Raw genomic sequence first — 57671 nt, 5'->3', positions numbered from 1 at the left:
TGCTGGCGCGCGACTTCGCGCCGGCGAAGGCCAAGGCGCAGGCGGTCGCCCCGCAGCGGCAGGCGCGGCACCTGGCGGCCTGACACCGGGACAGACCCGCGTTCCGCGGCGCGGGCCCTTGGCAAAGCGCGTGGCGCGTGGGGTCTGTCCCCTTGGACGCGCCAGGGGCGAGACGCAAGGTTAGCTATCGCACGCTACGGGCTTGCCTTAGTGGCGTCGCTGGAGAAAGTCACTTACACTTGAGCTTATGCCTACGAATCCAGCCCCCTCCCTCACCATCAGCCCCGGCGGCGAGTCGGGGTCGTCGGTCACGGCCGCTGGAACCTGGCAGGTGCACGCGCTGGCCCACAAGCGGACCATGAACTCCATCGGCGCGATGCTGAAACGCCTGAAGGGCAAGCAAATCCAGTGGGACTTGCGCGGCATCGACGCCCTGGACCACATCGGCGCGCAGCTGCTGTGGAACGCCTGGGACAAGGCCCGCCCACCGTCGCTGCAGCTGGCCCCCGAACACGAGGAATTCTTCAAGCGCCTGGAAACCACCGGCAAGCTGCAATTGGCGCGCCCGCGCCCGCACCGCTTCAAATCCGTGGTCGCGCTGGGCCAGGGCATCCTCGGCTTCTTCGAGCACCTGAGCGGCTTCGTGCGCCTGATCGGCCAGGTCACGCAGGACATGTGGCGCTTCGTCCGCAATCCCATCCGCGGCCCCTGGCGCGAAATCTCGGCCAACATCTATCACGCCGGCTTCGAGGCGCTGGGCATCACGGCGCTGGTGGGCTTCCTGATCGGCGTGGTGCTGTCCTTCCTCTCCGCGCAGCAGCTGCGCACCTTCGGCGGCGACATCTACCTCGTCAACCTGCTGGGCATGAGCGTGATCCGCGAGCTCGGCCCCCTGCTGGCGGCCATCCTGGTGGCCGGCCGCTCGGGTTCGGCCATCACGGCGCAGCTGGGCGTGATGCGGGTGACCGAGGAGCTGGACGCGATGCTGGTGATGGGCATCTCGCACGGCTTCCGCCTGATCCTGCCGAAGGTGATCGCGCTGGCCATCTCCATGCCGCTGCTGGTGATCTGGACCGACACCATGGCGCTGATCGGCGGCATGGTATCGGCCAAGGTGGAGCTGAACCTGTCGGCGCGCTACTTCATCCAGAAACTGCCGGACGCGGTGCCGCTGGCGAACTACATGATCGGCCTGGGCAAGGGTGTGGTGTTCGGCATGCTGATCGCGCTGGTGTCCTGCCACTTCGGCCTGCGCATCAAGCCGAACACGGAGAGTCTGGGCCACGGCACCACCACCTCGGTGGTGACGGCGATCACGGTGGTGATCCTGGCCGACGCGGTGTTCGCCATCGTCTTCAACGGGGTGGGCTACTGATGGACGAGACCACCAACACGAGCACCGGGGACGACGACTGCAACGCCTGCCCCGAGGGCGAGGGCAAGCTGACGCTGGACGGCAGCGTGCCGGTGGTGGAGATCACCAACCTGCAGACGCGCTTCGGCCGCACCGTGGTGCACCAGGACCTGAACCTGGCCATCGAACAGGGCGAGATCATGTCCATCGTGGGCGGCTCCGGCACCGGCAAGACCGTGCTGCTGCGCCAGATGCTGGGCCTGGAGCGCCCCAGCCGCGGCTGCGTGCGCATCTTCGGCGAGGATATCAGCGAGGCCAACGCGGAGCACCTGCAGCAGCTGCGCAACCACTGGGGCATGCTGTTCCAGCAGGGCGCGCTGTATTCGGCCCTGACGGTGTTCGAGAACATCGCCCAGCCCATGCGCGAGCTGCGCGCGCTGCCGAACGACCTGATACGCGACGCGGTGCTGCTGAAGATGAACATGGTGGGCCTGGGGCCGGAGCACGCCAACAAGATGCCGTCCGACCTTTCCGGCGGCATGATCAAGCGCGTGGCCCTGGCGCGCGCCCTGGCGCTGGAACCCAAGCTGCTGTTCCTGGACGAGCCCACGGCCGGCCTGGACCCGGACCTGTCCGAGAGCTTCGTGGCGCTGATCAAATCGCTGCACCGCGAGCTGGGACTGACCGTGGTGATGGTGACCCACGACCTGGACACGCTGTTCGCCCTCTCGACCCGTATCGCCGTGCTGGCGGAGAAGCACGTGATCGCCATCGGCCCCACGCGCGAGGTGATCCGCGTCGACCATCCCTTCATCAAGCAGTTCTTCCTCGGCGACCGCGGCTTGCGGGCGCTGGAAGCGCTTGATGAAAAAGCGGCAAGCAAAGCATAAGGAGCCCCCATGGAAAACAGATCGCACGCATTGATGACCGGTTTCTTCACCATCGCCCTGCTGGCGGCGGCCGTGCTGTTCGGCGTATGGTTCAACCGCGACCGCGTGGAACGGGACCCCTACCTGATCGCCACCACGCTGTCGATCCCGGGCTTGAATCCGCAGGCGGCGGTGCGCTACCGCGGCCTGGAGGTGGGCAAGGTGGACGCCATCGACTTCGATTCCAAGACGGCGGGCCAGATCCTGGTGCACCTGAGCGTGGCGCCGGACACGCCGGTGACCAAGACCACCTACGCCACCCTGGGCTACCAGGGCGTGACCGGCATCGCCTACATCCAGCTGGACGATGAATCGGTGGGTTCGCCGCTGCTGCAGACCAGCAAGGACAATCCCACCCGCATCCCCTTGCAACCCGGCCTGTTCGACCAGCTGGAGAAGCGCGGCAAGGCCATCCTGGAGCGCGCCGAGAAAGCGGCCGACAGCCTGAACGACCTGCTCAGCCCCGACAACCGCAAGACCATGCTGGCCGCCTTCTCCGACGTGAGCGAGACCGCGAGGGAATACCGCGAACTGCCGCAAAAACTCGGCCCCACCATCGACAAGCTGCCGGCGCTGATGGACCAGGCGCGCGGCAGCCTGGCCGCCGTGAACCGCCTGGCCGACGACGCCACCAAGCTGACCTCCAGCCTGCAGGGCCCGGACGGCGCCATCTCGCGCCTGAACGGCACGGTGGACCGGGTGGGCCTGTCGCTGGAGACGGTGGCCGGCGGCATCGAGCTGGAGACACTCCCCAACATCAACGCCCTCACCGACGAGACCCGCTCGTCGATGCGCGCCGTGCGCCGCACCATGAACACCTTGAACGACCGCCCGCAAAGCATCCTGTTCGGCGCCCCCGACGGCGCGCCGGGACCGGGCGAAGCCGGCTTCGCGCCGCCCGCCGGCGCCGGCAAATAACGCTGGCAAATAACACGCACCCAGCAGAACCATGACAAGGACCGCCACCATGACCTCCTTCCAACGCCTGTCCGCCCTGGCCCTGCTGCCGGCGGCGCTGCTGCTCGGCGGCTGCGCCACCAAGGCGCCCGTGTCCGCCACCTACGACTTCGGCCCGCTGCCCGCGCCGCAAGCCGCCGCAACGCCGGCGACACCGGCAACCCCGGCGGCCGCGCTGGCGGCCGCGCCCATCCCCGCGCTGGTGATCGCGGACGTGAACGGCCCCGCCTCGCTGGACAGCAACCGCATGTATTACCGCCTGCTGTACGCGGACGCGCAGCAGGCCCGCCCCTACGCCCACAACAGCTGGAGCGCGACGCCGCTGCAGCTGCTTAGCCAGCGCCTGCGCGCGCGCGTGGCGCAGGCCGGCGTGAAGGTGCTGGTCACCACCGACGCGGCGATCGGCATGCCGCTGCTGCGCCTGGAGGCGGACGACTTCTCGCAGAACTTCGACAGCCAGGCCAGCAGCAACGGCCAGGTGTCGCTGCGCGCCTCGCTGTTCCGCAACCACAAACTGGTGGACCAGCGCACCTTCACCCGCAGCACGCCGGCGCCCAGCGCGGACGCCGCCGGCGGCGCGCGCGCTCTGGCCGCGTCGTCCGACGCCATCGCCGCCGACATCCTGGCGTGGCTGGCGGCGCTGCCGCCGCAGCAGCAATCGGCTTCCCAGCAGTCCTTGCAGCCGTCCGCCACGCGCCCATAACGCATGCAGGCCACGGTCAACCCACGCACGCCATCGCCCGTCGCCCGCGCGACGCTGCTGGCCTACGTGCTGCTGATCGTCTACGCCAGCTGGTTCCCCTTCTCCGGCTGGCAGAACCAGGGCCTGTCGCCGCTGATCTTCCTGCAGCACACGGAGATGCCGCGCTACTGGACCAAGTTCGACGCCATCATCAACGTGGTGGGCTACGTCCCGCTGGGGATGCTGATCGTGTACGCGCTGTACCCGCGCCTGCGCGGCGTGTGGGCCTTCCTGGTGGCGGCCCTGTGCGGCGCCCTCATCTCCGGCGCGATGGAGGCGGTGCAAACCTACCTGCCCAGCCGCGTCTCGAACAACCTGGACTTCTACACCAACGCCGCCGGCGGCGCGCTGGGCGCGCTGTTCGGCGTGCTCAGCGCCGGCCGGCTGCTGGACGGCAGCCCCCTGTACCGCCTGCGCCAGCGCTGGTTCGCGCAGCACGCCAGCCAGGGCCTGGTGCTGATGGCGCTGTGGCCGTTGGCGCAGATCTATCCGCAGGGCTTCCTGTTCGGCCACGGCCAGCTGCTGCCCATCCTGTCGGACTGGCTGTCGGAACTGCTGGACGAGAGCGTGGACCTGGTGGAGCTGGTGCGTCCCGGCGTGGAGCTGACGGTGGAGCAGTACTGGCTGTCCGAGACCATCATCACCGCCTGCGGCATGGTGGGCGCGGGCCTGACCCTGCTGTGCATGACGCGCAAGCCCTCGCCCCGCGCCGGCCTGCTGATCGCGCTGGTGGGGGCGGCCGTCGTCATCAAGGCGCTGGCCACGGCGCTGCTGTTCTCGCCCGAGAACGCCTTCGTCTGGGTGACGCCGGGCGCCCAGGGCGGCTTCCTGATCGGCGCCATCATGCTGGCCGGGCTGGCGTTCGCGCCCCACATGGCGCAGCGGCGCCTGGCCGCCATCACCCTGCTTCTGAGCCTGCTTATCGTGAACAGCACGCCCGTCAATCCCTACTTCACGGCCACGCTGCAAGGCTGGGTGCAGGGCAAGTTCCTCAACTTCAATGGCGCCGCGCAATTCCTGGCGCTGCTCTGGCCGTTTTTCGCCCTGTGGTTCTTGCTGCTGCCCTCGCATAAGCTGAACCGGCCATAGGCGGGTATCATTACGCCTTGGACGAAGAATCGAGGCCCCTCATGAGCGACGACAACAAACCCTATTTCGAGCGTCACGTGTTCTTTTGCATGAACAAGCGTGACGACGGCCGCAACAGCTGCGGCGACCACGGCGCGGAAACCGCGCAAAAACACGCCAAAAAGCGCTGCAAGGAACTGGGCATCAATGGCCAGGGCAAGGTGCGCATCAACCAGGCCGGCTGCATGGACCGCTGCGAGGAGGGCCCCGTGATGGTGGTCTATCCCGAAGGCACCTGGTACACCTACGTGGACACCAGCGACATCGACGAAATCATCGACAGCCACCTGGTGGGCGGCAACGTGGTGGAGCGCCTGAAAATATGATGAACAAGAGCTCCGAGAAAATCACCCTGGCCGGCGCCGCCGGCCGGATGGAAGGCCTGATCGACATGCCGGCCAGCGCGCCGCGTGGCATCGCCCTGGTGGCCCACCCGCACCCGCTGTACGGCGGCACCATGGACAACAAGGTGGCCGTGACGCTGATGCGCACCTTCGTGGCCCTGGGCTACGTGGTGGCCCGCATCAACTTCCGCGGCGTGGGCGCGTCCGAGGGCGTGCACGACCACGGCCACGGCGAGACCGACGACATGGGCCTGCTGCACCAATACATGATTGAAAAGTTCCCCGGCCTGCCGGTGACGCTGTCCGGCTTCTCCTTCGGCACCTATGTGCAGTCGCAGCTGGGCCAGCGCCTGGCCGCCGCCGGCACCCCGGCCGAGCGCCTGGTGCTGGTGGGCGCGGCCGCCGGCAAGTGGCAGATGGCCGACATCCCGGCCGACACCATCCTGATCCACGGCGAAAACGACGACACCATCCCCCTGCAGGCGGTGCTGGACTGGCTGCGTCCGCAGGACGTGCCGGTGATCGTGATCCCCGGCGCCGACCACTTCTTCCACCGCAAGCTCGGCCACATCAAGAGCTGGGTGCAGGCGCTGTGGCGCAGCGGCCCGGCCGGCCAGGACGTCCAAAAGGACGCGTCCGCCGAGGATTGAAGCCCTATAATGTCCCGCATTCTCTTTATCACGAGCATCAAACACCCATGAAAAAATACCTAGCGGCACTCGCCACCAGCGTGCTGTTCCTGACCTCCGCCGTCGCCCAGACCATTCCCGCACCGACCATCGCCGCCAAGTCCTGGCTGCTGCTGGACATGACCAGCGGCCAGATCATCGCGTCGCAGGATCCGAACGCGCGCATCGAACCGGCCTCGCTGACCAAGATCATGACGGCCTACGTCACGTTCCAGGCCCTGCGCGACAAGAAGCTGGACATCAACCAGATGGTCAACGTCTCCGTGCGCGCTTGGAAGGTCGATTCCAGCAGCTCCAAGATGTTCATCGACCCGGCCGTTCCGGTTTCCATCAACGACCTGCTGCACGGCCTGATGGTGCAGTCCGGCAACGACGCCGCCGTGGCCCTGGCCGAGGCGGTGGCGGGCGACGAGGGCACCTTCGTCACGCTGATGAACCGCGAGGCCCAGCGCATGGGTCTGACCAACACCCGCTTCGCCAACCCGCACGGCCTGCCCAGCCCGGAGAACTTCTCCACCGCGCAGGACTTGTCGGTGCTGGCGAAGAACGTGATCAAGGACTTCCCGCAGTTCTACAAGATCGATTCGGTGAAGAGCTTCACCTACAACAAGATCACCCAGCCCAACCGCAACCGCCTGCTGTGGCTGGACCCGACCGTGGACGGCATGAAGACCGGCCACACCGAGGCCGCCGGCTACTGCATGATCGCCTCCGCGCGCCGCCCGAACGGCGCCAGCGGCGAGCGCCGCCTGATCTCGGTGGTGCTGGGCACCTCCTCCGACGGCGCGCGCACGGCCGAAAGCCAGAAGCTGCTGAACTGGGGCTTCCAGAACTTCGACACCGTGAAGCTGTACTCCAAGGGCCAGGCCATCGACACGCCGGAGATCTGGAAGGGCTCGTCCAACAAGGTGAAGATCGGCTTCGCGCAGGACGTGCTGGTGACGGTGCCCAAGGGCGTGGCCGGCAAGATGAAGCCGCTGCTGGAGCGCCGCGACCCGCTGGTGGCGCCGCTCGCCGAGAACACCCGCGTGGGCTCGCTGAAGATGATGGTGGACGGCAAACCGATGCTGGACCTGCCGGTGGTGGCGCTGGAGGGCGTGACGCAGGCGTCGATCTTCGGCCGCGCGTGGGACTCCGTGCGGCTCTGGCTGAAGTAAACCAACAGCGGAACCAGGGGACAGACCCACCGCGCCACAAGTCAACGCATAGGCACGCGTCCCAGGTCGCGGGTCTGTCCCCGGTTTAGGCCGCGGGCCTATTCGCTCAACGAGTGGTGCAGGGCCTCCTGCGCCCACTCGAAGGCGCTGTCCCGGGTGGCGCCCAGGGTATCGGGAGCTATGCCCATCTCCAGCGCCAGCTCGGCGGCGCGGCCCACCTGGCCGCGCTCCAGCAGCAGCGCCAGCATCAGATACGGTCCATACTCCCCGCCGCTGCGCAGCAGCACCTCCCTGATCTCCTCAGACAGATGCATCTTGTCCAGGATGGCCGCCATCGGCATGCCCAGCAGGATGTCGAACAGCGACAGCAGCCCCACCAGGAACAATTCGTCGCGCGCCGCCTGCGGGATGTCCTCCCCCGCGATCTCCAGGAAGCGCGCCCGCCCCAGCGCCACCTCCAGCAGCGCCTCGTCGCGCGCATGGGTGCTGCCCAGGCGGAACATCGACACCGTCAGCCAGCGGTACAGATTGCCGCGGCCCAGCACGATGATCGCCTCCTTCAGGCTGGTGATGACCGTGTGATGGCCCGTGCTGGGCGCGTTGGCCCACTTCAGCACATGGAAGGCCAGGCCGGGGTCCTGCTTGGCCACGTCGACCAGTTCGGCGACCTCGGCGTCGGTGCGCAGCAGGTTCAGCAGCTCGATCGAGGTCAGCCGGCCCTGGTCTATCTTGGCTTCCGCGTCCACCGCGTCGGTGGTGGAGAGGAAGTGGCCCAGGCAAAAGTCGCAGCCCCACGCCAGGCACATGCGCTGCTCATCCCAGCTGTTCACGCTCTCGACGGCGATTCCCAGCGCCGGCCAGGCCGCGCGCAACTGGCGCATGAAGGACTGGAACTGCGGCAGCGAGCAATCCGACAGGTCGAGGAAGGCGGCGTCGCAGGCGGCCAGCAGCGGCGCGTCCTCCGGCGCCAGGGTGGCGCCGCGCAGCGCGGTCTTGCAGCCGGCCGCGCGCAGCGCCAGCAGCCTGCCCGCCAGTTGCTCCGGCGGCAGCGCGGCCTGGCGGCGGTCGATCAGGAACATGCTGTTGGGGGTGGCCAGCGCCAGGTGGTGGCCGGCGTCGATGGCCTCGATGGAAACCGGGATCACGGCGATGCGGCGCTCGGCGAAGGCCGGCAGGTCGGCCGCCTTCAGCGCCTCGAAGAATTCCCATTCGGCCGGCGCGGCGCGCTGGCCGCTGCCCTTGAAGCTGAAACGGTAGCCGCACAGGCGGTGCTTCTTGTCGACGATTTCCTCCCGCCACAGCATGGCGTCCGCGTCGGCGAAGCTGAGCCGGTCCGCGCCGGGCGGCTCGGGCACGGGCGCGGCGGACGGCGCGGCGGTGGGCACCGGCGCGCGCGCCAGGGGGGCTGGAGCGGACGCTTCCTGGTCCGTCTTTCGCGACAAAAAAGATAGCAAGCCCACGACCAGGTCTCCTTGCGGCTGCACTTCCAAGTGGCAATTTTCTTACTCATCATACATTGAAAGACGGCAAAAAAAGCCCCGGGCTGCTGAAATTTTCAGCATTGTTGCGAAAGCGGACACATGCCGCATTTCCACTTTATAATCAGCGCTTTACCGGATTCAAACCGGTTCCACAAACCAGCCCGAGAGCCCCGTATGAGCACCGTCCACCGCACCGACCTGTCCTGCCCCACCGTGACCACCAACGCCGGCGGCCTGGGGCTTTCACGCATCGTAGCCGGCATGTGGCGCATGACGGAATGGGACATGGCGCCGGCGCAGCGCCTGGCCTTCATCGAGCAATGCCTGGAGATGGGGGTGAGCAGCTTCGACCATGCCGACATCTACGGCGGCTACGGCGTGGAGGCGTTGTTCGGCGAGGCGCTGGCGCTGAAGCCGTCGCTGCGCGGGCGCATGCAGATCGTCAGCAAGTGCGGCATCAAGCTGCTGTCCGGCAGCCGTCCGGAGCACACCATCCAGCATTACGACACCACGTCGGCGCACATCGCGGCGTCGGTGGAGAACTCGCTGCGCCAGCTGCGCACCGATCACCTGGACCTGCTGCTGATACACCGTCCCGACCCGCTGATGGATTTCGACGAGATCGCCGCCGCCTTCGAACGGCTGCGCGCGGAAGGCAAGGTGCGGCACTTCGGCGTGTCCAACTTCAGCCGCCACCAGTTCGAGGCGCTGAACCGCCGCATCGCGCTGGCCACCAACCAGGTGGAGTTCTCGCCGCTGCACGTGGCGCCGATGTTCGACGAGACCTTCGACGGCCTGCAGGACCTGGGCGTGGCGCCGATGATCTGGTCGCCGCTGGGCGGGGGAAGTTTGTTCAAGGGCGGCGACGCGGCGGGCGAGCGCGTGCGCGCGGTGACGCGGCGCATCGCCGACGAGCTGCAACGGCCGTTCGCCTCGGTGGTGTTCGCGTGGATCATGCAACTGCCCTGCCGTCCGGTGCCGCTGACGGGCAGCGGGCGCATCGCGGCCATCGCCGAGGCGGTGGAGGCCACCGAATTCACGCTCAGCCGGAGCCAGTGGTTCGAGATCCTGCGCGCCGCGCGCGGGCACGAGGTGGCCTGAAACCAGCGGCAAGGGCTGGGGTCGGACCCGGCGGGTCTGACCCCTGATTCCGCTGTTGGTTTAAAGGGTCTCGTCGCCGTACACCCGCGGCGGCGCGACGCCCTTCCAGCCATAGCGCCACGCCAGGTTGAGCGCCAGCGTCAACACCACATACACCACGAAGAACAGCGCGAAGAACGCCGTGGTGAGCCACACGAACAAGCCTATGCACAGCAGCAGCACGGCCAGCGCGCCCCAGCTCTTCTTCTGCTTGGAACTGGGGAAGCGGATGGTGGACACCATCAGGCTGCCCACCACCAGCAGCAACGCCACCACCAGGTAGCCGTGCAGCGTGTCCGTGGCCGGCCGCGGCCACGCCACCACCACCGACGCCACGCAGGCCGCGCCGGCGGTGATCGGCATGCCGACGAAATAGCGCGGGTCCGTGCGCCCCACGTTCACGTTGAAGCGCGCCAGGCGCAGCGCGCCGCAAGCGACGAACACGAAACTGGCGATGCCGCCCACCCGCAGCAGGGTGGCGTGCTCGTGCCCCAGCTGCACGAAGCCATAGCAATACAGCAGCACCGCCGGCGCGCAACCGAAATTCATCACGTCGGCGATCGAGTCGAGCTGCACGCCGAATTCCGAACTGGTGCCGGTGGCGCGCGCCACGAAGCCGTCCAGCGCGTCGAACACCCCGGCCAGCACCAGCAGCGCGGCGGCCATCTGGTAGTCGCGCGCGCTGCCGATGTAGGCGTTGTCCACCGAGATCACGATGCTGCCGAAGCCGCAGGCGATCGACAACAGGGTGACAAAGCTGGGCAAGGCGAACTTGGCGCGCTGCAGGCGCTTCTTCGGTGGGGTCATCGTTGTGGGTTAACAAGGTTGGCGAAAACGTATTCTACAGCGGCACCAGCCGGCCGCGCCGCGCTTCCTTGGCTTGCGTCATGTGTAACTTTTGTAAGCAGCGTCGCCCTCGCCAGAAACTGGCATAGAATCGAAACGGGAAACACGCCGCCGAAGGGACACATCATGAGCACCTTGAACGCACGCTGGAACGCGTCCGCCATCGCGCTGCTGGCCGCCCTGCTGACCGCTTGCGGCGGCGGCGAAAAAGACAGCGCCAGCAATTCCGCCGTCACGCCGGTCACGCCGGCCAGCCCGGCCACCACGACGCCGGAGCCGGGCGCGCCCACGCTGACGGGCAACACCGCGACGGACGGCGTCAACTGGTTCAACTACCGCCGCCAGCAGGCCGGCCTGACGGCCCTGGCGCGCAACAGCCTGATCGACACGGCGGCGCTGGGCCACTCGAGCTACATGCGCGCCAACAACGTCATCGCCCACGAGCAGACCGCCGGCAAGACCGGCTTCACCGGCGCAAACCTGCTGGCCCGCCTGACCGCCGCGCGCTACACGCTGACCGGCTCCTACGCCATCGGCGAGGTGATCTCGGCGGCCGGACAAACCTCCGGCTTCTACCACGCGGAGGAATTGATCGGCGCGATCTACCACCGCTTCGTCATCATGGAACCGGTGTTCCGCGAGATCGGCACCGGCGTGGCGACGGGCAGCACTTACACCTATTTCACGGCGGACTTCGCCACCAACAACGGCCGCGGCGCCGGCGTGGCGCGCGGCAGCGTGGCGACCTATCCGGCCACCGGCCAGACCCGGGTGCCGCTGAACTTCTTCAGCGACACCGAATCGCCCGATCCCGTGCCCAACCAGAACGAGGTCGGCTACCCGATCAGCGTGCACGCCAACCTCGGGCAAAACCTGCTCGTGAACAGCTTCACCGTGCGGCCGCGCGGCGGCGCGGACCTGGCGGTGCGCCCGCTGGCCCATGGCGGCGACAGCGAAACGCCGGAAAGCGCGGCCGCCATCATCCCGCTGACTGTGCTGAAAACCAACACCATCTACGACGTCAGCTTCGTCGGCACGGTGGACGGCGTGGCGGTCGCCCGCAACTGGTCCTTCACGACCAAATAATCGCCTGGGTCGCGCGCCCAAGCGGCCCAGCCTCTGCTATCTTGTTGTCTTGGACAGCTCTTCCACGAGACTGGCGATGACAGCACCCGCCGACCTTGGCGCCCCGGCGTCGCAACAGCACATCCTCGACACGGTGGAGGGCCTGGACCGCCTGATGGGCGACCACGCGCTGTACCGCCAACTGCTGCGCCGCTTCCGCAACGACCACCAGCATGCCATGGACGAGGTGCGCCAGTCGCTGGCGCGCGGCGACCGCGAGGCGGCGCTGTGCCGCCTGCATGGCTTGAAGGGCGCGGCCGCCATGGTGGGCGGACGGGAAGTGCGGGAGTTCGCGTCCGGCGCGGAGGCCTGCCTCGACGGGGACGCGCTGGCCCTGCTGGACGGCGCCATGGCCGCGCTGCTGGCGGCGGCGGACGCTTATTTGAGGGAAGTGGACGGCGCCGGAACGGCGGCCGCGCCGCCGCGGGCCGAGGAACCGGCGACGCGCGAACTGCTGGCGCGATTGGCGGAATTACTCGACGAGGGGGATGGCGAGGCGATCGATGTGCTGGAGCGGTCGGCCACCGCGCTGGCGGCCTGCCTGGGCGTCGACCGCTTCCAGGAAGTGGCGTCGGCGGCCCATCAGTATGACTTTGAATCGGCGCTGGCCGCGTTGCGGCCGGCGCTGGCGTAATCACTGGTTGGTCGGCGCGCGCGGCTCAGCGCGTGAACTCGTCTTCCTCGTCGAACGCGTCGTGGCATTCCTTGCCGCAGAAGCGGCGCACGTTGTCCACCGGCTTGTCGCAGTACCAGCAAAAGCCTTTTGGCTGCAGCGACTGGCGCGTATCCAGGCGCCGCATCGGCGGCGAGACGTTCGTTGCATCGTCGGGCGGATTGTTCTGTAGCGGCTCCACGATTTCCCCTTTCAGACAGCACATACGGCGTACAGCAAGGTTACGTCCGCAGGAATCACGCGGCATGAGCGGCATCAAATCCGGCGTTCCTGCAAGGCAAATTTCGGTATTGCCTGAACCCATGATAGCAGGATTGAAGCGGCGTGATTACGGGCTTTGTGTGTGTTCACGCACACAAAACCGCTATTTTTTCAGGTGCCCAGAGCGAAGAAAAATTTTTAAATGGAAAGGGCTGGAGCGATAGGAAGCGCCCCTATTTCGATACAGAAGCTTGTGACTCGCCATACCACCTTTAACAGCAGGATCTACGCAAAACTCGGCTGTTTTGTGTACTTACCTGTGTACTAAAAGATCAAACTGTCCAGGTTTTGCGCCCCCGTATACGTCGACGGCACAGCCGTTTCTGCGCAGCGACTATCAGACTAATCTGGTCAAAAATTTCCCGCAGCGCTCGTACCACGGCGCTCTATAGCTGCTGGACTCTCTCAATACAGTGATGAGGCGCTCCCCTAGAGTCTTACCGATATCCTCCTCTACCTCTGCAGCTTCATCTACGCGCTGCTCACGGGCCGGCAACGATGGCCTTGTGGCACTGTAAGCATCTGCAAGCTCGAAGCAGGCGTCGAAATATTTTTCAATGTCCTTCGCTATGGAATCCGGTAGATACACGCGTGCTATCCCTTTGAAGTAATAGAACTTTCTTACCTCCTCCATGGAGGCAGAACGTCCAACCATCACCATGTAATTGTGCAGGGCACAGAAACCATCATAAATTTCCTGCTGCTTCACAAGGACTGTGAGTCCGTTTGCTTTCCGATCTTCACGCCATGACCGACTTGAATAAAGGGCGGAGACTACAGATACCCCCAAGGCGCCCAGCGCTATCCAATCTGCGCGCTCTAACGCTCTCATCCAATCAACTACTTGTTCACCCATTCTTACCTCCCATATATGCGCGCAGCTTAACATCGCCTGGAGCAGAAAGAAGTTCCAAAATTCATGCGGTTACCGCTGACCAGCGCCAGCAGTCTCAAATGCCAGCCTCAGCAGCGATGTCCGACTTTCGGACTTGACCATGACGGCCGTGCCACCTGGCGCCGCAATGGAACAGGCGGGCGTCCTGGTCCTGGTGCATGGGCTGCGCCAAACTGACGGTCTGGACCTGCACGCGTGGCGGCGCGCTGGTGCTGGCGGACATGATGGTGTCGAGCGCATCGACGCCACCGGCGCCAGTTTGCGTATCGATGGCTGACGCCGGCGTGTGACAACGAATTTCGTCGGCACAGGCGCTGGCCTTCGTGCTGCCCTGGTCGGTGGCGGGCGGAGGAGTGTGCAGCGAACGTTGCACACCGGTGGCGGGTCTGCTCAATACGCAGACCCTTGGAACGAATCGCTGGCGCTGGCCAGCAGCGCGCCGCCATGCCGGGTTACCTTGACGGCCCGCCGCCGGTACCGCTTCGCTTCCCGAGTGAAAACGGCTTGCCGGTTAACGCTAATCCGTCTAGGTGCTGTCAAGGTAAATGCGGTGGCACCAGCGCAGATTGGTAAAGCTGGGTAAAGCAAATTCCGCGTGCTGGCCGGCATCACTCGGTCAAAGTGCAGTCAAAGTAAATGCCCGCACCACGCGTCAAAATCCACCTTGACGGCGCCAATCCGTAAAAGTCCTGTCAAAGTAAATTCGGCCTGCCACAGCGCCGGCGCAGAGTGACGCCCCACCTACCGGCGCCAGCAATTCACCTTTACGGCCAAGCCGGTGGCCAGGAGCAGTTCAGCCCCTCAATTTGAGGGAACACCGGCGCTCGTCAGGAGGGGGATTAAAAGTCCGGGGTTATCCCAATGATGGCCCGTGGGTATGCTCCTGGCACGTCGCCCTCAAACTTGAGGATGGGCTTTCTGGTCTGGGAATGCCGCGACGCAGTGACCATTTCCGCAGTAACTCCAACAATATCGAAAGGGCCAGGATTGCCGCCCTCAATGCTGACCGGTCCATCTTCGTAACAATAAACCTCAAGGTTTGGATCAAGTTTGTTGAGCTGCGCGATCAGTTCTTTGACTTTCAAGTTTCGTCTCCAGGTAGGTTATGCGAGTGCCAAGTTGTTGCCACGCAACATAGTAACATCCGGTTTAATTCCCCAAGCGGCGTCCAAAAACTGCGCGCTTATCTGCGCACCAAAAGTTTAGAAACGCGGCGGACCGCAGGCCCAGGAAGCCCGCCACATAAAGGTTTCTGGCATAGTCGGGCGTTTCGAAACTGCGCACCTATTTTGCGCGGTGCGGGCTTCGATCACCGCTCAGTCGGCCGCCGGCAACAAGGTCACGACGCCATCCAGTACCACATCGGCCTGATCGAACTGACCCCGCTGCCTAGCGCAAGCCTTGGCCAGCACGCGTAATGCGGCCAATTCGCGGCGCTTGAGTTCGGTCAACCGGAGCGCGGCAGTTCCCTGCTGCTCCCTGGCCGGCGAGAACAGCACGCCAAAGCCTTCGGCCTTGATCTCCTTGTCCAACCGGCGCTTTTCGGCCCCGGTGGCCATCCGACGGGTATGGGTGGCGTGCCATTGCAGCGCGGCGTGTATCAGTTCTCGGTCGTTGTTCATTTCGTATCCCGGTGAGCGGAAAATCCCATGCGTGTTGCCCGGTAATGCTGCAATTGCGGTCGAAAGGTAAATTCTAAGTATGTTGCCAAACGCCTTTAAAGTGCAGGGTGAGGCAGCACCCCGCAGCCCATAACCAACAAGGAAACCATGGACATTGCATTTATCTGGACCGAACGACCAACCGCTGATGAGGCCGCGACGCTCGAAAACAATATACGGACGGACGCTGATCGCTGTCCGTTCTTCCATCCCTGCCATGCAGGGACGGTCACTTATCACCTGGCATGTACCGGGGATTTGTGCTCCCAAATGGTAGGGAAAGTAACATGCTCGTGTGGTGCGAATATTGGTTCGCTGAGTGGCACTATCACCGGGTCACAAATGATGCGCTCTCATCCTGATGGCCATCAAGGTCGTGCCAGCGACTGACTGGCCCGGCCGTGTGAGTAATCGGATCAACCTGCACCACCACCGCGCGCAGCGTTCAGCACAGCAATAAGCCGCGCCTGGCGGGCCGCTTCACTTTCCACCGGTGGTGCTGGCTTGACCACCTTCGGCGGCTGGCGCTGGGCTGCTGCGGCCTCGCTGGCCAGGCGAGCGGCCTTGTCGTGCAGGTATTGGACCTGGTCAATGTCGCCCTGGCGCTTCGTTTCGGAACCAGCGCCGGCGCGGGCGATGGCCATACGTTCGATTGGAGTCATGGTGTTGCCTTTCGTCTTTGATGTTCCAGGTTCCGCCTGGTCGGGTGCGCGCTGGCGCTGATCCCCGCAAGGGTGGTGCCTCGGTCAATGCTCGCCCTGCCGGGCGGCCTTGAATTACGGGTGGCTTGTCACCCACTTGCGGTTGCTTGCAACAAATATGGCTATGCCAGCCGCGCACGCTCAAACACGGAGGTCAGGGCAGCGGCGCCAGCAGTATCACACGCCGCCTGCGCCATCTCCTGTACGCGCCGCGTGGGCTGGTTGCGTGCCAACAGCGTGCGCAGGATGTCGCCTTGGGTGTAGCCGCCGGCGCGCGCAGCGTCCAGGATGCCATCCATCAGGGTGCGGGCGTTCCGCATACCTTGCGGCGTTGTCTCGTGCGGCGGGCCATAGGCAGTGTCGGCGGCCAGCAGCAGGACGCCGGCGGGGGCGATGTCGTAGCCGTCGCCGTTCGGGGTGAACATGGGTTGCGTGGTCATGGTGATCTTTCGCCTTGGTCGGGCATGTGGGTTGTCGAAGCCGGCCCATGATCTGGCCGTGGCATGGGTGGCCGGGTTGTCAGGGCAGATCGTCATCGATGCCGGCGCCGTGTACCTGGTCGCCCGGCTTGCCCGCCCCTTGCATGGCCTTGCGCTTGCGGGTGACGTGGTAGGCGGTTTGCACTGTATGGGCAACCAGGTCCAGCGCTGGATGCGCGTTGCCCTGCTTGTCGGTCCAGACTTTCGGCGTCAGGGCGCCGGACATAGCCACGCTGTCGCCGTCGCCCAGCGCCAGCAGCGCGTGCCGCGCATCGTCGTTGAAGGCGATCACGTTGCAGAATATCGAATCGCCGTTGCCTGCGGCCGTGCGTACCTTGCAGGTAACGAAGGTGGAACCGCCTTGCCCGGTGCGTTCCTCTGCGTGGCCGTGAAGGCGGCCGGCTATCAGTGCATCAATCATGTGTCGTTCCCTTTCGTGTTGGTGCTGGCGCTGGTGAGCGCGCCGCACTTTGTTGTTCAATTAGCTTCAGTTCCACACGTTTTGCGGTGGGACAGGTGGGACGCGTGGGACAGTGAGTATCCATGCGGGTTTGCGGTGTCCCACCGCGTTTTTATCAGGTGGGACAGGTGGGACACTTTCACCTCGCGGGTGCGCTTTGCGTCGGTCTGTCCCACCGCGTCCCACCGTTTTTTGTCCGGTGGGACGGCTGAAACCCGCATGAATGCTGGCCGTCCCACATGTCCCACTTGTCCCACCTGTTTTTACATAGAGCTAGTTCAGTTCAGACGTCGCGCCGCACTATTCACCCTCCCACATGCGAGCCGTGAACACATAGCAGCGGGTTGGGCCGATGCCGGGGATACGTGGTTTCTGTGCGGTCTTGCCGTCATTGCCAGGTTGGAGCCAGCCAGCAGCCACCAGCGCCAGCACAGCGGCTCGGGTGTCGAAGCCAGCACATACGTCCCGCTTGAATGCCTCTGGCAGCACCAGGAACTCGCGCCCGCCATCGGCCCCCGTGCGGTAAAAGCCCGCCCGGTTGATGATGCGCTGATCGCTGGTGGCCGTCATATCTTCGAACCGGCTGGCCCCATGGGCCTCAAAGAACGCCCGCACCTGTGACAGCACATTGCGTTCCTCCCGGTTGCCAATGCCGCCAAAGGCGTCGAGCCAAGCGGCAAAGCACTTGCGCGCGGCGCCGATGGCTTCGCCCTTGCCCCAGCCGGTCAGGCCGTAGTGCGTTGCCAACTCGCCCGCCATCGCCACCAGGGCGAAGCGCCGTGCCACACGTAGCACCTGGCCGGCGGCATCCTTGGGCACTGCCTCCACGACAAAGCTCTTGATGCCGTCCGCCATGTCGTCGGCCAGCGTGGCGCGGTCGGCCACGATGCAGCGCAACCAGGCCACTCCCACCGCGCCATGACAGCGGATCGCGGCATCCTTGACGGCCAGGGCCAGCGCCGCCGGGCTGGGTTGGTCGTACAGCGTCTCGAAGGCCCCCATACCGGCGCCGGCGTCCGCGTCGATATCGGCCAGGCGGATTTCCTGCCCGGTGTTGGCTTTCTTGCCCACCCGCGCCATCAAGGCGGTCAACGACTCTTCGCCGGCCGACAGGAACAACAGGCGCCAGCGGCTCGCCTGGCGCGCGGTACCGGTGCGCGACGCCCGCGCCTTGCCCTGCCCGTTCGCCAGCAGATAGGCCGCTTCCCCTGCTTCCTTCGGGTCTACCTGGCTCAATTCATCCAGGATCAGCAAGCCATCATTGTGCAGCGCCGCCAGCCCTTCCAGGCCGTTGGCCGTCGCGCGCCACAGCCGGGGATAGGTGTTCGGATCGCCCCACACTGAGGCGGCCACCTTGAGCGCGGTTGTCTTGCCCGACGATGAACCGCCGCGCAGGTGGAAGCCGCCCGAATCTTCGCCCACCACATCGGCCAGGGTGCCCGCGAACGCCACCGACAGCGTGAATACCAGCCGCGAATTGCCAGCCGCCAGCGCCGCCACGGAAGCGCGCCACCCGTCCAGCGTGCCGGCCACGGAAAACGCCGGTTCGATGGCATGGGCGTTCTGGAACACCACGATTTCCGCGTCCTGCCCAATGGACTCCGCAGGGGTCACATACACCGCGCCATGCCAGCCCAGCCGCTCGACGCACCGGGCGCGGGATTTGACCGGCCACACTTGAACGAAGGCGGCCAGCAAGTCGCGCTGTGCCTTCACCGGGGATATGGTCAGGCCCATGCGCGCCAGCTCGCGGCGCATGTCGGTGCCGTCGCTTTGCAGCAGCTCCAGCGGCATAGCCCACTGGTGCCGCACCTTGTCATCGTCGCACCACTCCAGCAGGCGCCCCCATTCACCGCTTTTCGCATCCCGCGTCTTGGCGACGATACCCAGGCGGGAACATATCCAGCGCGGCGGCAACTCGTTGTTGTCCTTGTCGGTACCAATGAAGAACACGCCACGACCCGACACATCGAAGGTACCACCGGCATAGCTGCACGTCTCCGAATCAGGCTCCATGGGCTTGCCTTTTGCCTTCGCTGGCGCTGGGGTGTCCGCACTGGCGATATCGTCTTGTGGCGCTTCCTGCGCGTCCGGCGTGGCCGCATGGACGCTCAACGCGATTTCAATGTGCCCCCGCACCACATCCAGGCCGAACCGGGCCGCCATGTCGTTGATGTCGGTTTCGCCCTCGGCCCGCTGGTCGCCAAAGTCGGGAACGATCAGCAGCCCGTCCACCGCTTGCGCCGCCTTGGCTGCGTGGTGATCCGGTTCGCCGGTGGCTTTGACCAGATCGGCCACCAGCGCCAGCAGGGCGGCCGGATAGCGCTTGCGCATGGCCTTGGTGACGGCCAGCAGGTTGTTTGACGACAGGGCCGCTATGCACGGCTGGCAGGTGGCCATGTGCACCGTCAGCGTGGTGGCCACCCCTTCCGCGATGAACAGCACCAGCCCGGCACCGTCACCATCGGGCAGCGACTGCGCGGCCCAGTAGCCGCCAGCCTTGGCGCCACCGTAGAGCGCGCACTTGCGCCCGGTGCCGTCGATCAGTTCGCAGGTGGTCAGCATGTCACCGGCATGGACCGGCGCCACCAGCACGCGCCCGGCCAGCGGCTCGCCGCTCGACTTCGGCACATAGCCCAGGATGGCGGCCACTGCGTCGACGGCCAGCTCGCGCAGGGTATCGGTCGGCGCCACCTGTTTGCGCACCAGGTACGGATGGTCGGTCCCAGCCGGCATTGCCGCCGCCCATATGGCCGCCGCCTTTTCCATGGCCGCCGCGCGCTTCCTGGCTTCCTTGGCCTGGCGCGTCACTTCCGCCTTGGCGCGCTCGGCCTTGCGCTGCGCGAGTGCCGCCGGGCTGGGCACCGCCACCTCGCCCTGGTGCGTCCAGCCGTTCGCCATCGCTTCATGGAACACGCTGCCGATGCTGACGCCGCCGTGCGGGTCGATGCTGCGCCACACAGCCAGCGCATCGTTTTCCTTATAGCTGTCGTCCTGCTGGCTCCATTCGCTCCAGACGGCAAAGCCTTCATCGTCCGGCAACTCGGATTTGACTGCCATGCCCATTTTTAGCCACAGGTCGCGGTCATGCGCCGGGATGTGCGACAAGGCGGACGCGATCCGCCCGCGCTCGGTGTTTGAGTAGGCGTTCAATGGATAGCCTCCTTTCCTGCGTCATGTGCCGGTATGCGGACGATCACGGCGTTGAATGTTCCGCCGCGCTGGTCGGCAACGTCCTTCTTGGCGTCACGAATGAAGCGCTTGGCCTCGGAACGGGTGTTGAATGGAATCGTGGCGCCAGCAAAGGAGACGGCCCAGCTCCGCGATTCATCGCTAGATTTTCGCCCTCCAGTGAGGTCAAATTGATACTCCAGTTGCGCCAGGATGCGACTGCGGCCAGGTTCGGCAAACAGATCGATGTGGCGCAGCGCCAGCTCAAGCGGAATGTCGGCCCGGCCAGATGGCGTTTCCACCTGGATCACCACATTGTCGAAGCCAAGGCCCAGGTTGCCGCCTGCGTAGACCAGCACCGTTTCGGCTGGCTGGTTGGTGGTGATCATGCTGCACCTCGCATGACCATGTGCATGGTTTGCGTGTTGCGGCCCCAGGTGTAATTTCTGATGCGGTCCTGCTCGATGTCGAAGCCGGCCACCCGGGCTATGCCTCGGGCGAACATGGCGCCGTCAATGAAGTGGTCATGTACGCTGGCGGCGGCCTGGCGTTCGACGGCGCGGATACCGTCGCCGTGCGCCTGCCACCAGGAGCGCAGCCAAAGCATGTGCGAACACAGCGCCTCGACTTCTTCGCGCATGAGCTGCGCTTCGGTCAGGCGGTCTTGCTCAATGGGCGCGGCGGTGGCCAGCGCAGGAATGCCGTGCTGTACCTGATGCTGCGCGTAGGTGATTTGTTGGGTGTTCATGCTGCACCGCCGATCTTTGCAACGGCAGCGCGCCAGATAGCGTGGCCCTCAGCCAGGCCTCCATCGTATGCGTCATCTGCGGCGCTGGCTGGGGCGTATGGGCGGACAATGCGCTTGCCCTCGATGCGGAAGGCCAGGGCGGCGCGGGTGCCGTTCTTGTACTCAATGCTGCGCGGGTCGCGGTGCGGGTGGAACGCGGCGTCCATGAGCTGGTCGACGGACAGGGCTGGGGAAATTTGGGGTGTGGTGGTGCCAGGCATGATTGCCTCCTTGTGATTGATTTGAAAATCAACCATCCCGACGCCAATCGGGGTGGAAGACCGTGCAAGGTTGGCGTGCTGGCCACAAGTAACCAGTGGGCATTGCTGCCCCCTCACACGGCCCTCCATAGGAGAAAAGCCAATGCGTTGCGCGAAAAAAAAGCCGTCAATGATTGAAAGCTTCGCGCCTTGTAGTTGCAGGACGCCAATCCTGGCTCCCTCTTTTTCGGGAACAGGATCATTGTCCGGCCGGAGCGGGCGCACCGTCAAGCGCTTTGTGCCGCCGCAGGTTGCCTCATGTTGCCAAGTACCGTGTTGAGCAAGATCAAGCATCATCGCTTCCTTCCAGCAGATACACGCCGACACGGTGCAGCACACCGTTTTCCGTGGGTTCGTCGCGCATAACGGTCTTGATGCGTTTGCCGGCCTGGCGCAGCTCATGGATACGCGCCCTCGGGTCGTAACAGTCCAGGTGCCGCGATCCCTCGTAACTGGTGACGCTGCCCAAGCGCTCCATGGCCGCCTGCATCCGGTTGCGCTGGGCGGCGCAGTCGTTGCCCGGCATGGCGTGGAGGATCAGCGCCAGCGCTTCGGTGCGGGCCGTCATTGGGTGATCCTTCCGCGCTTGGCACCGATGGATGCCAGGAAGCCAGGCAGCATCGCTTTGCGCTCGTCGTAGCTGCGCCCCATGGCGATCAACACTGCGTTCCGGGCTTCGGCGCGCTCCATCAGCGCCAGGTCGGCTTGCTCCAGGTCGTCGCGCTCGACGGCTTCAAAGCGGCCGAACAGCACCCAGTTGATAAGCTTGGCCTCGGTGGCGTAGTGGTGCGCGCTGGTGACCTTGCCAGCTTGGGCGCGGACCTCGTGCAGCGCATCGCACATGTCCTGATAGCTGGTCGATACCTTCTTGCGTGAGCCGGACCAGTCACCCAGATGGCGCCCGGCCAGTTCGGCGCGCAGCGCCATGAAAGCATCGACAAGCCGTACTTGGCCAGCCCGTGAGTTTCGACCACCAATAAACGGCATTGCGACCAGCGCGCCGCGCTCGGTCAACTCGATCATGCGGCGGCGTTCGCCTTTTGCGTCGGTATATTCAACGGGCTTGAAATCAAGCCGGTTGATCGTGCCATCGGCAATCAAGTCATCCAGCGATTTCAGCACGTTTTTATGCTGGCGCTGAAACTCGGCAGCAACTACCAGCGAATCGGTTACGGGTTTTCCCTGGTGAATATGGACGAGCGCACCGGCCGCAGGCGCTGGCTTGCACTTACCGGGCCGTTTATTCATGCGAGAGGTTATCGTGGCCATTTTATTTGGCCTCGACGGAATAATTCACTGGATCAGCGAAGAAGCGATGCAATTCGCGGTTGGAATAACAGGTGCAGCGCTCGGACAAGCGCACCGCTGGCGGCGCCTTGCCGGCGTTCACAAGTTGGCGGAACTTCTCGCGGCTGAATGGGGAGAACTGTGCAATTTGGCTCCAGCGGCTCATGCCGTCGGCTGGGAGGGTTTTGCTGGTTGGTGCGGTGGATGCTGCTGTGTGCTGTGCCATGGTTGCCTACCTTTGCAAGTTGCCGCCGTGATTCAGCGGATTGGTGCAAAGGTTAGGCTCGACAGGAACCCTAAGGGCAACACCTTTTACCCTCAGGGTAATCCTTGTTTTTCACCCTAAGGGTAGCCGCAAACCCGCATGGATACTGGATTTTCACCCTGAGGGTAAAACTTTCTTTCGGTCGATTGGGCAGGCGACCCGTTCGACTGCTTGCGCCTCGGGCTTGGTCAATTTGTATTGCTCCATCAGTTCGGCGCACAGGATTTCTTGCTTCGGTGGCGTGTTCAAATCCTTCCAGTAGTCGCGCTGTACCTGGATGGCTATCTTCATCAGGTGGGTATTGTGGAGCGCGATGGCGTCCTTATCCCCGGCCGTCCGCCGCAAGTCGTCAATGGTGGCCTGCGCACTCCGCAGCTCCGCTTGCAATACTTCGATCTGCTTCCCAGCTTCGGCAAGAGCTATTTCCGCCTGCTGCCACTTTGCGAGCAATTCCGCATCAGTGGCCGGTGCGGTAGGTGCGCCATTTGATCTTTCAGGAATAGGCCATTCCACCCCAACGCTGTTGCACCACTGCCGCCAGATGGCTTGGCTAATTTTTTCGCTAGTATCAATTTCCGTTGGACTCCAACGTCTTCTGCCGTGGTCGCGGTTAAATTCAAAGTCCGGATCAAGCGCAAGGATTTCCTCAGCACAGGCATCAATCAGCTTTAATTTTCGTCCAGCTTCTGGATGCGGATCATCCCAGTAATTCCAATTACTGATTTCGTCAGGAATTATTCCGCTCATAATCAAAGCCGCATCGTGCTTCCCAAAGCTGGGAAACAGGCTGTATTCAGGTGGCCATTGGGGGGGCGCCAGTTCGACGGGGATTGCCTCAGCCGTAATTGTGAAGCCATTCTTTGCCAAATATTCTAAGATTTCATCGGTTTTAAAACCGTAGACGTGATAGTCAGAATGGGATGTCATCGCTATCCATCCATTGACCATTGATCGCTACATAATGCAAGGCCGCCATTCCCTTCGCGCTCGAGTCGATAGTGCACGGACCGGTTTCAAGGGAAGTCGCATACCATTGCGGTTGTTCATGCGCCTGGATCAGCAAGCGGTACAGCAGCGTTGCCGCATCTTGCAATGTATCCCCATGAACCGTTGTCATCTTTATCAACAGATCATGCAAACTAATAAAGCCCTCGTCCTGCTTCTGCAGGATGTCTCTGATAGCCATCACTTGCCCCTTTTACCCCTTTGAATCGAAAGCCATGCCAGCAGAGAAAAGGGGCAAACTCTGTTTTCCCGCCGTCGCGGTAGGCATGGCTAAACTGGTGAAGCTATTCGCTCTCCCATAGGCCACTGTGGCGTGCGCTCAAAAAGCGCGTCCCGTCCGGATCGTGTTTGATCGCCTGCAGCACCAGGGGATCATCAAATTCCCGCACGTCAGAATAGTCGCCGTCGTAGAACACGCGGTTTCGGAATCGGTGAGCCTCGGCGTGAGGCACCCAGGCGAGTACGTCACCGATGGCGCGCAAGTCGCAGGATTGATGCGCGGCCCGGCGGGCGGCGGCATCGTCCCATGGTGAAGTGCATTGCGGAAGCGGGAAATCGTCCAAGTCGAACCCCATGGCCTCGACACCGCGTAACGTGGGCATGGCGGGCAGCCCCGCCAGCTGCTGGCGCTGGTCGTGCGTCACGCCGCCACCTTGCCGAAGCGGCCGGCGATCACCCGGTTGCCTTCATTGATCTGAGCGTCCACGAACGAGGCCCACAGTTGTAGAATCTTGCGGCGCTCGTCCGCATACTCGGCCCGGTTGTACACGCCCTTGATGCCCTTGATCGAGTGCGCCAGCGCCTTTTCGATTGCGTCGGACGACATCCCCATTTCGTGCAGGTGCGTCGACGCGGTGCGGCGAAAGTCGTGGATAACGAAGTGCTGCACGTCCGCTTTCATCGCGCGCACAGCTTGGTTAAGGGTCGATTTGGCGATGGGCCGATCCTCATAGCCGCGACGCATCGGGAACAGGAACCGCTGGCTATGCGACAACGTTTGCAGCTCGCGGATTATGTCGACCGCCTGGGCCGACAGATACACCCAGTGCTCGACGTCCTTCTTCATGCGGCTGGCCGGGATGCGCCAGATACCGGCGTCCAGGTCGAATTCGGACCACTCGGCCTCGATCAGTTCCGACTTGCGCACCATCGTGATGACCAGCAGGTGCAGCGCCAGCTTGTAGGCCCGGCTCATGTCGGATGCGTACACCGTGCGCATGACGCTGCCGACTTCATCGGGCGACAGCACACGGGTGCGGCTTTGCGGCGTGGCGATAAACCGCGCCACCAGTTGTTGCGCGGGATTGATGGTGGCCACCTGGCGCGAAATCGCATACTCGTACATGCGCTTGACCACGTTGCGAGTGAACAGTGCCACTTGCGGCGCCCCGCGCCCCTTGATCTTGTCGCAGATGGCCAGCACGTCGCCGGCATTGACGTCGGCCAGCGGCTTATTACCGATGGCCGGATAGATGTCCTTATCGAGCGCGCGGCGCGTCACGGTGCTGTATGACTTGGATTTATCAGCGATTTCCGATTCAAACCACAGGTCGGCAAACGCACGCACGGAATCGAGCGCCTTCTCGGCGCCGCGATCCTTCTTGGCGTCAGCAACCGGAGACACGCCAGCGGAAACCGTCTCACCATACTTGCGCGCCCGGTCCCGCGCATCCTGCAGGCTGACCGATGGATATTCGCCAATCGTCACAAGGGGCTGCTGCTTGCTGTGCAGCGAGTAGCGATAGCGCCATATCTTGGCGCCCGACGTCATCACCTCCAGCGCCAGACCGCCACCGTCCGCGACCAAATAGCGCTTGGCCTTGGGCTTCATCGCTTTGATGCGCTTGTCATTCAGGGGGATGGCGGTTTTGGGCATGGTTAGTACACAGGTTTTAGTACACATCGGATTGTGTACTAAAGTGTGTACTTAAAAAATGTTGGTGTCAATTGACATCGCTTGGCAAACTTTGCATGCAAGCTCTTGATTTACCTATGAAGACGCAAGGAATTTTGGCAACCCTTGGCATCACTTGTAGACTCGCTATTTTCCGATACAGAAACGCCCGAAGATCACGCCCAGCAGGTCGTCCGACGAGAAGGCGCCGGTGATGCTGGAGAGCTGGCCCTGGGCCAGCCGCAGCTCCTCGGCGAACAGGTCCAGCGACTGGTCGCTGACGGCGGCGTGCTCGCCGGCCAAGGCCAGGTGCTTGCCGGCCGACTTCAGCGCGATCAGGTGCCGCTCGCGCGCCAGGTACAGCGATTCGCCCGTCTGCTGCCAGCCGGCGATGCGCAGCAGCTCGGCGCGCAGCAGGTCGATGCCGATGTGCTCGTGCGCGGACAGGTAGATGTGGGTGGCGTCCTCCATCAGGTCCACGCCGGGCTTGTGGCCGGACAAGTCGATCTTGTTCCAGATCCGCACCACCGGCACGCCCGAGGGGAAGTTGGCGACGATGGCCTCGTCCGCGCGCGTGGGGCCATGGTCGGCGTCCAGCAGGTGCAGGATCACGTCCGCCTTCTCCACCTCGCCCCAGGTGCGCTCGATGCCGATGCGCTCCACCACGTCCACCTGTTCATCCTTGTTGCGGATGCCGGCGGTGTCGATGATGTTGAGGGGGATGCCCTCGATCTGGATGGTCTCGCTGACCTTGTCGCGCGTGGTGCCGGCGATGGGCGTGACGATGGCCACGTCCGATCCCGCCAGCGCGTTCAGCAGCGACGACTTGCCGACGTTGGGCTGCCCCACCAGCACCACGTTCAGGCCCTCGCGCAGCAGCGCGCCTTGCGCCGCCTGGCGGAACACGGTGTCCAGCGCCTCGACGATGCCGGTGAGCTGGCCGCGCGCGTCGGACTTCTCCAGGAAGTCGATCTCCTCCTCCGGAAAGTCCAGCGTTGCCTCGACCAGCATGCGCAGATTGGTCACGCGTTCGACCAGCGCGTGGATGGTTTTCGAGAACGCGCCGGACAGCGACTGCGACGCCGACTTCGCGGCCGCCTCGGTGGAGGCGTCGATCAGGTCCGCCACCGCCTCGGCCTGGGCCAGGTCCAGCTTGTCGTTCATGTAGGCGCGGCGGGTGAACTCGCCCGGCTCGGCCAGGCGCAGGCCCAACGCCTGCCCCGCCTCCAGCACGCGCGCCAGCAGCATCTGCAGCACGACGGGGCCGCCATGGCCCTGCAGCTCCAGCACGTCCTCGCCGGTGTAGGAATGCGGACCCTTGAAGTGGATCGCGATGCCCTGGTCGATGATGGCGCCGTCCGCGCCCGTGAACGGGATGTAGGTGGCGTGGCGCGGCTGGAGTTTGGTGTCGCCGAACAGCGCCTGGATCAGCGCTTGCAGGTTCTTGCCTGAGGCGCGCACCACGCCGATACCGCCGCGGCCCGGAGCGGTGGCGATGGCGGCGATGGGGGAGGAGTCGAGTTTCATGGATGTGATTGTAATTTAAACCCTACGGCAAAACCTGGGGTCAGACCCAACGGGTCTGACCCCGGCAGTTGCATCTGGTTTTGGTCTTGCAGCGTAAATGAAAAAGCCCGTGCACGGGCACGGGCTTTGATACGGCATGCCTTACCGCTTACTTCGCGTCGGGCGCGAACTTCTTGGTGATCACGTATTGCTGGCCGATCGACAGCACGTTGTTCACCACCCAGTACAGCACCAGGCCGGATGGGAAGAAGAAGAACATCACCGAGAACGCCAGCGGCATGAACAGCATCATCTTCGCTTGCATCGGGTCGGCCGGGGCCGGGTTCAGCTTGGTGGTGATGTACATCGAGATCGCGTACAGCACCGGCAGGATGAACCACGGGTCGGGCTGCGTCAGGTCGGTGATCCAGCCCACCCATGGCGCGCCGCGCATTTCGACCGACGCGTTCAGCACCCAGTACAGGGCGATGAAGACCGGCATCTGCACCAGGATCGGCAGGCAGCCGCCCAGCGGGTTGATCTTCTCGGTCTTGTACAGCTCCATCATGGCCTGGTTCATCTTCTGCGGATCACCCTTGTGGCGCTCGCGGATGGCCGTCATCTTCGGCGTCACCACCTTCATGCGCGCCATGCTGCGGTAGCCGGCGGCCGACAGCGGGAAGAACAACAGCTTGATCAGCACCGTGAAGGCGATGATGGTCCAGCCCCAGTTGCCCAGCACCGCGTTGATCTGCTCCATCACCCAGTACATCGGCTTGGCCAGCACGGTCAGCATGCCGTAGTCCTTCACCAGGTCCAGGCCCGGCGACACTTTTTCCAGCGCCTTCTCGTCCTGCGGACCCGAATACAGCTTGGCGTTGTTGGAGATGGTGGCGCCCGGCGCCAGGGTGCCCAGCGGCTGCACCACGCCGATGGCGTAGGTGTTGGTGTCGACCTTCTTGGTGAAGATGTCGCGCGCCAGCTTGTCCTGCGGGACGAAGGCGGAGACGAAGAAGTGCTGCGAGATCGCGACCCAGCCGTTGTCGGCCTTGGTGGCGTGGTCCTGCGCCAGCGGCGCGGACGGGTTCGACTTGTGCGACGCGTCGGCCTTCTCGATCTTCTCGAAGGTCAGCTTCTCGTACTTCTTGTCGGCGGTGTACAGGGTCGGGCCGGTGTAGCTGGCGTTGAACCAGGAATCGCCCTCGGGCGCGTTGCCGTCGTGGACCAGCTGCAGGTACAGCTGCGGCTCCACCGGCGCGGCGCCGGTGTTGGTGACGTCGTGGCGCACGTCGATCGCGTAGTCGCCGCGCTTGAAAGTGAAGGTCTTGGTCAGCTTGACGCCGTTCTGCTCCGCTTCCAGCACCAGTTGCACCTGGTTGCCGTCGGCCAGCGTGCGCGCGCCCGGCTTGACGGTGAAGCCGGTGGTGTGGTTCGGCAGGTTGGCCGCGCCCACCAGGCCGGTCTGCGCCACGTAGGTGTCGGCGCCTTCCTTGTGGAACAGCACCTGGTTCTTCTTGGCGTCCAGCTTGGCGTGGTGCTTGAGCAGCTCCAGGCGCACCAGCTGGCCGCCCAGGGTGTCGATGTCCGCCTTCACCACGTCGGTGGTGATGGTGACGATCTCGCGCTGGAACGGCGCGGGCGCGCCCGGCTGGGCGGCGGCCGCGGCCACGGCGGCGCCGGCGGCCAGCGGGCTCACGGCCGGCGGCAGGTCCGACTTCTTGGCCGTCACGGCTGCCGGCTTGGGCGGCGAGAACATGGATTGCTGGCCGGTCGAGATCATCCAGTTGTTCCAAAGCAGGAACAGCGACGCGCCGAACACGATCCACAGAATGGTACGTTTATTGATATCCATTACGCTCTTTTTTGGCTAATAGTCAGGAGTGGTTGCAACCGCAAGCGGTCGGGGAATTCTTGGCAGGGACGGGGTCGAGCCCGCCCGCGTTCCAGGGGTGGCAGCGGCAAACGCGGCGCGCGGCCAGCCAGCCGCCACGCGCGGCGCCGTGGGTACGGATCGCTTCCAGCGCGTAGTTGGAGCAGCTGGGATAGAAACGGCAGCGCGGCCCCAGCATGGGGCTGATGGCGAGCTGGTAGAAACGCAGCAGCAAGGTCAGCAGCTTGCTCATGGGGCCGCTCCGCTCATTTCGTTTCCGCCTTGGCGGCCTTCGCCTTCTTTTGGGAGGCGAACAGCTTCGTGAGTTCCTGGCGCAGTTCCGCCTTCAGCTTGGCCGAGGTGGCCGGACCGTCCTTGCTGTTGACTGCGCGGGACAAGCGAACCACGCAGTCGATAGGGGGCAGGCCGGTCACGCGGAACAGTTCGCGGGTGACACGTTTGATGGTGTTGCGCGTGACAGCGCGCGGCGCAAATCGCTTGGCCACCACCACCCCCAGGCGCGCGTTCGGCAGCTGGTTGGGGCGGGTGTAGAGCACGAAGTGCGCGCTTTTTTGCGCGGGGCGCAAACGAAAAACGGATGAAAATTCATCCGTTTTAACGATGCGCCGAGCGCGTGCGAAGTCGTGTGAACCTTCGCCTGTCGAGCCGTTCAAAAGACAGCTTTCCACGCGATCAGCTTACAAGCGGATGGCTTATACAGCCAGACGCTTGCGGCCTTTGCCGCGGCGTGCGTTCAGAACCTGGCGGCCGCCACGGGTTGCCATACGTGCACGGAAGCCGTGGGTGCGCTTACGACGCACGACGGAAGGTTGGTAAGTACGTTTCATGTTGGTCTCGCTGAAAAAGCAAAAAAATACGAAATCGGGTCAATAGTCCCGTCTTTATATGGTGCCAATGACATTTCGCGCACCTATGCCGTCCGGCACAGCTGGGTCCATCTCATCGCCCGCTTCAAGGATCCACGCTTATCCATATAGTGCTTTATGAATAAACACGGCATACGGGCGGGGAACCCTGAATTATCAGCAGTTTGACCCCGCTTGTCAACAGCGGGGTATGCCTTTCGGTGGCCGGGGAAGCCCTCCAACGGCAAAAAAATCGACGCGTGCCTGTGGATAACTTTGTGCATAGGGAGTAGAATAGCGCGTTACGTGTGGCGCTTTGAACCCACGTTCGCTCCTTTACTGATAGACGATTCATGGAAAATTTCTGGCAGACCTGTTCCGCTCAACTGGAACTGGAACTGACTCCGCAACAATTCAACGCGTGGATAAAACCGCTTATCCCCCTCGACTACGAGGAAGGCAAGTTGCGCGTCGCCGCACCCAATCGCTTCAAGCTTGATTGGGTCAAGTCCCAGTTCGCCAGCCGCATTACCGCCCTCGCCTGCCAGTATTGGGAAGCGCCGACCGAAGTCCAGTTCGTGCTGGACCCGCGTCTGTCCGCCGCCCGCAAGCCGCCCGTGCCGGCGGCCGCCATGGCCGGCGGCGACGGCCACGACGGCGGCAATGGCATGGCAGCGCCCGGCGCGCCGTCCGCGCCCGCCATCACCGGCATCTCGAACGCGGTGACGGAAAACCTGGCCAACTCGCCGCGCCGCGAGCAAAGCCGCATCAACACCGACCTGACGTTCGACAGCTTCGTGACCGGCAAGGCCAACCAGCTGGCGCGCGCCGCCGCGATCCAGGTGGCGAACAACCCGGGCGTCTCGTACAACCCGCTGTTCTTCTACGGCGGCGTGGGCCTGGGTAAGACCCACTTGATCCACGCGATCGGCAACCAGGTGATGGCCGACCAGCCGAACGCGCGCATCCGCTACATCCACGCCGAGCAGTACGTGCGCGACGTGGTGACCGCCTACCAGCGCAAGGGCTTCGACGACTTCAAGCACTACTATCACTCGCTGGACATGCTGCTGATCGACGATATTCAATTCTTCGGCGGCAAAAGCCGCACGCAAGAGGAATTCTTCTACGCCTTCGAGGCGCTGATCGCGGCGAAGAAGCAGATCATCATCACCTCGGACACGTATCCGAAGGAGATCACGGGCATGGACGACCGCCTGATCTCGCGTTTCGACTCCGGCCTGACGGTGGCCATCGAGCCGCCGGAGCTGGAGATGCGGGTGGCGATCCTGCTGAAGAAAGCCAAGTCGGAGGGCGTGACCCTGTCCGACGACGTCGCCTTCTTCGTGGCCAAGCACCTGCGCTCCAACGTGCGCGAGCTGGAAGGCGCGCTGCGCAAGATCCTGGCGTACTCGCGCTTCCACGGCAAGGACATCTCGATCGATATCGTGAAGGAGGCGCTGAAGGATTTGCTGTCGGTGCAGAACCGGCAGATCTCGGTGGAAAACATCCAGAAGACGGTGGCGGACTTCTTCAACATCAAGGTGGCGGACATGTACTCCAAGCGCCGGCCCGCGAACATCGCGCGCCCGCGGCAGATAGCGATGTACCTGGCCAAGGAGCTGACGCAGAAGAGTTTGCCGGAGATCGGCGAGCTGTTCGGCGGCCGCGACCACACCACGGTGCTGCACGCCGTGCGCAAGATCGCGCTGGACCGCACCAAGAACCCGGAATGCAACCACGAGCTGCATGTGCTGGAGCAGACGCTGAAGGGCTAAAACCAAGGGCAGAATCTGGGGTCAGACCCCATGGGTCTGACCCCGGCCCTTGCCTCTGGTTTAAAATCCGACTAGCTCCGCAAGAATTTTGTTGATATAAAAATATCGTTAATTTTTCATATTGAGGATACCTATGCAATTGGTCAAAACCACCCGAGATACGCTACTCCGACCACTGCAGATCGTGAGTGGTATTGTCGAGCGTCGGCACACTATGCCGATTCTGGCCAATATCCTCATCCGCAAAGATGGCGAAAGCGTCTCGTTCCTGTCGACCGACACCGAAGTGCAGATCACCACGCACGCCAACATCGGCTCCGGCGCGGACGTGACCGGCACCACCGTGGCCGCCCGCAAGCTGCTGGACATCCTGCGCGCCCTGCCCGAATCGGGCGACGTCACCATGACGCTGCTGAACAAGCGCCTGACGGTGCAAACCGGCAAGTCCCGCTTCGCGCTGCAGACGCTGGCCGCCGAGGAGTTCCCCACCGTGCAGCAGGCCGACAGCTACACCGCCTCCTTCACCCTGCCGCAAAAAACGCTGAAGCACCTGTTCAACATGGTGCACTTCTCGATGGCGCAGCAGGACATCCGCTACTACCTGAACGGCCTGCTGCTGGTGCTGGACGGCAAGAACGTGATCGCCGTGGCCACCGACGGCCACCGCCTGGCCTTCTGCCAGGTGGAGACCGAGCAAGCCTTCGAGCGCCAGGAAGTGATCATCCCGCGCAAGACCATCATCGAGCTGCAGCGCCTGCTGGAAGAGAACGACGAGCCGGTGCAGCTGGACATCGCCGGCAACCAGGTGAAACTGACGTTCGCCGACATCGAGCTGATCTCGAAGCTGGTGGAGGGCAAGTTCCCCGACTACACGCGCGTGATCCCCAAGGGCTACAGCAACGACTTCACCATCGGCCGCGACGAGCTGCTGCGCTCCCTGCAGCGCGCCGCCATCATGACCAGCGACAAGTTCAAGGGCGTGCGCTGCATCATCACCCCCGGCAGCCTGAAGATCAGCTCCACCAACGCCGACCAGGAAGAGGCGGTGGAGGAACTGGAGATCGACTACGGCGGCGTGAGCGTGGACATCGGCTTCAACGTCACCTACCTGCTGGACGTGCTGAACAACCTGAAATGCGACCAGGTGAACATCGCCCTGGGCGATTCGAACTCGTCCGCGCTGATCTCCATTCCCGACAACGCCGATTTCAAATACGTCGTCATGCCGATGCGTATTTAAGCGCCGAACGGGCCGCCTCGCGCCATCAAACCAGAGGCAAAACCCGGGGTCAGACCCGCTGGGTCTGTCCCTTCGGGATCGGAAGTAGCCCCACTGGGGCTACTTCCCCCCAGCATCTGCCGTTGGTTTTAAACGCGTTTTGGCGCGCTTACCTCACCCGGCCCGCTTCACATGCAACACGAAGTCCATCAGCATCGCAATCAGTAAATCGATAACAGAGAAAGCAGTCCATGTCCGAGAGCCATAACGAACAACCGATCCCGGCAGCCAAGGTGGAAGAATACGGCGCCGCATCCATCCAGATCCTGGAAGGTCTGGAAGCCGTGCGCAAACGTCCCGGCATGTACATTGGCGACACCTCGGACGGCACCGGCCTGCACCACCTGGTGTTCGAAGTGCTGGACAACTCCATCGACGAATCGCTGGCCGGCCACTGCACGGAAATCCACGTCACCATCCACTCCGACAACTCGATCTCCATCACCGACAACGGCCGCGGCGTGCCCACCGGCCTGAAGATGGACGACAAGCACGACCCGAAACGCTCCGCCGCCGAAATCGTGATGACCGAGCTGCACGCCGGCGGCAAGTTCGACCAGAACTCCTACAAGGTGTCCGGCGGCCTGCACGGCGTGGGCGTGTCCTGCGTGAACGCGCTGTCCAAGCTGCTCAAGCTGACCATCCGCCGCGACGGCAAGGTGCACTTCATGGAATTCGCGCGCGGCGTGCCGCAGAACCGCGAAATCGCAGAGAAGGACGGCTTCGTCGTCTCCCCCATCAAGGTCATCGGCGAAACCGACAAGCGCGGCACCGACGTGCACTTCTGGGCCGACGAGGAAATCTTCACGCACGTGGAATTCCACTACGAGATCCTGGCCAAGCGCATCCGCGAACTCTCGTTCCTGAACAACGGCGTCAACATCAAGCTGACCGACCAGCGCACCGGCAAGGAGGAAGTGTTCGCCTTCGAGGGAGGCACCCGCGGCTTCGTGGAATACATCAACAAAGCCAAGAGCGTGCTGCACCCCACCGTGTTCCAGGCCACCGGCGAGCGCCAGTCCGACCAGAACACCACCATCACCGTGGACGTCTCCATGCAATGGAACGACGCCTACAACGAACAGGTGCTGTGCTTCACCAACAACATCCCGCAGCGCGACGGCGGCACCCACCTGACCGGCCTGCGCGCCGCGATGACGCGCGTGATCAACAAATACATCGACGAGAACGACTTCGCCAAGAAAGCCAAGGTTGAAATCTCCGGCGACGACATGCGCGAAGGCCTGACCTGCGTGCTGAGCGTGAAAGTGCCCGAGCCGAAGTTCTCGTCGCAGACCAAGGACAAGCTGGTGTCGTCCGAAGTGCGCGGCCCGGTGGAGGAGATCGTCGCCAAGACGCTGACCGACTTCCTGCAGGAAAAGCCGAACGACGCCAAGATCATCTGCGGCAAGATCGTGGAAGCGGCCCGCGCGCGCGAAGCCGCCCGCAAGGCGCGCGACCTCACCCGCCGCAAGGGCGTGATGGACGGCCTGGGCCTGTCCGCCAAGCTGGCCGACTGCCAGGAAAAAGACCCGGCGCTGTGCGAACTGTACATCGTCGAGGGTGACTCCGCGGGCGGCTCCGCCAAGCAGGGCCGCGACCGCAAGTTCCAGGCGATCCTGCCACTGCGCGGCAAGGTGCTGAACGTGGAAAAGGCGCGCTTCGAGAAGATGCTGTCGTCCGAGCAGATCACCACGCTGATCGCCACGCTGGGCACCTCGATCGGCCCCGACGAGTTCAACGCCGACAAGCTGCGCTACCACCGCATCATCATCATGACCGACGCGGACGTCGACGGCGCCCACATCCGCACCCTGCTGCTGACCCTGTTCTACCGCCAGATGCCGCAGCTGGTGGAGCGCGGCCACATCTACATCGCCCAGCCGCCGCTGTACAAGGTGAAGGCCGGCCGCGACGAGCGCTACCTGAAGGACGACGTGGAGGAAGCCAGCTACATGATGACCGTGGCGCTGAACACCGCCGCGCTGACCCCGCGCGAAGGCGCCGACATCATCCAGGGCGAGCCGCTGGCCGAACTGGCGCGCCAGTACAACACCGCCAACGCCATCATGATGCGCCTGACACGCGTGATCGACCGCGCCGCGCTGACCGCCATCATGACCGGCGTGACCTTGAACCTGGACACCATCGAGCACGCCACCGCGTCCGCCAAGGCCATGGAAGAGCGCATCAACGACCCGGCCGTGAAAGTGACCGTGCGCTCGGACGAGCTGAGCGAGAAGCATATGCTGTGGATCGAGCGTATGCACCATGGCAATATCAAGGTCAGCGCGATCGACGCGGATTTCTCGCAGAGCGCGGACTACGCGACGCTGGCCAACGCGGCCGCGACGTTCGAAGGCCTGATCGGCGACGGCGCGGTGATCCGCCGCGGCGAAGGCGAACGCACCAAGGATTCCGCCGTGGTGGACTTCCACCACGCGATGCAGTGGCTGCGGGATGAGGCGGAGCGTGTGGTGTCCAAGCAGCGCTACAAGGGTCTGGGAGAGATGAATCCGGATCAGCTGTGGGAGACGACCATGGATCCGACCGTGCGCCGCTTGCTCAAAGTGCAGATCGAGGACGCGATCGCGGCGGACCAGATCTTCACGACGCTGATGGGGGATGATGTGGAGCCGCGTAGGAACTTTATTGAGATGAATGCGTTGAGGGCGGGGAATATTGACGTTTAGACACGGTTGCTTTTCCGAAATTTGAAGGCCAGCTCCAATGCTGGCCTTTTTATTGACCGAAAGGCGTTAATTTTCATGCTAAAAAAACACCACTACACTGGAAGTCATATATACCAAGAGTCTAAATTATGTTCTTGTTTTAGAAGTTTCCTGTAGAATATCAGTGCTTTTTCTGTTAACTCGAGTGGTTTTTGATGGACTGGAGCTCCCATGAAAATTGAGAAGAACATAGGTGTTTCCGAAAATAGCAGTTCAGGAGATGCCCACTCCCATGCCATTGAAACGATTGGGGAACTAACTAGCACTATTAAAGTCGAGCTAAGTACAAGATTCTTAGAACATTTCAGTGAACAACTGTACTCATCACCTCAAAAAGCCTTCGAAGAGCTGATCTCCAACAGCTGGGATGCAGGTGCAGACTTTGTCGATGTCCGAATCTCTGGAGACCTCGGTAGCTCTAACGCTACTATGTGTATTTTCGATAACGGTGTCTCCATGGACGAAGCCGGTCTGCGAGAACTTTGGCATATTGCCTTTTCCCCGAAAAGAGATCACCCCATACAACACGGACGCTCTGTCGTAGGCAAGTTCGGCATTGGGAAATTAGCGACATATGTGCTGGCATCTAAGCTTACTTATATTTGCAAAGCGACTGATGGGGTAATTCGTCGCGTGACCATGGATTATTCCAGCATCGATCAACAAAAGACTGAAACGCAAGAAAGTCTTATAAGCGATTTAAATCTTGACATTTACTCGGCAACTGACGAGGATGTGCGACTTGCATTGAAGGGAGTTGATGCGGGGGACATAATCCAGGATTTAATCTCTTATGGCCTACGCGATAATACACATTATAAGCGTGTAAACGAAGAATTTGGTGGCGAACCAAGTCAACTTCAACGAACGCATTCTGGCACATGGACACTAGTGGTTCTATCCGGAATCAAACCAACTGGGCGGGCATTGAAAATTCATGTTCTGCGCCGAATGTTAGAATCTGCATTACCCTTCGGTAGCGAGATGCTCATTAGAATTAACGGCCGCGATCTAACGTCGTCTAAAGCAGAAGCAACCGTAATTAAAGAATGGGAAATTGGACCAAATCTAGGTATCGACTATATTGAGCTCGACGATAATAACAATCTTGAAGAATCGGCCGATGTCGTCCTAAGTGCGAAGACGAAGAAAAAGTCCAGCAAGCAGAACGGAAAGAGAATCGCCATATCCAGTGGCACCGTCCCGGTCCCTTATGTCGAAATACCTGGAATTGGAAGAGTTACTGGTACTGCACGGCTTTTTGAAGAGCAAATTAGTTCAGGAAAAAGTGAAGAACGCGGCGCATCCAATGGTTTCCATGTCAATGTGCTGGGGCGCGTGGTCAACCAAAATGATCCATCGTTTGGAGAAGGAAATCTGAGTCATGCAGCTTGGGCACGCTTCCGTATGGCCGTACGAGCAGATGGATTGAACACTCTGCTTACGACTAGTCGAGAGCAGTTCAAGGAACGAGAAGAGACAAAAATTTTTCGCGCCTTTTTGAGGCGGATTTTTAATCTAGTCCGGAGCTACTATGATAGCGATAGAAACCTTGATATATCACAAGGCGGCGACGTTTTATTAAAATCCCTTGGGGTTCTTTCTCTGAAGCCTCTGCTAAACCAAGTCTCTGAAACTTTACGGACAAAAGCTGCTATACCTGAACTTTTTGACGAATCCGGCATCGAAGACCGTGAAGAACAAAGAAAAAAATGGCGTGCCAGCACTTCGGAAAATATCAAGAATGCTGTTACAGAAGTGCGATATTTCCGCACTAACGATGACAGTTTTGTGAAATTCCGTATTTCCGATAGCACTATAATAATAAATAAAGAACACCCCTTCGTAATCGAACATTCACACTCCAAGGCTGAGAAGGAGTTGATACGTACCGTGGGGATGGTAAATTTATTGTCTGACATGTACGCCCTTGATATTGGAGTAGAGCCTGACTTATTAAAAGATGTGCGATCTTATCGCGACAAGCTCTTGCGTTTCCGCGCATTGCAACGACGCCAATCCGGGACTTCTATTGCTCGAATTCTATTGAAGACCCAACACGACAGCGATAATAGTAAGCGCATGGAGGCAGCAGTTTCTGATGCGCTTCGGTATCTTGGATTTGATGTGCAGGACTTGGCGAAACCTGGGGAGCCAGAAGGTATTGCGAGTGCTTACCCCACGCCAACAAATAGCAACCCCAGCGCTGAGAACAAGCAGCCTCCACTTTATAGTTTTTCGTTCGATGCAAAATCCTCCAAACATGAGGTTGCAGCGACAGGTAATATAAAACTTGACGGAGTCGTCGAACATAGGGAACGCTTTAAAGCGGACTATGCTTTGGTTATCGCTCCTGGCTTTAGTGAGGGCGCCCTTTCGACTAGATGCCAGCAACAACGTGTTACGCCGATGAAGGCACAGGATCTTGGTCGCTTACTGGAATATACGGTAACACATGGGGCGATAGCAGTTACAAAAATGCAGGAGATATTTACCCTTTATCATCCTGATGAAGTTTCCAAGTGGGTAGAGCAATTAGAAAAATATCTAAAACAAAATCGCCAGCTCACGATAAATATTTTTTTAAATGCCCTAGAATCACTAAAAGGACAAATCCCTGATGTTCTAAATGCATCAACAATTGCCCATACTATTCGCCGCGACTTAGATGCATTCTCTGTTAAGGCAGAAGATGTGGTAACTTTGGTTAAAGGACTTGCAGTACTCATACCCGATCTCGTGCAAATTTCCGATAGCGAAATATCGATAAATGCCAGCGCGAAGAGAATCGCCGATGCAGTGAAAGTTCAGCTTGAACAACTTCATGACGATCACACAGATTAAAGCTTTGAAAAGAAAATATTATGATCCGCTCCATTCACCCTTTTCCAGCACGTATGGCTCCTGAGCTCGCACTTGGTCCCTTACATGACCTGCCTGAGGGAAGCGTTGTCTTAGATCCGATGTCCGGATCAGGCACAGTCGTCCGGCAAGCCGCCCAAATGGGGCACTCCTCCATTGGCGTGGACATGGATCCACTTGCAGTACTAATGAGTCGAGTCTGGACCACGCCGATTGACGATGAAGTTATAGAAAAAGTTAGCCAAAGTCTGATAAAGGAAGCTCTTGAACTCGACGGAAGCAAAATCGAACTGCCGTGGATTGATCATGATGCAGAAACTAAAGAGTTTGTGGATTTCTGGTTTGGCATGGAGCAGCAAGCGGACTTGCGAAAGTTAGCCTTTGTGCTTCATCAGTTCGACAAGCGAAAATTCTCACGACTCAAACACGCCGCTGCGGATGTGGTAAGAGTTGCCCTAAGCCGAATTATAGTAACAAAGGAGCAAGGGGCTTCGCTAGCCCGCGATACTTCACACAGCAGACCGCACAAAGTAGCTGAGAAATCTGACTTCAACGTAATGGATGGATTATCTCGATCTCTAACGCAAGTGCGAAATAGATTAATTGAAAACCCACCAGTTGGAAACACGAGGATTATTTTAGGGGATGCTCGATCACTCAAACAAGTTGGCAGCGAAAGCGTGGACGCCGTTCTAACATCTCCGCCATACCTAAATGCCATTGATTATCTTCGCGGACATCGCATGTCATTGGTTTGGCTAGGGCATCAACTGGGCGATCTGAGATCTATTCGCTCCAATAGCATTGGTGCTGAACGAGCTCCAAACAAGCCTTTGACGCAGTCTAAATTTGAACAGATCCAGCGAGCCATGTGTGCCGACCATGACCTTCCGAAGAGATATGTATCAATGATCGAGAGATATTCTGAAGACGTTTATCGCATGGTTGCTCAAATATCACGAGTCACACGGATAGGTGGTCATGCAACATTTGTTGTTGGAAACTCTTGCCTAAAAGGTACTTTCATACAAAATTCGGCTGGCGTTGCGGCAGCAGCGACAATGCTAGGACTTCGAGAGATAAATACCTTTGAAAGAGAGTTACCAACCAAAAGTCGGTATCTTCCCATCACTGGCGAGAGCGCCCTAGGGAAAAGAATGCGAACAGAAACGATATTAACATTCGGGAAGATTTAAAATAAAGCAGGGCCGTGTTCAGCCAATCGGGATAACTTATGACTGAGTTTGATATATCTAAATTTAAAAACAAAGCAAAACTTACCGATAGGTATAAGAGACAATTGTCGAGGCTTCAGAAGAAGGGGATTCCCACTGATTGTATAGAAAATGCGGTGGAGGGAACACAAGAAAAACTTTCTTTAGCTAAAACTTCAGCTTTGGTCATTTATGGTGAGCCCCAAAGTGGAAAAACCGAAATGATGATCTGCCTAACTGCTAAGTTACTCGATCTCGGTCATAAAATAATTATTCACTTGATGAATGATAGCGTAGATCTGCTTACGCAAAATTTAAATCGATTCCGCTCGTCTGGTCTAGCGCCCGCTCCAAGAAACTCCTCGGAACTTGGAGATAGCGAGCCGCACCCTCCTGAGATGGTTATTTTCTGCAAGAAAAATTTCAAAGACTTAGAAAAACTCATCTCACGCGTGCGAAAGCACAAAAAGCTAATTATCATAGATGATGAGGCGGATTATGCCACGCCGAACGGAAAGGTGAATTCCGGCGCAAAAACAACCATTTACAATTTAATTGAAAAGTTAATTGGACAAGATGGCTACTATATCGGAGTAACAGCAACTCCAGCAAGATTAAACTTAAATAACACTTTCAACAACAAAGCTGAACATTGGGTAAAATTTCCTCCCCATGCAAAATATACTGGACAGGATACATTCTTTCCGATAGAAAGCAATCCCAGCTACCGTTTGACTCTTCTGGATCACAATGGTGCATCTCAAGCCGCCGAGAACGCGCTCATTCGTTTTCTGGTTACTTCCGCGTATCTCAACATTCACGTTAATGGTGAGGCCGAAAATTATAGTATGCTAGTGCATACCAGCGGAAGGAAAGAGGACCACGAAACTGATCGTATTGCGATTATGAATTCTATTCGCACCCTGACCGACAGTGATAGCCCTGGTTTCGACGAACTGCTATCAAAGGTATATTTCGCCGCTAAAAACCTTTACCCTGCGGCCGCAGAAAAAATAACAGAATATGTCATAGAGAATGCATCCATGGCAACCTGGACCGTCATCAACAGCGAGAGAGATCGAGCGGCGGCAGGGGAAAATGCGACAGAACCAAGTTCGCCTTTCTCGATAATAATAGGCGGGAATATTATTTCTCGCGGGGTTACCTTCCCCAATCTGCTAGCTATGTTCTTTACCCGTAATGTCCAGCACCGGTTACAGCAAGATACTTATATTCAGCGTGCTCGAATGTTCGGTGCACGCGGGGAATACCTTAAACATTTCGAACTTACCATTCCAGCGCGACTTTACGCTGATTGGCATCGTTGTTTCGTTTTTCACAGACTAGCATTAGCCACTATTGAAGAGATCGGTTCTCCAGTTTGGATCGCCGATAAGCGAATTGCTGTTGCTGCAGCGCCAAGTATCGACAAAGCGACCGTTGTGCTAGATAAAGGCGAGATGGCGTTTGGTCTTTTCGACTACTCTGCTAGTTTTGACGAGCTAATACTGCTAGACCAAAAAAATACAAATACACTGTGCTTGCTCCAAAAAAGGATCGGGACTGCTGCGCTGCCGAATTTTTTAATTGATTTTATTCGGACAACTGCTAATTTGCATCAAGGAACCCTGGCTATACATACGGCTTCATCAATCGAAGGCTACGGTGCCTCCGCCGATCAAGACACAATCACACGCTCCAAAGGTTTTATTGGAGCGACACAAAAGGAGTCTTCCAAATTCCCTGATGCAGCGCATCATATTAAGATTTTGCATAATGGAAAAGGAAAGGCACGTTTATTCTATAAATATGAAGGTAGTTTGCATTTCGTTCGCAATAATGCTATTTAGATAAATATAAAAAAATACGCATATGTCACGAACCGTCGACTACTACAATCAAAACGCGGCCGGCTTCTTTTTAAGCACTTCAGATGTGGACATGTCAGTATTGCATGGCCGTTTTCTGTCAAGTGTCGTGGCTGCAGGAGTCGTCCTCGACGCAGGCTGCGGCTCAGGCCGAGACACCAAAGCGTTCTTGGGTCGCGGCTATCGTGCTATAGCCTTCGACGCATCAACCGAATTGGCCCGCTTGGCCAGCGAATACACTGGAATCGACATCCCAGCCCGCAAGTTCCTCGACGTCCAAGAGCAATCCTGCTACGACGGCATCTGGGCCTGCGCCAGCCTGCTGCACGTCCCTCGCGACGACATGCCGCAAACCCTGCAATGTCTATGGGCCGCTCTGAAACCAGGCGGAACGTTCTACCTCAGCTTCAAACTGGGCACCGGGGATCGAATCCACGACGGGCGCCATTTCACCGACGCCACTGAAGACCAATTGCGCGCCTGGTTCTCCGCCCTCCCCGATGTCCGCGACACCGAGTATTGGGTGACCGCCGATCAGCGGCCAGGGCGCACCGAGCAATGGATCAACGCCCTCATATTCCGCTCGCCGACCACAAAGGAAAAGCTGGTCACCGGTGGCGAAGATCCCTTCCTGCCTCACCTGTGCAGCGCAATCAATCAAGCCTCCGATGTCGACATGGCGGTCGCATTCGTCAAGACGACCGGCCTGCGCCTGCTACTGCCCGATCTGCAAAGCGCGCTACAACGCGACAGCGAGCAAGGCCGTATGCCGGCACGAGTCCGCATCCTAACCAGCGACTACCTGGACGTGACCGACCCGGAAGCCTTGCGGCATTTGATGCTGCTCCAAGAGCTCGGCGCGCAAGTCAAAGTGTACGAATCCGCCGGCAGCAGCTTTCACTTGAAAGCCTATGTGTTTGCCGGGTTCGATCACAAGCAGGGCCTGACCGGCACCGCGTTCATCGGCTCCAGCAATATCAGCAGGCAAGCCTTGCAACACGGCTTGGAATGGAACTATCGCGTCAACTACCCCGGCGACAGCGGCTTTCTCGAAGCGCGCTCCCGGTTCGACGAATTGTTCGCAAACGTCCGCAGCGTCCCGCTGACCCATGCCTGGATTGCCGACTACGACGCGCGCCGCATCACGTTGCCGCTTGCCGTGGCGCCGGGAAGTCTGGAGCAGGATCCGCCGCCCCAACCGACTACCGTGCAAATCAGCGCCCTGGCCGCGCTGGTGGAAACGCGCAGCGAGGGATACCGCAGCGGCCTGGTCGTGCTGGCGACGGGCCTAGGCAAGACGTGGTTGGCGGCATTCGACGCGGCGCAACTGGGCGCAAAGCGCATCCTATTTGTCGCCCATCGCGAAGAGATTTTGAACCAAGCCGCAGAGACTTTCCTTAGAATCCGACCAGATTTCCGCGTCGGCTTTTACGCTGGCCAATCGCGCGAAATCGAAGTGGACGTGCTCTGCGCATCCGTCCAGACACTGAGCCGCAGCGAACATCTGGAGCGTTTTTCGCCCCACCATTTCGACTACGTCGTCATCGATGAATTCCACCATGCGTCCGCCGCCACTTACCGACGCCTGCTCGCATACTTCACGCCGCGCTTCTTGCTGGGATTGACCGCGACGCCGGACCGCTCCGACCAGTCGGACATCCTGTCTCTGTGCGACGACAATCTGGTCTTCACCTGCAGCCTGTTCGACGGCATCCGTTCCAAGCTGCTGGCGCCATTCCACTACTACGGCATTTTCGACAGCTCGGTGGACTATGCTGAAATCCCGTGGCGCAGCAATCGCTTCGATCAACAGCAACTGTCGAACAAGCTGGCGACACTGGCCCGCGCGAAGCACGCGCTGCGGGAATGGTCGCTACGCAAGCAGGAACGCACGTTGGCGTTCTGCGTGTCGACCGCGCACGCGGACTTCATGGAGGTTCAATTCCGCAAAGCCGGCATCACTTGCGCGGCAGTCTATGCGGGCTCGGACATGAGCCGTGGCGATGCGCTCGAACGGTTGCGGGACGGCCGCCTGTCGGTTATTTTCTCGGTCGATCTTTTCAACGAGGGTGTGGATTTGCCCGAGATCGACACGGTGATGATGTTGCGCCCCACCGAATCCAAAATCCTCTTTCTCCAGCAATTGGGCCGGGGTTTGCGCAAGAGCGCTGGCAAGGACAAGCTGGTCGTTCTCGACTTCATCGGCAACCACAAAAGCTTTCTGCACAAGCCGCTGGCATTGTTCGGCAAGGAGGCGAGGCGCTTGGCGGACTTCGCGCGCAAGGCGCAAGCGCACCAACTCCCCCTTCCCGACGGTTGCTACGTCAACTACGACTTGGAGCTGATCGACTTCCTGAAATCGCTGGATGGGGACGGCATTCGGAACGAGTACGCGGCTTTGCGCGACAGCCTGGGGCGCCGCCCGTCATTGGCGGAGTTCTATCGCTCCGGCGCCAGCATGCAGTCCATGCGGAGCGACTACCAGTCCTGGTTTGCCTTGGTCGAGGCGATGGATGATCTGGATCCGGAGGAACAAGAAATCGTCACGAAACATCGTGCCTTCCTGCGCGAGGTCGAAACCACCAACATGACCAAGAGCTTCAAAATGGTGCTGCTGGAGGCATTTCAGGAATTGGATGGTTGGCGTGACGCGCCGAGCACCGAACAGCTGGCGCAACGCTCTTGGCGCGTGCTTCAGCGACGTCGCGCATTGCTTGGCGACCTGCCGGAAGTACATCGCGAAATGCCGGACGATGCCGACAAGACTTGGCATCGCTATTGGATCGAGAATCCAATCAAAGCCTGGATCGGCGCTAACCGCGCCACCAGCGCCAGCGCCTATTTCCGCGTGGACGCTGGCCGCTTCCATTCATCTTTCGCCGCTGCGCCCAACCATCACGAGAAGTTTGTGCTGATGGTGCAGGAACTGATCGATTACCGTTTAGCCGCCTACGAGGTGCGTCAAGCCAGCACCGCAACGCCGGACAATGTCGTGCCGTTTCGTCGAACTGGCAACGCCGACACGCGCATCGAATTGCCATATTTCCCCAACCTTAAAATCGCCTGCGGCCACTTCAAAACCGGCACTGTCGACGCCGAGGAATATCGCGCGCTGGGGCCCCGTCACGGGCATCTTGACCCGGAACGGCATTTCATCGCCCGCGCCTCGGGCAATTCCATGAACGGCGGCAAACACCCGATCAACGACGGCGACTACCTGCTGTTGGAACACATCACGCCCAGCCGCGCAGGCGCGATTACCGGTTCAGTCATCGCCATTGAACGACAGGATGAAACAGGGGAAGGCAGCCAGTACTTGCTGCGCACCGTTTTGAAGGGGCCGGACGGTGGCTACATTCTGCGCGCGAGCAATGCCGAGTATCGGGACATGGAAGCCACCGACGACATGCGCACACTGGCGCGGCTGAAGGCGGTTCTCGACCCGCTGGACATGGCTGTCGGCCAGTCGTTCAGGCGGGAAGACATTCCCGAGCTTTTTGGCGAGACCTACAATGTGGGCAGCTGGAACGTCGGCCATATCCCGCTGCCGGGCAAGAGCACCCATGTGCTGCTGGTGACCATCAATAAGCAGGGCAAGGCGAAGGACCACCGCTACCTCGACCACTGGATTGACGAGCGCACCTTCCATTGGCAAAGCCAGAATTCCACCAAACCCGAGAGCAAACGCGGCCAGGACATCATCGCGCATGAGAAACGTGGCATCACAATCCAGCTATTTGTGCGGGAAACCAAATTGGAAAGCGGTAAGGGCGCGCCGTTCGTCTATCACGGCTCTGTTCGCTACAAAAGCCATACTGGGAGCGGCCCCATGAGCGTCATTTTTGAGATCGAGGAGTAAGTCTTTTCCTCGCCACGCCAAAGTAGCTATGCCGCTCACCACTGATCAATAGACCCCGCCGTTGTGATAGGCTTGACTGACGTAGTCAACATTCCGTATCGGGCGATTCCATGGCTTCCCTATCGATCCATCTTGCACAGACAAGAAGAAAAGCAGTTCTGGATGGCCTGAGCTCGCGCCCGCGCAAAGGTTTCTCGATTTGAGCGCGACCCTTTTCATGCAGCGCGAGCCTTCGCGCTTGAGCGCTGCGCTGTTGCTCTCCCTGCTGTTTCACGCGCTGCTGCTGAGCGTTGCCATCGGCGGCCAGACATTCGGACTTCCCGGCCTGAACTTGCCCTGGAAGGAGAGGCGCCTGGGGGCGAACGATTTGCAGATTCTTCTCGCCCCCGCGCCGCCTGCGGCGCCCGCATTGCCGCCGGCGCCGCTGCCTTCGCCTACCGCACCGACTGAACTCCCCACTCCCGCGCCCGCCGCGGTGGACAAGCCTGTCATCGCGAGCAACGCGCCATTCATGGCCAGGCCGCCCCTCCCCGTCGGGCATAGCGAGGCACCCGCCGAAGTGATCGCGCCACCAACACCCGCACCGGCGCCAACCATCGCACCCCCGCCGCCTCCGGAGCCGCCCATGCCGGCGGCGAAGCGGCCCGACGTGAACCTGCCTATCGCGCCCAACGCGCCACCGGTGCGGGCGCGCACGAACGCCGTGGAGCCGGCCATTCCCACCCGGGGGAATGAAGCACCGGAACCCGCCAATGCCGTCGACGCGCTGCAAAAGCAGATCGAGCAGGCTACGCGCGAACAAGCGCTTGAACAGGCCCGGCGCGAGCTTGAGAGGCAAAGCGCGGAAAAGCTGCGGCAGGCGGAGCTGATCGCGGCCGCGCAGCGGGAACCGGCGCAGGAGGCGGCTCGACAGGAACGGGAACGGGCCGAGACCGCGCGTCTGGAAGCCGAGCGCAAGGAAGCGGCGAGACTGGAACAGGCGCGGCAAGCACAGCTGGCGGCCGCGCGGCAAGACGCCATCCGGCAGGAGGCGGCGCGGCAGGAGCGGCTGAGGCAGGAAGCCGCCCGCGCCGAGCAGGCGGCCAGGAACGAAGCCGCGCGCATGGAAACGGAACGCGCGGAGCTTGCCCGGCAAGAGGAGCTGCGCCGGGAAGCGTCGCGGCAAGAGCGCGCGAAGCTGGACGAGCAGGCCAGGCAGGACGCCGCCCGCAAGGAGCTGGAACGGGCCGAGGCCGCGCGACAGGAGGCCGAGCGGCAGAATCTCGCCCGGCAAGAGGCCCAGCGGCGGGAAGCCCTGCGGCAAGAGCAGGCGAGGCAGGAGGAGAAGGCGCGGCAGGCGCAGAATCAGCTGGAGGCGGCGCGGCAAGAGGCGGCCAGGCAGGAGGCGGCGCGCCAGGAGCCGCCGAAGCTGACGCAGGCGCAGCGTGACCGGGCCGAGCAGGAGGCGCAGCGCGAGGAGCGGCTGCGCGCGATCGGCAGGCAGCTCGACGCGGAGGCGGCCCAGCGCGAGGCGGCGTCGAAGAGCCCTTCGCGCTCGCTGCTGCCCACGGGGAGCGGCATGCGTCGCGGGTGGCTCTTGGGACGGGCCGATCCAAATGCGGATCTGGTCCTTTACGCGGAGGCCATGAGCAAGAAGATCGAGCTGAACATGAACTTCGACATGGTGCGCGAGGCGGTGAAACAGCGTCACGCACAGCCGACGGTGACGGTGGCGGTGCGGTCGGATGGGTCTGTGGAGAAGGTGACGTTTGTGGTTTCCAGTGGGGTGGCCGCTATTGATGAGGCGATACGGAAGGTGGTGGCTAGCCAGGCGCCTTATGGGGCGTTTCCGCCGGCCCTGGCGCGGCAGTATGATGTGATTGAGATTCGCAGGACTTGGGTGTTTGATACGGCTATTCGGTTGCAGTGATGGCCGAAAATTGTTGGCGGCTTTGCGATTGCCGGGCTGCGGCCGGGTTTTGGATGCGTGCGGGCCTGCATGCATCCGGCGGAATAGCGCTTTGCGCTACTCCGCCCTACGAGTTCACCAGTCCGCAAGTTCACGAGTCTGCGCATCTGCGCATCTGCGAGTTTACGAGTCGCTGGGGATGGTGTTTGGGGGGATGGGCATCCTGGGATCGGCGGCTATGCGAGGAACAGCTGGATTTTCGCCAGCAGGTCCGATTTGCCCAGCTCGCATTCCCAGATCGTCAGCACGTCCCACCCCGCTTGCCGGAGTTCGGCCTCGTTGCGCGTGTCACGGCCGCGGTTGGCGCTCAGCTTGGTCGTCCAGAATTCGACGCGGGACTTGGGGATGCGCGCCATCGCGCATCCTTCGTGCATGTGCCAGAAGCAGCCGTGGATGAAGATCACCTTCTTGCGTCCGGCGAAGACGAGGTCCGGCTTGCCCGGCAGGCCGGACACGTGCAGGCGGTAGCGGAACCCCGCCTTGTGCAGCATCCGCCGCACCAGCATCTCCGGCTTGGTGTCCTTGTGCCGCACCCGCGACATGATCTCGCTGCGCAGGGCCGGCGTGACTGAATCGACCATGTTTCCCCCGATAACAACCGAGCGCGCCTACCATAGCCACAGTATAGGACCTTGACGCGGCTCAAAGAACGCTTGCGGGGTAGATGGGGCGGACGCGGCCGATTGCAAATGGCAGGCTGGCAATCCGGGGGCTTGATGGATTTGAAACCTGTACACTTATACAGTAGAATATCCTACAGCCAGGCAACCCCGCGCGCGGCGCTTGCTTTATACTGCTCGGTTTGCCGCCGTCCGCGCCGTCCGGTCCGGCATGGCGGGGAAACCCCAGAACGCTCGTATCGAAGAACACAGAAAACTATCATGCCGCTCCAATCTATCGAACTTTTTGCAGGCGCCGGGGGCTTGGCGCTGGGTTTTTCGGGGCATGGCGTGACCCATCGGGCGGTGGTGGAGTGGAATCCGCACGCCTGCCAGACCATCCGCAACAACAAGCGCGAGAACGTGGCGCCGGTGTCGCACTGGCCGGACGTGACCGAGGGCGACGTGCGCGGCTTCCGCTACGAGGGCCTCCAGGGCGTGGACCTGGTGACGGGCGGTCCGCCCTGCCAGCCCTTCTCCATGGGCGGCAAGGCCGGCGGCTTCCTGGACGCGCGCGACATGTTCCCGCAGGCGATACGCGCGGTGCGCGAGGCGCGTCCGCGCGCCTTCGTGTTCGAGAACGTGCAGGGCTTGAAGCGGGAGGCGTTCGCCGACTATCTGCGCTACATCCTGCGGCAGCTGGAGTTCCCGTCGCTGCTGGCGCGCAAAGGCGAGGAGTGGCCGCGCCACCTGGCGCGCCTGGACAAGCACAAGGGCGCCGGCGCGGCCAGCGAGTACCGCGTGGAGTGGCGCCTGGTGAACGCGGCCAACTACGGCGTGCCGCAAAAGCGCATGCGCATCTTCATCGTGGGCTTCCGCGCCGACATCGACACCGGCTACGCCTTCCCTGAGCCGACCCACAGCCAGGACGCGCTGCTGCTGTCGCAATGGGGCACCGGCGAGTACTGGGAAAGCCATCGCGTGGCCAAGCGCCACCGTCCCGCCAGGCCGGAGGGCATCGAGCGCAAGCTGCAGGGCTTGCTGGATAGCGACCCGGCGGACATCCTGCTGCCATGGGGCACGGTGCGCGACGCGATCGCCGATTTGCCGGATCCGGAGAAGCGGCCAGACGTGGAGCTGGTGCAGGCGCACCGCTTCCAGCCGGGCGCGCGCAGCTACGCGGGCCACACCGGCAGTCCGCTGGACGAGCCGGCCAAGGCGCTGAAGGCGGGCGACCATGGCGTGCCGGGCGGCGAGAACATGCTGCGGCGGCCGGACGGGTCGGTCCGCTACTTCACGGTGCGGGAGTCGGCCAGGATACAGACCTTCCCGGACTCGTTCATCTTCGAGGGCACCTGGGGCGAGGTGATGCGCCAGCTGGGCAACGCGGTGCCGGTGCGACTGGCGTCGGTGATGGCCGGCAGCGTGTGCGAGCACTTGCGCGCGGCGCGGCGGGACGAACTGCGGTTGGCGGTGGCGTAGGGCCGGCGACGCGGCCGGCCGCGCGGGCCCGGCTCACGCCGGCGGCGCGACGCCGACACGATGTTCGGAAATCTCCGATTTTTCGATTTGTTCACAAGCCCTAAAAGAGCAGGCGTGCTTGCGCGCCGGCATCCGCTGGCGGCGGCGCGTCGTCCAGTTCCACGCGTCCGCGCGCCGGGGTGTAGAAGCGCTCCGCGCCGAGCTGTTTCATGTCGCCCATGAAGCGGTCGAAGATCTCGTGGATGTCCGCGTACGGCGGGTGCCTCGCCAGGTGCGCGTCGATCTGGTCGATGATGAGCTGGAGCGGCTTCTGGTTCTCGGCGGTGCTGTCGGCCCATTCGCGGCCGGGATGCATGGTGTCCCAGGGCGAGCGCTTGTTCACGCGCGTCTCCGAGCTGTCGCCGTGCTTGCCCAGGCCGAAGCAGATCTTCGTTTCCGAATTCCAGATGGGCTTGAAGAAGTTGATCAGGTAGTCCTCGGCGGACTTCTGGAAGCCGGTCTGCACGATGAGGAAGCGGCATTCGAAGTCCTCGATGTCCAGCGTGGTGCGGGCCTTGAGGATGCTGCGCGCGTGCTCGTTGAGGCGGGCGGACAGCTTGGTGCCCTGGCGCACGGCGTCCTTGGCGGCCGGGTTGTCCGGATCGGCCTTGCCGACGTAGATGGGGTGCTCGCGGCCCCGGAGCGCGGCGTAGGGCGCGAAATCGCCCTTGTAGTAGATGGCGTAGACGCCGGCGCCGTAGAAGTCCGGGATGCGCGCCAGCGAGTGCCGCTCCTGCGCCACCAGCGTCAGCGCCACCACGCGGCCGGCGGTGTTGGGGTCGGCCGGGTCGAAGATGGAGTCGGGACGCAGCACCGGGTCCAGCGACTCGGCCACCTTGGACAGGTGGGACGAGGCGTGCTCGAGGCCGTGGCGGATCTTCTTGGCCGCGCGCGGGTCGTCGGTGACGTCGGCGGCGGCGATGCGCTCGGTGAGGGTGTGCAGTTCCGTGAGCATGGAGGCGAGCGGGGATGCGGGCTTTTTACTGGTCGCCATCGGAGTCCTTGGGTTTGGGGCGGTGCAAACCTGGGGATTTTACTCTAGGGATACCATCGGACCGCTCGCCAAGGGCGGGTGCGGCGGCAAGCACCGGATCTTCGTACGCTTGGCGGCGTAGCTGGCGGTGGCGTGGCTTAGCCGGTTGAGACTTGCTTGGCGTTGCAGCTTTGGACCGGCTTGACGCGGAACACCAGGCCCAACGATTTGAGCAGTGTCAGCATAGCCGCCAGACTTGGCCCGTTCTCGTTGAGCAGCGCGGCGGTCAGGCTATCGCGATCGATATCGGTCTCTTGAGCAAGCTGGGCCATGCCGGCGGAGCGGGTGATGTTGGCCAGCATGTCGGCGATGAAGGCCGGGTCATCGCCAGCCTCGTCAAAGCATGCCTCCAGGTACAGGGCGATGTCCTCCTTGGTACGAAGGTACTTGGCGCTATCCCATTCTGTCAGTTCGATTGCCATGCCAGCCTCATATTTCGCGTGCGAGCCGCTGCGCAAGCTTGATATCCCTGGGTTGGGATGACTTGTCGCCTCCCGCCAAGAGTATCACTATCTCCGTTCCACGCAACGCAAAATAGACCCGGTAGCCCGGACCGTAATGGATGCGCATTTCGGAAACCCCGCCGCCCACCGGCGCGTAATCGCCGAGGTTGCCACGCATCGCATTGTCAATGCGAGCCTGGATGCGTGTTACAGCCACTTTGTCCTTGAGCCTCATCAGCCAACTGTTGAAGACCGAGGTGGTGACAATCCGCTTCATTGCTCAAGAACCTCAGCCAACAAAATGGCCACTCGGCCAACCAACCGCATCGCCCCTGGCTTGGAGATGTGGCATGGGCTCGATTAAATCGAAGAAATCAGCTTCGCGCCGCATGCGGCCTTGTCACCTTCAAAGGCAACGGGTTTGCCGTGATGCTTGCGGTCGCTCCCCGCCGGTACAATCGGGAAAGTTCCCTTGCACTTGGGGCAAATCGTTGTGTCGCCTTGTAGCGCGACCTGCCCGCCCAAGGCCTTCAAAGTTGAGCTGGCTGTGACCACTTTTCCGCCGTGGGAAGTCTGGTCGCCCAGGCGGATGACACCTTTGCCTTCTGCATTCTTCATCGTTTGCTCCCTGTTCGCAGGACATACTTACGCGGCTTTGTCTGTCGACCCTTCCTCGTTGCTGGCGAACGTCGGCTTGGGCGTACCCTTGAAAGCTTTTCGGTAGCGCCAATAACCGGTGGACTCGACGAGATCTTTGCAAAAGCCAGCGAATGAATCATGTACAAAGTTGTCGAAGAACGACGCGATAGCTGGGGAAACCGGCGCAGCGGCCCGTGCATCGGCCAGTACCTTGGCGGCCTCGTCGTCGAAGTGGGGTATTTCCATCGCGATTTGGCCAAAACGCTTGTCATATATATTCCGACGAGATCCGGCCAAGACCGAACGGACATGCTCATTTGCTTGGCGGGTATCACCACGACTGAGCAATAAAGCCGCGTCTTTAATCAAACGGCGATTAGCGTCGCGAAGCAGGACCTGGTCCTCCTTGTTCGCTCTTCGCATGTGTTGACTTCGATCGTGTGTCATGCGAATCTGCCAGCGCCAGTTCAAATAGACCTGCATCCATTCATGCAGCGGCCTTCGTTTAGGGCCTGACTCCCGTAGAAACTCGTTGAACGAGCGTAGTAGTGCGGGAGCGATAGTGAAGGAGTCGGAGCCATCGTTATACTTCGGCACCAAGTTTTTATCGAGTGGAACGCCAGCCGCCACAGCATACTCGAACATGTGATTCAGCGGAATTTGCGAAAGTTTCATTGCATCGCCCTCTTGCAATTTCCCAATCGCCGCGATGCCCAAATCCCCTGGCGCATATCCTCCTCCCACATCACTATGACTCCCGGGATAAGCAAACTGCTGGTATTTTTCCGGATATACACCGTTTACGCCAATTTCATCCAATGGAAAATTTTTCCGTAATTCGTGCATCGCTACCATATGCACGCAGTTCTCCACGAGCGCAGGCACTCGGAGGAACTGGGCTTCAGCCCAGCCGTTGTGCCCATTTGTGTTGTTCGTAAGCCCATCAGCCAACGCCTCCCCGAATCCTGCAGAAGCCACAGTATCAAAGAGACCGAGAAAGCGCACCCGTAGCGGAATGCCGGCAAACTTCCCATCAACAAGCAACTCATCCAGCCAGTTACAAAAAACCCGGGCTTCCGCAGCCCCTCTTGAAAATCCGAACACATCTACCAAGCATTCCTTAACAACTGGCTTGGATTGAATTTGAAAACGCTTGGCGAGTGCAGCGCTTTGTTTTCGCAAAAAACCAGATCTTCTGCCACGCGTGAAATTTTTAGGCTCTTGTAGACCGGTCGAAGCCTTGAATTTGGCCAAATAAACCTTATCCTCAACTGAGGAAATGTCGTCGGCGGTACATAGCAAGAGCACGGCCTTGTGGGGGAATAAAGCCTCCCCGATAACCACTTTGCTTAGCGAGTTAAAAATGGACAACAATCCATACAGCACTCTAGCCTCACACCCGGAACCAAATGCGCTGCCCTTAGTGCTCGTTGAATGCTCTCCTATTTCCGGAAATGGTGTACCTGCACCTGGCATATAAATTCGAAAGAAGCCCAAGTTCTTTTTATCACTATATGATTGGAAGAGTCGAACGACGTTGGTGTGTGATTGACTTGGCAAATGCATCGCCAGATTATTTGATGTCCCATCAAAAAATAGTCCGATCTGAACAACAACTTCACACTTGGTAGTATCGCATACTTGCAGAGGTTCAACCCGCGTAATTTTCTTTACATGTGGCTGAATAGCACCCTCAAAAGAACAAGCAATTTTCTCATCCATGCCAGCCTCCGAATTTCCTCAAGCGCTCATTGTTATACCTAATAAGCTCTTCCAATTCCTTTTTTGAGAATATCTCTTTAATTTTCACTCCTTGTGTTGCTTTTATCGCCGCATTGCTATCATCTTCTACAATCGGATGCTTTTTGCTATTCGGACTATATTGACTTGCCAATACTCGGACTTTCCCCCCGGGGAAGAAGTGAACATAGAGGTCCATAGGCTCTTCGTATTTTTCTATTGGCACAATAGCTTTATACGCACCTTCATCAACATCACTTCTATAATTACTTTTTTTTAGTTTGTCCTTTATTTCACCATTCCTATTCGCGAGACCCCAACGAACTTCGACAACAAGACCAGGTTTCCACTTATCAGGTATAGTTACACAGCAAATAGTCCCACTGCTCCCGCCGTGATTTATATTACCAAAAGCATTTTTATCAAGATAAAATGACGAAATACTATAATTTGATCCAAGATGGTGAACTCCCTCCACCGCGACACCAATCAATTCAATCTTGCCCCCCTCAGCAAAGCAAGATACAAATGGGATACACGCTGATAAAACAGTCTTCCCAATCCATATCGAAGTTTTAAAAATCACATCTCCTCCTATCACAGACAGCTGAAATCCAGTCCGTCCATTTTCCGAAAAAACAAAAGTCAGACAAAAAAACCAAAGGCATTACTAAGCCGGTTTTTCCAAAGCATAAAATCATCCTAGCAACCAGCCAAATACAGCAGATATTTGGCGCCCATTTTTCTTATATCTCAATCCTTACCCCTTAAATTTCCGCATACGTTCTTTATTGTATTCAATAAGATCCCTCAACTCTTTTTCCGAAAATATTTTTCTTATTTTCACTCCTTTTGTCGCCATTGTCGCCGCATTGTCATCACCTTTTACAACAGGGTGCTTTTCACTATTCTGGCTATACTGGCTTGTTAGGACGCGGATTTTACCGCCAGGAAAAAAGTGAACAAACAAATTCATAGGCTCTTCATATTCCTCTATCGGCACAATCGCCTTGTACACGCCCTCATCAACGACACTCCTGTAATTTCCAATTTTTATTTCTTCTCTTATTTCATTGCTCCAGTTCGCCACACCCCAACGAACCTCGACCACAAGTCCAGGTCTCCACTTTTCAGGTATAGTCACACAGCAAATAGTTCCGCTACCGCCGCCTCGATTGACATTACCAAAGGCACTTTTATCAATATAAAATGGCGAAATACTATGATTTGGTCCGAGATGATTGACGCCTTCCACCGCAACGCCAATCGATTTGACGCCCCCTGCCTCGGCAAGACAAGATGCGAACGGGATAACCGATAACAAAACACCCTGCCCGATCCACAATGCGGCTTTATACTTCATGCTCACTCCTATCTGGGAATACTCCGTACCTACTGAGGCCATCTCGGGACTAGGAAGAGAACTGATTTTCCACCAACCAATCAATGTCCCCGCGTATTTTCTTGAAATCCGACTGTCGCAATATCATTGGCATCTTAGGCAATCTTCCTATTTTCCCGTTCGTCTTGAATATTCCATGAATAAAGTAAAGCAGCGTCGGATCATCACTGTGTCCTGCGGCATGCCACATTCGGCGAGCTTCAGCCGCAAAGCGATATTCATCGACAGGCTTTCTCGTTCCTTCCTCACTTGGGTACATGCTGCGGTAATTCGCCATCAGTTGATGGACTGCCGTCGCCTCTCTCAGCAACTCAATCTGCGCATCAGTAAGGACAAGGGGCGTCTGAACGCTGTTCTGCTCAGCAGGCGTTGAAGGCAGCGCTCTTATCGAGCCGTCCAATTGATGAATGCACCAGCGATGGATCGGAGCGCTCAGCGCATGCCATTGCGGACCAGTCAACACTTCTGCCAGTGCTGGAAGAACTGCACAGTCGGCGAAGCGCAGCGTCAACTCCTGATCCGCCTCGGTTTTGATAAAAATGAATTTGCGTAGGTGATGCAGCAACTCACGATGCGTCAGCGCTGTATCGATGAGGGAAACATGTAATCGCGGCTGGAGCGCGTTCATCACTCGCGCGACGAGCCCGATTTGACCAGCCAGGTCTGCCTCGAGGAGGTCGATCAGTAACGGGCTTACGCGGGCCGCACTACGCATATACACAACGGACAACCAGGGCGGAGTCACGTTCTTGCCTAGGGGGAGTTGGCTGCACGCCTCGCTCGCAAGTGCACTGTCAATCAGCAGGAAGGAGGAAACATCGGAGGTCGTTGTCATGATCATTTTGGTAAAGCAAACGGGCTATGAGCGCTCGCCGCGATGAGCAGGCAAGGAACGCAAATCTTGTGGCGAGGTTTGGCCGCCGGAAACGGAAGCGGCTTTTTCTGGGCGGGGAACGTCTGGTGGTCCGCCGCATGCATATGATGATTGCCCGAGGTGTAGCCCTTGATACCCGCAGCGCTCAACTCCAGTTCAGTGCCACCGCCGTTGATGCGAACGCCATGCTTGGCTTTGAGATTTATCCAGTCTGTATTGCTAATAATCTCCAGCACTTTTTGAGCGACCAAATCCATCTGATCGTCCAAGGCCTGTACGGTGACTTTGCCTGCGGCAGCGGTGACTTTGACTCCCCCTTCATTCGCGAGAATGCTTGCGCCCTTCGCGGCGCGTACCGATGCAGTGCTGCCCGCGTACAGGTTGGTAGTTTGCGCACTGAGAAAATCGATGTCGGTCGCGGCAGCCATGGCAACGTTTTTCGTGCTGCCGATTGCCACTCCTGCTGGGCCGCTTAGCGCAACAACGGGACTTCCCGAGTCATGTAAATCCTTCAGCTTCTGGACCAACTCTTTCAAGGCCGGCCCGCAAGGCTCGTCGCTAGCTACCTGGACAGCCAAATTCGAGAGGTCCTCCGCCATCTTCTGAAGCCCCTCCGCCAGGCGTAGCAGTTCGTCACGCTCAAGCATCTGGCCTTTGGCGCCGCCGCCGGACGATGCTGTAATCAGAACGCCTTCGGCGCCACGAACGGCCACCGCGTGATCGCTGCGCAGTTCCGCTCCTTGCCCCCGGCGAGTGTTGTGCAATCCACTCCTCGGTTCGGTCAGGAAGCCGAGGTTCAGTTCGCTGCGGCCATGATCGCTGGACAGTTGCGCGCTGATCTCTCCCGGCGTGTCGTCGAACCGCAGCTGGTTGGCCCGGCCTCCCCTGACCTCCCGGCTCTTGATGCCGGACAGGTGGCGGGTGTCCGGCAGCCCGGCCGCGGAGCTCAGCGCGGCCGGTTTTCCCTGCGCGTTGTACAGCTGCCCCACCACGACGGGCCGGTCCGGGTCGCCGCCCAGGAAGTCGACCAGCACCTCGGTGCCCACGCGCGGCAGGCCTATCGTGCCGCACTGTTGCCGGCTGCCCGGCCCGTTGCCGGCCCAGTTGGAGGCCACGCGCACCCAGGCGGAATCGATGTCGCTGTCGGACGCGCCGGTCCCGGAGGCGTGCGCGTGGTCCTTGGCCCTGGTGCCGGGGAAGCGTATCTTCACGCGTCCCAGCTCGTCGCAATGCACTTCCTCGCCCTGCGGGCCGACCACGATGGCGCTTTGCAGTTTGGGTTGCGGCAGGTCGACGCGCGGGTCGTAGGCGGGCACGATGTGCGTGTCGCGCCGCACCGCCGTGAAGTGGATGTGCATGCGCACCGGGCCGGTGCTGATCTGCTCGCCCATTTCCCGTTGCAGCCAGCCGTCGGCGCCGTCGCGCAGCCAGCGGTTGCGCGCGAACAGCCGCTCGACGCGCGCGGCCAGCGCTTTCGGCAGGTTGTTCAGCGCGGCCACCGTCAGCGCGGTGACGGTGAAGTGGCGCTGGTCCAGCGGATGGGTGTCGATCTCGGGGTGGCCGGCCAGCGTGAAGTTCTCGCCCACGCACAGGTCGCGCACGCTGCCTTCGCCGTGGAAGCATTTGGCCTCGTAGTCGTGCCGCTTCATGCGCGCCTGGCCCAGGCTCCGCTTGTCGTTCTCGCCGTCGGCGGCGTGCGGCGTCTCGACCTGGTAGTCGTCCAGGCTGGCCGCCATGCCCTTGACGTACCAGCCCTGATCGGCGCCGCTCTCGACCCACGAGGACTGCAGCGCGCCGGAGGTGGGCAGCTTGTAGTCCCAGCTGTGGGAACCAACGCTGGCCGGCCGCAGCGTGCGCACGGCGCTCCAGGCGGTGACGGCGTCGCGCTGCTCGGTGGGGCTGTCGCGGTGGTAGCGCACGGTGCCGGCGGGGCTGACCGGCCGGCCG

The 57671-nt window shown here is 60.8% G+C and carries 57 protein-coding genes (1 of these 57 running past the window's edge); 21 read left to right on the top strand and 36 right to left on the bottom strand.

All coding sequences use genetic code 11. The features are described from left to right. The 9 genes from BM436_RS31705 to BM436_RS31665 all read left to right on the top strand — a co-directional run. Nucleotides 1-83, top strand: the 3' portion of a protein-coding gene (locus BM436_RS31705; RefSeq protein ID WP_093560368.1) for a B12-binding domain-containing radical SAM protein. Its footprint begins 1387 nt before the window's first position; the window shows 83 of its 1470 coding nt (coding positions 1388-1470); its start codon lies beyond the left edge, outside the window; its stop codon occupies nt 81-83. Nucleotides 84-247: 164 nt separating this feature from the next. Then, the gene (locus tag BM436_RS31700) at nt 248-1375 is read left to right on the top strand and encodes an MlaE family ABC transporter permease (RefSeq protein WP_093560366.1); all 1128 of its coding nucleotides are present in this window, start codon (nt 248-250) and stop codon (nt 1373-1375) included. After that, the gene (locus tag BM436_RS31695) at nt 1375-2244 is read left to right on the top strand and encodes an ABC transporter ATP-binding protein (RefSeq protein WP_229490910.1); all 870 of its coding nucleotides are present in this window, start codon (nt 1375-1377) and stop codon (nt 2242-2244) included. The genes BM436_RS31700 and BM436_RS31695 overlap by 1 nt, the downstream gene beginning before the upstream one ends. 9 nt (nt 2245-2253) lie before the next feature. Then, complete coding sequence (locus BM436_RS31690; protein WP_093560364.1) at nt 2254-3201, top strand: MlaD family protein; 948 nt, start codon at nt 2254-2256, stop codon at nt 3199-3201. Between the two features lie 49 nt (nt 3202-3250). Continuing rightward, nucleotides 3251-3943 (top strand): ABC-type transport auxiliary lipoprotein family protein, encoded by a 693-nt coding sequence (locus BM436_RS31685; protein ID WP_093560362.1) that lies wholly within the window; start codon nt 3251-3253, stop codon nt 3941-3943. Nucleotides 3944-3946: 3 nt separating this feature from the next. Continuing rightward, nucleotides 3947-5071, top strand: a complete 1125-nt coding sequence (locus tag BM436_RS31680) for a VanZ family protein (protein WP_093560360.1) — start codon at nt 3947-3949, stop codon at nt 5069-5071. A gap of 41 nt (nt 5072-5112) precedes the next feature. Continuing rightward, nucleotides 5113-5436, top strand: a complete 324-nt coding sequence (locus tag BM436_RS31675; RefSeq protein ID WP_093560358.1) for a (2Fe-2S) ferredoxin domain-containing protein — start codon at nt 5113-5115, stop codon at nt 5434-5436. Beyond that, nucleotides 5436-6104, top strand: a complete 669-nt coding sequence (locus tag BM436_RS31670) for an alpha/beta hydrolase (RefSeq protein ID WP_093560356.1) — start codon at nt 5436-5438, stop codon at nt 6102-6104. Before BM436_RS31675 ends, BM436_RS31670 begins: the two co-directional genes overlap by 1 nt. Before the next feature lie 47 nt (nt 6105-6151). Further along, nucleotides 6152-7300: a D-alanyl-D-alanine carboxypeptidase family protein gene (locus BM436_RS31665; RefSeq protein ID WP_093560354.1), complete on the top strand. Its 1149-nt coding sequence runs from the start codon at nt 6152-6154 to the stop codon at nt 7298-7300. Nucleotides 7301-7398: 98 nt separating this feature from the next. Here the strand turns inward: BM436_RS31665 and BM436_RS31660 are convergent, their stop codons facing one another. Next, nucleotides 7399-8742 (bottom strand): EAL and HDOD domain-containing protein, encoded by a 1344-nt coding sequence (locus BM436_RS31660; RefSeq protein ID WP_229490908.1) that lies wholly within the window; start codon nt 8740-8742, stop codon nt 7399-7401. 213 nt (nt 8743-8955) lie between these two features. Between BM436_RS31660 and BM436_RS31655 the strand changes: the two genes are divergently transcribed. Further along, nucleotides 8956-9882: an aldo/keto reductase gene (locus BM436_RS31655; protein WP_093560352.1), complete on the top strand. Its 927-nt coding sequence runs from the start codon at nt 8956-8958 to the stop codon at nt 9880-9882. Nucleotides 9883-9942: 60 nt separating this feature from the next. Here BM436_RS31655 and pssA read toward each other — a convergent pair whose 3' ends face one another. Further along, complete coding sequence (gene pssA / locus BM436_RS31650; protein ID WP_093560351.1) at nt 9943-10728, bottom strand: CDP-diacylglycerol--serine O-phosphatidyltransferase; 786 nt, start codon at nt 10726-10728, stop codon at nt 9943-9945. A 165-nt stretch (nt 10729-10893) separates the two neighbouring features. On the opposite strand from pssA, the gene BM436_RS31645 reads away from it, so the two are divergent. Next, complete coding sequence (locus tag BM436_RS31645; protein ID WP_093560350.1) at nt 10894-11853, top strand: CAP domain-containing protein; 960 nt, start codon at nt 10894-10896, stop codon at nt 11851-11853. 76 nt (nt 11854-11929) lie between these two features. Next, nucleotides 11930-12526, top strand: coding sequence for an Hpt domain-containing protein (locus BM436_RS31640; protein WP_093560349.1), 597 nt, complete (start codon nt 11930-11932; stop codon nt 12524-12526). A gap of 25 nt (nt 12527-12551) precedes the next feature. Here BM436_RS31640 and BM436_RS36565 read toward each other — a convergent pair whose 3' ends face one another. The 24 genes from BM436_RS36565 to rpmH all read right to left on the bottom strand — a co-directional run bounded on the left by BM436_RS36565 (nt 12552) and on the right by rpmH (nt 29915). Next, a complete protein-coding gene (locus BM436_RS36565; protein WP_143133397.1) occupies nt 12552-12746 on the bottom strand; it encodes a hypothetical protein in 195 nt (64 codons plus the stop codon). Nucleotides 12747-13163: 417 nt separating this feature from the next. Next, on the bottom strand, nt 13164-13682 hold the full coding sequence (locus BM436_RS31635) for a hypothetical protein (RefSeq protein WP_143133396.1): 519 nt from the start codon (nt 13680-13682) through the stop codon (nt 13164-13166). 94 nt (nt 13683-13776) lie between these two features. Further along, on the bottom strand, nt 13777-14115 hold the full coding sequence (locus tag BM436_RS31630; protein ID WP_143133395.1) for a hypothetical protein: 339 nt from the start codon (nt 14113-14115) through the stop codon (nt 13777-13779). A gap of 445 nt (nt 14116-14560) precedes the next feature. Continuing rightward, complete coding sequence (locus BM436_RS36560; RefSeq protein WP_143133394.1) at nt 14561-14806, bottom strand: hypothetical protein; 246 nt, start codon at nt 14804-14806, stop codon at nt 14561-14563. 231 nt (nt 14807-15037) lie between these two features. Further along, on the bottom strand, nt 15038-15343 hold the full coding sequence (locus BM436_RS31625; protein ID WP_143133393.1) for a hypothetical protein: 306 nt from the start codon (nt 15341-15343) through the stop codon (nt 15038-15040). Nucleotides 15344-15798: 455 nt separating this feature from the next. Further along, nucleotides 15799-16044 carry a hypothetical protein gene (locus BM436_RS31620; protein ID WP_143133392.1) on the bottom strand — a complete coding sequence of 82 codons (246 nt, stop codon included), beginning with the start codon at nt 16042-16044 and terminating at the stop codon, nt 15799-15801. 161 nt (nt 16045-16205) lie between these two features. Beyond that, the gene (locus BM436_RS31615; RefSeq protein WP_093560344.1) at nt 16206-16523 is read right to left on the bottom strand and encodes a hypothetical protein; all 318 of its coding nucleotides are present in this window, start codon (nt 16521-16523) and stop codon (nt 16206-16208) included. A 79-nt stretch (nt 16524-16602) separates the two neighbouring features. Further along, complete coding sequence (locus tag BM436_RS31610; RefSeq protein ID WP_093560343.1) at nt 16603-16983, bottom strand: single-stranded DNA-binding protein; 381 nt, start codon at nt 16981-16983, stop codon at nt 16603-16605. Between the two features lie 339 nt (nt 16984-17322). Next, entirely contained in the window at nt 17323-20175 is a 2853-nt protein-coding gene (locus BM436_RS31605; RefSeq protein ID WP_093560341.1) for a DUF927 domain-containing protein, read from the bottom strand. Then, nucleotides 20172-20582 (bottom strand): hypothetical protein, encoded by a 411-nt coding sequence (locus BM436_RS31600; protein WP_093560340.1) that lies wholly within the window; start codon nt 20580-20582, stop codon nt 20172-20174. Before BM436_RS31600 ends, BM436_RS31605 begins: the two co-directional genes overlap by 4 nt. After that, entirely contained in the window at nt 20579-20941 is a 363-nt protein-coding gene (locus BM436_RS31595) for a hypothetical protein (RefSeq protein ID WP_093560325.1), read from the bottom strand. Before BM436_RS31595 ends, BM436_RS31600 begins: the two co-directional genes overlap by 4 nt. Then, nucleotides 20938-21537: a hypothetical protein gene (locus BM436_RS36555; protein ID WP_143133391.1), complete on the bottom strand. Its 600-nt coding sequence runs from the start codon at nt 21535-21537 to the stop codon at nt 20938-20940. Before BM436_RS36555 ends, BM436_RS31595 begins: the two co-directional genes overlap by 4 nt. Then, on the bottom strand, nt 21527-21808 hold the full coding sequence (locus BM436_RS31585; protein ID WP_093560322.1) for a helix-turn-helix domain-containing protein: 282 nt from the start codon (nt 21806-21808) through the stop codon (nt 21527-21529). Before BM436_RS31585 ends, BM436_RS36555 begins: the two co-directional genes overlap by 11 nt. Continuing rightward, complete coding sequence (locus BM436_RS31580) at nt 21805-22509, bottom strand: Rha family transcriptional regulator (RefSeq protein WP_093560320.1); 705 nt, start codon at nt 22507-22509, stop codon at nt 21805-21807. Before BM436_RS31580 ends, BM436_RS31585 begins: the two co-directional genes overlap by 4 nt. A gap of 1 nt (nt 22510) precedes the next feature. Next, entirely contained in the window at nt 22511-22753 is a 243-nt protein-coding gene (locus BM436_RS31575) for a helix-turn-helix transcriptional regulator (protein WP_093560318.1), read from the bottom strand. A 153-nt stretch (nt 22754-22906) separates the two neighbouring features. Next, a complete protein-coding gene (locus tag BM436_RS36550; protein WP_143133390.1) occupies nt 22907-23719 on the bottom strand; it encodes a hypothetical protein in 813 nt (270 codons plus the stop codon). Continuing rightward, the gene (locus BM436_RS31565) at nt 23703-23978 is read right to left on the bottom strand and encodes a hypothetical protein (protein ID WP_093560314.1); all 276 of its coding nucleotides are present in this window, start codon (nt 23976-23978) and stop codon (nt 23703-23705) included. Before BM436_RS31565 ends, BM436_RS36550 begins: the two co-directional genes overlap by 17 nt. Before the next feature lie 103 nt (nt 23979-24081). Further along, on the bottom strand, nt 24082-24441 hold the full coding sequence (locus BM436_RS31560; RefSeq protein WP_093560312.1) for a hypothetical protein: 360 nt from the start codon (nt 24439-24441) through the stop codon (nt 24082-24084). Beyond that, nucleotides 24438-25673 (bottom strand): tyrosine-type recombinase/integrase, encoded by a 1236-nt coding sequence (locus BM436_RS31555; protein WP_093560310.1) that lies wholly within the window; start codon nt 25671-25673, stop codon nt 24438-24440. The genes BM436_RS31560 and BM436_RS31555 overlap by 4 nt, the downstream gene beginning before the upstream one ends. Before the next feature lie 165 nt (nt 25674-25838). Continuing rightward, nucleotides 25839-27218: a tRNA uridine-5-carboxymethylaminomethyl(34) synthesis GTPase MnmE gene (gene mnmE, locus BM436_RS31550; RefSeq protein WP_093560308.1), complete on the bottom strand. Its 1380-nt coding sequence runs from the start codon at nt 27216-27218 to the stop codon at nt 25839-25841. 148 nt (nt 27219-27366) lie between these two features. After that, nucleotides 27367-29049, bottom strand: coding sequence for a membrane protein insertase YidC (yidC, locus tag BM436_RS31545; RefSeq protein WP_093560306.1), 1683 nt, complete (start codon nt 29047-29049; stop codon nt 27367-27369). A gap of 22 nt (nt 29050-29071) precedes the next feature. Then, complete coding sequence (gene yidD, locus BM436_RS31540) at nt 29072-29320, bottom strand: membrane protein insertion efficiency factor YidD (protein WP_093560304.1); 249 nt, start codon at nt 29318-29320, stop codon at nt 29072-29074. Between the two features lie 13 nt (nt 29321-29333). Then, complete coding sequence (rnpA, locus tag BM436_RS31535) at nt 29334-29741, bottom strand: ribonuclease P protein component (RefSeq protein WP_093560303.1); 408 nt, start codon at nt 29739-29741, stop codon at nt 29334-29336. Nucleotides 29742-29780: 39 nt separating this feature from the next. Next, a complete protein-coding gene (gene rpmH, locus BM436_RS31530; protein ID WP_082219652.1) occupies nt 29781-29915 on the bottom strand; it encodes a 50S ribosomal protein L34 in 135 nt (44 codons plus the stop codon). Nucleotides 29916-30286: 371 nt separating this feature from the next. On the opposite strand from rpmH, the gene dnaA reads away from it, so the two are divergent. The 8 genes from dnaA (at nt 30287) to BM436_RS31490 (ending at nt 47434) form a co-directional block, all read left to right on the top strand. Continuing rightward, a complete protein-coding gene (dnaA, locus tag BM436_RS31525; protein WP_093560302.1) occupies nt 30287-31711 on the top strand; it encodes a chromosomal replication initiator protein DnaA in 1425 nt (474 codons plus the stop codon). A gap of 133 nt (nt 31712-31844) precedes the next feature. Beyond that, a complete protein-coding gene (gene dnaN, locus BM436_RS31520; RefSeq protein WP_093560301.1) occupies nt 31845-32951 on the top strand; it encodes a DNA polymerase III subunit beta in 1107 nt (368 codons plus the stop codon). Between the two features lie 230 nt (nt 32952-33181). Further along, a complete protein-coding gene (gene gyrB, locus BM436_RS31515; RefSeq protein WP_093560300.1) occupies nt 33182-35683 on the top strand; it encodes a DNA topoisomerase (ATP-hydrolyzing) subunit B in 2502 nt (833 codons plus the stop codon). Nucleotides 35684-35893: 210 nt separating this feature from the next. Beyond that, complete coding sequence (locus BM436_RS31510) at nt 35894-38566, top strand: ATP-binding protein (RefSeq protein WP_093560370.1); 2673 nt, start codon at nt 35894-35896, stop codon at nt 38564-38566. Between the two features lie 20 nt (nt 38567-38586). After that, the gene (locus BM436_RS31505; protein WP_093560299.1) at nt 38587-39780 is read left to right on the top strand and encodes a TRM11 family methyltransferase; all 1194 of its coding nucleotides are present in this window, start codon (nt 38587-38589) and stop codon (nt 39778-39780) included. 38 nt (nt 39781-39818) lie between these two features. Continuing rightward, entirely contained in the window at nt 39819-41648 is a 1830-nt protein-coding gene (locus tag BM436_RS31500) for a Z1 domain-containing protein (protein ID WP_093560297.1), read from the top strand. A gap of 22 nt (nt 41649-41670) precedes the next feature. Further along, nucleotides 41671-45525, top strand: coding sequence for a DUF3427 domain-containing protein (locus BM436_RS31495; RefSeq protein ID WP_093560295.1), 3855 nt, complete (start codon nt 41671-41673; stop codon nt 45523-45525). 199 nt (nt 45526-45724) lie between these two features. After that, the gene (locus BM436_RS31490) at nt 45725-47434 is read left to right on the top strand and encodes a TonB C-terminal domain-containing protein (protein WP_143133389.1); all 1710 of its coding nucleotides are present in this window, start codon (nt 45725-45727) and stop codon (nt 47432-47434) included. Between the two features lie 215 nt (nt 47435-47649). Here the strand turns inward: BM436_RS31490 and BM436_RS31485 are convergent, their stop codons facing one another. Further along, complete coding sequence (locus BM436_RS31485) at nt 47650-48054, bottom strand: very short patch repair endonuclease (RefSeq protein WP_093560291.1); 405 nt, start codon at nt 48052-48054, stop codon at nt 47650-47652. A 300-nt stretch (nt 48055-48354) separates the two neighbouring features. Between BM436_RS31485 and BM436_RS31480 the strand changes: the two genes are divergently transcribed. Then, complete coding sequence (locus BM436_RS31480; protein WP_093560289.1) at nt 48355-49554, top strand: DNA cytosine methyltransferase; 1200 nt, start codon at nt 48355-48357, stop codon at nt 49552-49554. Between the two features lie 100 nt (nt 49555-49654). Here the strand turns inward: BM436_RS31480 and BM436_RS31475 are convergent, their stop codons facing one another. The 9 genes from BM436_RS31475 to BM436_RS31435 all read right to left on the bottom strand — a co-directional run. Beyond that, nucleotides 49655-50587: an Eco29kI family restriction endonuclease gene (locus tag BM436_RS31475; RefSeq protein WP_093560287.1), complete on the bottom strand. Its 933-nt coding sequence runs from the start codon at nt 50585-50587 to the stop codon at nt 49655-49657. A 137-nt stretch (nt 50588-50724) separates the two neighbouring features. Further along, the gene (locus BM436_RS31470; protein ID WP_093560285.1) at nt 50725-51048 is read right to left on the bottom strand and encodes an addiction module antidote protein; all 324 of its coding nucleotides are present in this window, start codon (nt 51046-51048) and stop codon (nt 50725-50727) included. 7 nt (nt 51049-51055) lie between these two features. Next, nucleotides 51056-51346, bottom strand: a complete 291-nt coding sequence (locus BM436_RS31465; protein WP_093560282.1) for a type II toxin-antitoxin system RelE/ParE family toxin — start codon at nt 51344-51346, stop codon at nt 51056-51058. An 83-nt stretch (nt 51347-51429) separates the two neighbouring features. Further along, a complete protein-coding gene (locus tag BM436_RS31460; RefSeq protein WP_093560280.1) occupies nt 51430-51687 on the bottom strand; it encodes a PAAR domain-containing protein in 258 nt (85 codons plus the stop codon). 27 nt (nt 51688-51714) lie between these two features. Next, nucleotides 51715-53430 carry a T6SS phospholipase effector Tle1-like catalytic domain-containing protein gene (locus BM436_RS31455; RefSeq protein WP_093560278.1) on the bottom strand — a complete coding sequence of 572 codons (1716 nt, stop codon included), beginning with the start codon at nt 53428-53430 and terminating at the stop codon, nt 51715-51717. Next, nucleotides 53423-54034 (bottom strand): DUF3304 domain-containing protein, encoded by a 612-nt coding sequence (locus BM436_RS31450; protein WP_177307690.1) that lies wholly within the window; start codon nt 54032-54034, stop codon nt 53423-53425. The genes BM436_RS31455 and BM436_RS31450 overlap by 8 nt, the downstream gene beginning before the upstream one ends. Nucleotides 54035-54208: 174 nt before the next feature. Next, nucleotides 54209-54811 carry a DUF3304 domain-containing protein gene (locus BM436_RS31445; protein ID WP_177307688.1) on the bottom strand — a complete coding sequence of 201 codons (603 nt, stop codon included), beginning with the start codon at nt 54809-54811 and terminating at the stop codon, nt 54209-54211. 49 nt (nt 54812-54860) lie between these two features. Beyond that, nucleotides 54861-55685, bottom strand: a complete 825-nt coding sequence (locus BM436_RS31440; protein ID WP_177307686.1) for a DUF4123 domain-containing protein — start codon at nt 55683-55685, stop codon at nt 54861-54863. A gap of 2 nt (nt 55686-55687) precedes the next feature. Beyond that, nucleotides 55688-57671 (bottom strand): type VI secretion system Vgr family protein (locus tag BM436_RS31435; RefSeq protein WP_143133388.1); only part of this gene is annotated, 1984 nt, incomplete at its 5' end.

Source organism: Pseudoduganella namucuonensis (assembly GCF_900116645.1).
Classification (GTDB): Bacteria; Pseudomonadota; Gammaproteobacteria; order Burkholderiales; family Burkholderiaceae_D; genus Rugamonas; species Rugamonas namucuonensis.
This window is presented reverse-complemented; position numbering and strand designations above follow the sequence as displayed.

What these genes read in the sequence shown, in the direction of transcription:
- yidD (WP_093560304.1), bottom strand. Translation starts at nt 29,320, where the DNA reads ATGAGCAAGCTGCTGACCTTGCTGCTGCGTTTCTACCAGCTCGCCATC.
- BM436_RS31585 (WP_093560322.1), bottom strand. Translation starts at nt 21,808, where the DNA reads ATGACGGCCCGCACCGAAGCGCTGGCGCTGATCCTCCACGCCATGCCG.
- BM436_RS31445 (WP_177307688.1), bottom strand. Translation starts at nt 54,811, where the DNA reads ATGAAGTATAAAGCCGCATTGTGGATCGGGCAGGGTGTTTTGTTATCG.
- BM436_RS31505 (WP_093560299.1), top strand. Translation starts at nt 38,587, where the DNA reads ATGATCCGCTCCATTCACCCTTTTCCAGCACGTATGGCTCCTGAGCTC.
- BM436_RS31510 (WP_093560370.1), top strand. Translation starts at nt 35,894, where the DNA reads ATGAAAATTGAGAAGAACATAGGTGTTTCCGAAAATAGCAGTTCAGGA.
- BM436_RS31460 (WP_093560280.1), bottom strand. Translation starts at nt 51,687, where the DNA reads ATGAAGAATGCAGAAGGCAAAGGTGTCATCCGCCTGGGCGACCAGACT.
- BM436_RS31665 (WP_093560354.1), top strand. Translation starts at nt 6,152, where the DNA reads ATGAAAAAATACCTAGCGGCACTCGCCACCAGCGTGCTGTTCCTGACC.
- BM436_RS31645 (WP_093560350.1), top strand. Translation starts at nt 10,894, where the DNA reads ATGAGCACCTTGAACGCACGCTGGAACGCGTCCGCCATCGCGCTGCTG.
- BM436_RS31465 (WP_093560282.1), bottom strand. Translation starts at nt 51,346, where the DNA reads ATGAAGCGGATTGTCACCACCTCGGTCTTCAACAGTTGGCTGATGAGG.
- rpmH (WP_082219652.1), bottom strand. Translation starts at nt 29,915, where the DNA reads ATGAAACGTACTTACCAACCTTCCGTCGTGCGTCGTAAGCGCACCCAC.
- BM436_RS31635 (WP_143133396.1), bottom strand. Translation starts at nt 13,682, where the DNA reads ATGGGTGAACAAGTAGTTGATTGGATGAGAGCGTTAGAGCGCGCAGAT.
- BM436_RS31565 (WP_093560314.1), bottom strand. Translation starts at nt 23,978, where the DNA reads ATGGCTATCAGAGACATCCTGCAGAAGCAGGACGAGGGCTTTATTAGT.
- BM436_RS31690 (WP_093560364.1), top strand. Translation starts at nt 2,254, where the DNA reads ATGGAAAACAGATCGCACGCATTGATGACCGGTTTCTTCACCATCGCC.
- gyrB (WP_093560300.1), top strand. Translation starts at nt 33,182, where the DNA reads ATGTCCGAGAGCCATAACGAACAACCGATCCCGGCAGCCAAGGTGGAA.
- BM436_RS31495 (WP_093560295.1), top strand. Translation starts at nt 41,671, where the DNA reads ATGTCACGAACCGTCGACTACTACAATCAAAACGCGGCCGGCTTCTTT.
- BM436_RS36550 (WP_143133390.1), bottom strand. Translation starts at nt 23,719, where the DNA reads ATGACATCCCATTCTGACTATCACGTCTACGGTTTTAAAACCGATGAA.
- BM436_RS31485 (WP_093560291.1), bottom strand. Translation starts at nt 48,054, where the DNA reads ATGGTCGATTCAGTCACGCCGGCCCTGCGCAGCGAGATCATGTCGCGG.
- dnaN (WP_093560301.1), top strand. Translation starts at nt 31,845, where the DNA reads ATGCAATTGGTCAAAACCACCCGAGATACGCTACTCCGACCACTGCAG.
- BM436_RS31670 (WP_093560356.1), top strand. Translation starts at nt 5,436, where the DNA reads ATGAACAAGAGCTCCGAGAAAATCACCCTGGCCGGCGCCGCCGGCCGG.
- BM436_RS31700 (WP_093560366.1), top strand. Translation starts at nt 248, where the DNA reads ATGCCTACGAATCCAGCCCCCTCCCTCACCATCAGCCCCGGCGGCGAG.
- BM436_RS31615 (WP_093560344.1), bottom strand. Translation starts at nt 16,523, where the DNA reads ATGACCACGCAACCCATGTTCACCCCGAACGGCGACGGCTACGACATC.
- BM436_RS31680 (WP_093560360.1), top strand. Translation starts at nt 3,947, where the DNA reads ATGCAGGCCACGGTCAACCCACGCACGCCATCGCCCGTCGCCCGCGCG.
- BM436_RS31625 (WP_143133393.1), bottom strand. Translation starts at nt 15,343, where the DNA reads ATGAACAACGACCGAGAACTGATACACGCCGCGCTGCAATGGCACGCC.
- BM436_RS31685 (WP_093560362.1), top strand. Translation starts at nt 3,251, where the DNA reads ATGACCTCCTTCCAACGCCTGTCCGCCCTGGCCCTGCTGCCGGCGGCG.
- BM436_RS31475 (WP_093560287.1), bottom strand. Translation starts at nt 50,587, where the DNA reads ATGGCGACCAGTAAAAAGCCCGCATCCCCGCTCGCCTCCATGCTCACG.
- BM436_RS31600 (WP_093560340.1), bottom strand. Translation starts at nt 20,582, where the DNA reads ATGATCACCACCAACCAGCCAGCCGAAACGGTGCTGGTCTACGCAGGC.
- BM436_RS31500 (WP_093560297.1), top strand. Translation starts at nt 39,819, where the DNA reads ATGACTGAGTTTGATATATCTAAATTTAAAAACAAAGCAAAACTTACC.
- BM436_RS31480 (WP_093560289.1), top strand. Translation starts at nt 48,355, where the DNA reads ATGCCGCTCCAATCTATCGAACTTTTTGCAGGCGCCGGGGGCTTGGCG.
- BM436_RS31595 (WP_093560325.1), bottom strand. Translation starts at nt 20,941, where the DNA reads ATGAACACCCAACAAATCACCTACGCGCAGCATCAGGTACAGCACGGC.
- BM436_RS31470 (WP_093560285.1), bottom strand. Translation starts at nt 51,048, where the DNA reads ATGGCAATCGAACTGACAGAATGGGATAGCGCCAAGTACCTTCGTACC.
- BM436_RS31580 (WP_093560320.1), bottom strand. Translation starts at nt 22,509, where the DNA reads ATGGCCACGATAACCTCTCGCATGAATAAACGGCCCGGTAAGTGCAAG.
- BM436_RS31695 (WP_229490910.1), top strand. Translation starts at nt 1,375, where the DNA reads ATGGACGAGACCACCAACACGAGCACCGGGGACGACGACTGCAACGCC.
- BM436_RS31575 (WP_093560318.1), bottom strand. Translation starts at nt 22,753, where the DNA reads ATGGCACAGCACACAGCAGCATCCACCGCACCAACCAGCAAAACCCTC.
- BM436_RS31555 (WP_093560310.1), bottom strand. Translation starts at nt 25,673, where the DNA reads ATGCCCAAAACCGCCATCCCCCTGAATGACAAGCGCATCAAAGCGATG.
- BM436_RS31620 (WP_143133392.1), bottom strand. Translation starts at nt 16,044, where the DNA reads ATGACTCCAATCGAACGTATGGCCATCGCCCGCGCCGGCGCTGGTTCC.
- BM436_RS31455 (WP_093560278.1), bottom strand. Translation starts at nt 53,430, where the DNA reads ATGGATGAGAAAATTGCTTGTTCTTTTGAGGGTGCTATTCAGCCACAT.
- BM436_RS31610 (WP_093560343.1), bottom strand. Translation starts at nt 16,983, where the DNA reads ATGATTGATGCACTGATAGCCGGCCGCCTTCACGGCCACGCAGAGGAA.
- dnaA (WP_093560302.1), top strand. Translation starts at nt 30,287, where the DNA reads ATGGAAAATTTCTGGCAGACCTGTTCCGCTCAACTGGAACTGGAACTG.
- BM436_RS36555 (WP_143133391.1), bottom strand. Translation starts at nt 21,537, where the DNA reads ATGATGCTTGATCTTGCTCAACACGGTACTTGGCAACATGAGGCAACC.
- pssA (WP_093560351.1), bottom strand. Translation starts at nt 10,728, where the DNA reads ATGACCCCACCGAAGAAGCGCCTGCAGCGCGCCAAGTTCGCCTTGCCC.
- mnmE (WP_093560308.1), bottom strand. Translation starts at nt 27,218, where the DNA reads ATGAAACTCGACTCCTCCCCCATCGCCGCCATCGCCACCGCTCCGGGC.
- BM436_RS31440 (WP_177307686.1), bottom strand. Translation starts at nt 55,685, where the DNA reads ATGACAACGACCTCCGATGTTTCCTCCTTCCTGCTGATTGACAGTGCA.
- yidC (WP_093560306.1), bottom strand. Translation starts at nt 29,049, where the DNA reads ATGGATATCAATAAACGTACCATTCTGTGGATCGTGTTCGGCGCGTCG.
- BM436_RS31675 (WP_093560358.1), top strand. Translation starts at nt 5,113, where the DNA reads ATGAGCGACGACAACAAACCCTATTTCGAGCGTCACGTGTTCTTTTGC.
- BM436_RS31655 (WP_093560352.1), top strand. Translation starts at nt 8,956, where the DNA reads ATGAGCACCGTCCACCGCACCGACCTGTCCTGCCCCACCGTGACCACC.
- BM436_RS31640 (WP_093560349.1), top strand. Translation starts at nt 11,930, where the DNA reads ATGACAGCACCCGCCGACCTTGGCGCCCCGGCGTCGCAACAGCACATC.